Source organism: Pseudomonas sp. HS6-2, from assembly GCF_049325675.2.
Taxonomy (GTDB): domain Bacteria; phylum Pseudomonadota; class Gammaproteobacteria; order Pseudomonadales; family Pseudomonadaceae; genus Aquipseudomonas; species Aquipseudomonas putida_N.
In genome coordinates this window covers 3731786-3789456 of sequence record NZ_CM143906.1, presented here as the reverse complement: position 1 = coordinate 3789456, position 57671 = coordinate 3731786, and the positions used below count along the sequence as shown (strand labels likewise).

At 61.1% G+C, this 57671-nt stretch carries 43 protein-coding genes and 3 pseudogenes (2 of these 46 running past the window's edge); 27 read left to right on the top strand and 19 right to left on the bottom strand.

The window, feature by feature from the left end; genetic code table 11:
• Together ACOKS3_RS17505 and ACOKS3_RS17500 are read left to right on the top strand one after the other, a co-directional pair.
• Positions 1-586, top strand: partial view of a LysR family transcriptional regulator gene (locus tag ACOKS3_RS17505; RefSeq protein WP_103447910.1) — the 3' portion only. The gene continues 359 nt to the left of window position 1, outside the view; the window shows 586 of its 945 coding nt (coding positions 360-945); its start codon lies off the left edge, out of view; it ends in the stop codon at positions 584-586.
• An 81-nt stretch (positions 587-667) separates the two neighbouring features.
• Entirely contained in the window at positions 668-2080 is a 1413-nt protein-coding gene (locus ACOKS3_RS17500; protein ID WP_103447909.1) for a DOPA decarboxylase, read from the top strand.
• A 35-nt stretch (positions 2081-2115) separates the two neighbouring features.
• Here the strand turns inward: ACOKS3_RS17500 and ACOKS3_RS17495 are convergent, their stop codons facing one another.
• On the bottom strand, positions 2116-3489 hold the full coding sequence (locus ACOKS3_RS17495; RefSeq protein WP_422764349.1) for an MFS transporter: 1374 nt from the start codon (positions 3487-3489) through the stop codon (positions 2116-2118).
• A 477-nt stretch (positions 3490-3966) separates the two neighbouring features.
• Between ACOKS3_RS17495 and quiC the strand changes: the two genes are divergently transcribed.
• Positions 3967-5874 (top strand): 3-dehydroshikimate dehydratase QuiC, encoded by a 1908-nt coding sequence (gene quiC, locus ACOKS3_RS17490; RefSeq protein WP_422764350.1) that lies wholly within the window; start codon positions 3967-3969, stop codon positions 5872-5874.
• 122 nt (positions 5875-5996) lie between these two features.
• Here the strand turns inward: quiC and ACOKS3_RS17485 are convergent, their stop codons facing one another.
• Positions 5997-6245: a CsbD family protein gene (locus ACOKS3_RS17485; RefSeq protein WP_422764351.1), complete on the bottom strand. Its 249-nt coding sequence runs from the start codon at positions 6243-6245 to the stop codon at positions 5997-5999.
• A gap of 177 nt (positions 6246-6422) precedes the next feature.
• Between ACOKS3_RS17485 and ACOKS3_RS17480 the strand changes: the two genes are divergently transcribed.
• The 5 genes from ACOKS3_RS17480 (at position 6423) to ACOKS3_RS17460 (ending at position 9082) form a co-directional block, all read left to right on the top strand.
• Entirely contained in the window at positions 6423-7061 is a 639-nt protein-coding gene (locus tag ACOKS3_RS17480) for a dihydrofolate reductase family protein (protein ID WP_422764352.1), read from the top strand.
• A 3-nt stretch (positions 7062-7064) separates the two neighbouring features.
• Positions 7065-7607, top strand: a complete 543-nt coding sequence (locus tag ACOKS3_RS17475; protein ID WP_103447904.1) for a chalcone isomerase family protein — start codon at positions 7065-7067, stop codon at positions 7605-7607.
• A gap of 3 nt (positions 7608-7610) precedes the next feature.
• Complete coding sequence (locus ACOKS3_RS17470) at positions 7611-8144, top strand: DUF3833 domain-containing protein (RefSeq protein ID WP_422764353.1); 534 nt, start codon at positions 7611-7613, stop codon at positions 8142-8144.
• On the top strand, positions 8141-8314 hold the full coding sequence (locus ACOKS3_RS17465; RefSeq protein ID WP_422764354.1) for a DUF2256 domain-containing protein: 174 nt from the start codon (positions 8141-8143) through the stop codon (positions 8312-8314). The genes ACOKS3_RS17470 and ACOKS3_RS17465 overlap by 4 nt, the downstream gene beginning before the upstream one ends.
• A gap of 96 nt (positions 8315-8410) precedes the next feature.
• Complete coding sequence (locus tag ACOKS3_RS17460; protein WP_103447901.1) at positions 8411-9082, top strand: TetR/AcrR family transcriptional regulator; 672 nt, start codon at positions 8411-8413, stop codon at positions 9080-9082.
• A 6-nt stretch (positions 9083-9088) separates the two neighbouring features.
• Here the strand turns inward: ACOKS3_RS17460 and ACOKS3_RS17455 are convergent, their stop codons facing one another.
• A complete protein-coding gene (locus ACOKS3_RS17455; protein WP_103447900.1) occupies positions 9089-10096 on the bottom strand; it encodes a GlxA family transcriptional regulator in 1008 nt (335 codons plus the stop codon).
• A 139-nt stretch (positions 10097-10235) separates the two neighbouring features.
• Between ACOKS3_RS17455 and ACOKS3_RS17450 the strand changes: the two genes are divergently transcribed.
• Entirely contained in the window at positions 10236-10706 is a 471-nt protein-coding gene (locus tag ACOKS3_RS17450) for an FAD/FMN-containing dehydrogenase (protein WP_103447899.1), read from the top strand.
• Between the two features lie 191 nt (positions 10707-10897).
• Complete coding sequence (locus tag ACOKS3_RS17445) at positions 10898-11110, top strand: PLDc N-terminal domain-containing protein (RefSeq protein WP_103447898.1); 213 nt, start codon at positions 10898-10900, stop codon at positions 11108-11110.
• A 41-nt stretch (positions 11111-11151) separates the two neighbouring features.
• Here ACOKS3_RS17445 and ACOKS3_RS17440 read toward each other — a convergent pair whose 3' ends face one another.
• Positions 11152-11478, bottom strand: coding sequence for a hypothetical protein (locus ACOKS3_RS17440; protein ID WP_103447897.1), 327 nt, complete (start codon positions 11476-11478; stop codon positions 11152-11154).
• A 202-nt stretch (positions 11479-11680) separates the two neighbouring features.
• Here ACOKS3_RS17440 and ACOKS3_RS17435 point away from each other — a divergent pair, with 202 nt between their 5' ends.
• Positions 11681-12088, top strand: coding sequence for a RidA family protein (locus ACOKS3_RS17435; RefSeq protein WP_103447896.1), 408 nt, complete (start codon positions 11681-11683; stop codon positions 12086-12088).
• Positions 12089-12162: 74 nt separating this feature from the next.
• Complete coding sequence (locus ACOKS3_RS17430) at positions 12163-12657, top strand: GNAT family N-acetyltransferase (protein ID WP_103447895.1); 495 nt, start codon at positions 12163-12165, stop codon at positions 12655-12657.
• A 243-nt stretch (positions 12658-12900) separates the two neighbouring features.
• Here ACOKS3_RS17430 and ACOKS3_RS17425 read toward each other — a convergent pair whose 3' ends face one another.
• Complete coding sequence (locus tag ACOKS3_RS17425) at positions 12901-13725, bottom strand: aldo/keto reductase (RefSeq protein WP_422764355.1); 825 nt, start codon at positions 13723-13725, stop codon at positions 12901-12903.
• Between the two features lie 225 nt (positions 13726-13950).
• Here ACOKS3_RS17425 and ACOKS3_RS17420 point away from each other — a divergent pair, with 225 nt between their 5' ends.
• Positions 13951-14829 carry a DMT family transporter gene (locus ACOKS3_RS17420; protein WP_103447893.1) on the top strand — a complete coding sequence of 293 codons (879 nt, stop codon included), beginning with the start codon at positions 13951-13953 and terminating at the stop codon, positions 14827-14829.
• 127 nt (positions 14830-14956) lie between these two features.
• On the opposite strand, the pseudogene ACOKS3_RS17415 reads toward ACOKS3_RS17420, so the two are convergent.
• Both ACOKS3_RS17415 and ACOKS3_RS17410 read right to left on the bottom strand, forming a co-directional pair.
• A pseudogene (locus ACOKS3_RS17415) lies at positions 14957-15202 on the bottom strand (aldehyde dehydrogenase family protein); the annotation flags it as partial.
• 103 nt (positions 15203-15305) lie between these two features.
• The gene (locus ACOKS3_RS17410; RefSeq protein ID WP_422764356.1) at positions 15306-15962 is read right to left on the bottom strand and encodes an NAD(P)/FAD-dependent oxidoreductase; all 657 of its coding nucleotides are present in this window, start codon (positions 15960-15962) and stop codon (positions 15306-15308) included.
• Positions 15963-16055: 93 nt separating this feature from the next.
• On the opposite strand from ACOKS3_RS17410, the gene ACOKS3_RS17405 reads away from it, so the two are divergent.
• The 6 genes from ACOKS3_RS17405 (at position 16056) to ACOKS3_RS17380 (ending at position 37344) form a co-directional block, all read left to right on the top strand.
• On the top strand, positions 16056-20762 hold the full coding sequence (locus tag ACOKS3_RS17405; protein ID WP_422764357.1) for an Ig-like domain-containing protein: 4707 nt from the start codon (positions 16056-16058) through the stop codon (positions 20760-20762).
• A gap of 43 nt (positions 20763-20805) precedes the next feature.
• The gene (locus ACOKS3_RS17400; protein ID WP_422764358.1) at positions 20806-25326 is read left to right on the top strand and encodes a Tc toxin subunit A-related protein; all 4521 of its coding nucleotides are present in this window, start codon (positions 20806-20808) and stop codon (positions 25324-25326) included.
• A gap of 24 nt (positions 25327-25350) precedes the next feature.
• Positions 25351-27873: a hypothetical protein gene (locus tag ACOKS3_RS17395; RefSeq protein ID WP_422764359.1), complete on the top strand. Its 2523-nt coding sequence runs from the start codon at positions 25351-25353 to the stop codon at positions 27871-27873.
• Between the two features lie 20 nt (positions 27874-27893).
• Positions 27894-29294: a hypothetical protein gene (locus ACOKS3_RS17390; protein WP_422764360.1), complete on the top strand. Its 1401-nt coding sequence runs from the start codon at positions 27894-27896 to the stop codon at positions 29292-29294.
• Positions 29295-29381: 87 nt separating this feature from the next.
• Positions 29382-34475 (top strand): SpvB/TcaC N-terminal domain-containing protein, encoded by a 5094-nt coding sequence (locus ACOKS3_RS17385; protein WP_422764361.1) that lies wholly within the window; start codon positions 29382-29384, stop codon positions 34473-34475.
• A 16-nt stretch (positions 34476-34491) separates the two neighbouring features.
• A complete protein-coding gene (locus ACOKS3_RS17380; RefSeq protein WP_422764362.1) occupies positions 34492-37344 on the top strand; it encodes an RHS repeat-associated core domain-containing protein in 2853 nt (950 codons plus the stop codon).
• 48 nt (positions 37345-37392) lie between these two features.
• On the opposite strand, the gene ACOKS3_RS17375 is transcribed toward ACOKS3_RS17380, so the two are convergent.
• The 4 genes and pseudogenes from ACOKS3_RS17375 to ACOKS3_RS17360 all read right to left on the bottom strand — a co-directional run bounded on the left by ACOKS3_RS17375 (position 37393) and on the right by ACOKS3_RS17360 (position 41680).
• Positions 37393-37731, bottom strand: a complete 339-nt coding sequence (locus ACOKS3_RS17375) for a RidA family protein (RefSeq protein ID WP_422764363.1) — start codon at positions 37729-37731, stop codon at positions 37393-37395.
• Positions 37732-37742: 11 nt separating this feature from the next.
• Positions 37743-38096, bottom strand: a complete 354-nt coding sequence (locus ACOKS3_RS17370) for a cupin domain-containing protein (RefSeq protein ID WP_422764364.1) — start codon at positions 38094-38096, stop codon at positions 37743-37745.
• A pseudogene (locus ACOKS3_RS17365) lies at positions 38048-38551 on the bottom strand (MFS transporter); the annotation flags it as partial. The gene ACOKS3_RS17370 and the pseudogene ACOKS3_RS17365, both read right to left, overlap by 49 nt.
• 183 nt (positions 38552-38734) lie before the next feature.
• Entirely contained in the window at positions 38735-41680 is a 2946-nt protein-coding gene (locus tag ACOKS3_RS17360; protein WP_422764365.1) for an RHS repeat-associated core domain-containing protein, read from the bottom strand.
• Between the two features lie 116 nt (positions 41681-41796).
• Here ACOKS3_RS17360 and ACOKS3_RS17355 point away from each other — a divergent pair.
• The 3 genes and pseudogenes from ACOKS3_RS17355 to ACOKS3_RS17345 form a co-directional block, all read left to right on the top strand.
• Positions 41797-41898: pseudogene (locus ACOKS3_RS17355) on the top strand (glutathione S-transferase); the annotation flags it as partial.
• A gap of 121 nt (positions 41899-42019) precedes the next feature.
• The gene (locus tag ACOKS3_RS17350; protein ID WP_422764366.1) at positions 42020-44695 is read left to right on the top strand and encodes an RHS repeat-associated core domain-containing protein; all 2676 of its coding nucleotides are present in this window, start codon (positions 42020-42022) and stop codon (positions 44693-44695) included.
• 30 nt (positions 44696-44725) lie between these two features.
• On the top strand, positions 44726-45262 hold the full coding sequence (locus tag ACOKS3_RS17345) for a transposase (protein ID WP_422764367.1): 537 nt from the start codon (positions 44726-44728) through the stop codon (positions 45260-45262).
• A gap of 68 nt (positions 45263-45330) precedes the next feature.
• On the opposite strand, the gene ACOKS3_RS17340 is transcribed toward ACOKS3_RS17345, so the two are convergent.
• On the bottom strand, positions 45331-45861 hold the full coding sequence (locus ACOKS3_RS17340; RefSeq protein ID WP_422764368.1) for a GNAT family N-acetyltransferase: 531 nt from the start codon (positions 45859-45861) through the stop codon (positions 45331-45333).
• 124 nt (positions 45862-45985) lie between these two features.
• Between ACOKS3_RS17340 and ACOKS3_RS17335 the strand changes: the two genes are divergently transcribed.
• Positions 45986-46609: a glutathione S-transferase family protein gene (locus tag ACOKS3_RS17335; RefSeq protein ID WP_422764369.1), complete on the top strand. Its 624-nt coding sequence runs from the start codon at positions 45986-45988 to the stop codon at positions 46607-46609.
• A gap of 90 nt (positions 46610-46699) precedes the next feature.
• Here ACOKS3_RS17335 and ACOKS3_RS17330 read toward each other — a convergent pair.
• The 5 genes from ACOKS3_RS17330 to msuE all read right to left on the bottom strand — a co-directional run bounded on the left by ACOKS3_RS17330 (position 46700) and on the right by msuE (position 51430).
• Positions 46700-48072 (bottom strand): IS3 family transposase gene (locus tag ACOKS3_RS17330; RefSeq protein ID WP_422764683.1). Its coding sequence is split into 2 segments (ribosomal slippage): positions 46700-47596 and positions 47599-48072, totalling 1371 coding nucleotides; the frame shifts between segments, so codons are not numbered across the junction.
• A 103-nt stretch (positions 48073-48175) separates the two neighbouring features.
• Positions 48176-48556 carry a TonB-dependent receptor domain-containing protein gene (locus tag ACOKS3_RS17325; protein ID WP_258035872.1) on the bottom strand — a complete coding sequence of 127 codons (381 nt, stop codon included), beginning with the start codon at positions 48554-48556 and terminating at the stop codon, positions 48176-48178.
• A 9-nt stretch (positions 48557-48565) separates the two neighbouring features.
• The gene (sfnR, locus tag ACOKS3_RS17320) at positions 48566-49666 is read right to left on the bottom strand and encodes a sigma54-dependent transcriptional activator SfnR (RefSeq protein ID WP_103447890.1); all 1101 of its coding nucleotides are present in this window, start codon (positions 49664-49666) and stop codon (positions 48566-48568) included.
• Positions 49667-49675: 9 nt separating this feature from the next.
• Positions 49676-50860: an acyl-CoA dehydrogenase family protein gene (locus ACOKS3_RS17315; RefSeq protein WP_422764114.1), complete on the bottom strand. Its 1185-nt coding sequence runs from the start codon at positions 50858-50860 to the stop codon at positions 49676-49678.
• Positions 50861-50869: 9 nt separating this feature from the next.
• Positions 50870-51430, bottom strand: coding sequence for an FMN reductase (gene msuE / locus ACOKS3_RS17310; RefSeq protein WP_103447888.1), 561 nt, complete (start codon positions 51428-51430; stop codon positions 50870-50872).
• A gap of 34 nt (positions 51431-51464) precedes the next feature.
• Here msuE and ACOKS3_RS17305 point away from each other — a divergent pair, with 34 nt between their 5' ends.
• The 4 genes from ACOKS3_RS17305 (at position 51465) to ACOKS3_RS17290 (ending at position 56219) form a co-directional block, all read left to right on the top strand.
• The gene (locus ACOKS3_RS17305) at positions 51465-51686 is read left to right on the top strand and encodes a hypothetical protein (protein WP_422764113.1); all 222 of its coding nucleotides are present in this window, start codon (positions 51465-51467) and stop codon (positions 51684-51686) included.
• A 153-nt stretch (positions 51687-51839) separates the two neighbouring features.
• On the top strand, positions 51840-52472 hold the full coding sequence (locus tag ACOKS3_RS17300) for a hypothetical protein (RefSeq protein ID WP_422764112.1): 633 nt from the start codon (positions 51840-51842) through the stop codon (positions 52470-52472).
• Positions 52473-52681: 209 nt separating this feature from the next.
• Positions 52682-54445 carry a tyrosyl-tRNA deacylase gene (locus ACOKS3_RS17295; protein ID WP_146048958.1) on the top strand — a complete coding sequence of 588 codons (1764 nt, stop codon included), beginning with the start codon at positions 52682-52684 and terminating at the stop codon, positions 54443-54445.
• Positions 54446-54731: 286 nt separating this feature from the next.
• Complete coding sequence (locus ACOKS3_RS17290; RefSeq protein WP_422764111.1) at positions 54732-56219, top strand: aldehyde dehydrogenase family protein; 1488 nt, start codon at positions 54732-54734, stop codon at positions 56217-56219.
• A gap of 24 nt (positions 56220-56243) precedes the next feature.
• Here the strand turns inward: ACOKS3_RS17290 and ACOKS3_RS17285 are convergent, their stop codons facing one another.
• Entirely contained in the window at positions 56244-57092 is an 849-nt protein-coding gene (locus ACOKS3_RS17285; RefSeq protein WP_103447884.1) for an ABC transporter permease, read from the bottom strand.
• On the bottom strand, positions 57089-57671 hold the 3' portion of the coding sequence (locus ACOKS3_RS17280) for an ABC transporter substrate-binding protein (protein WP_103447883.1). Its footprint extends 419 nt past the window's final position; only the last 583 of its 1002 coding nucleotides appear in the window; the start codon falls outside the window, past its right edge; it ends in the stop codon at positions 57089-57091. Before ACOKS3_RS17280 ends, ACOKS3_RS17285 begins: the two co-directional genes overlap by 4 nt.

Genomic DNA, 57671 nt, shown 5'->3' with positions numbered 1-57671 from the left:
GGAACAGGAAGCCCCGGGCGTGTCCATCGATTACCGCACCTGGCAGGCCGGGCAGTACGCCTTGCTCGCCAGTGGCGAGATCGACCTGGCCACCACCTTGTTCGACGAGTCGCCGCCCAACCTGCATGGGCGCCTGCTCGGCGAAGACCGCGCGGTGTGCCTGATGCGCCAGGATCATCCGCTGACCGCGCTGGACGTGCTTGGCCAGGACGACTACCTGGCCTGCAAGCATGTGCGCATTTCCGGTGGTGGCGACAAGGACAGTTTCATCGATCGCCACCTGCGCGCCCAGGGTTTGCAGCGGCGCATCAGCCTGGAAGTACCGTTCTTCTCGGCCACCGTACAGGTGATCGGCAACAGCCAGGCTCTGGCCACGGTGCCCGAGCACATCGCCCGGCAGCTGTGCCGCCTGCATGGGCTGGCGTGGCGGCCGTTGGGGTTTGTCGAGCATACCCAGCGCTATTGGGTGGTGTGGCATCAGCGCTTGCAGGCTTCGGCCGAGCACCGCTGGTTGCGCAACCGGGTGTTCGAGCTGTGGCGGCGGTCGCAGTTCGGGGTGCAGGGCGGGATTGCAGGTTTGCCATAGCAGGTATGCGCGAAGCGGGGTTATTCGCTTGGGCGCAGGCGCCTAGACTGGGGGCACTGGACAATCCTCAGGAGAGCGCGCGTGACCCCAGAACAATTCCGCCAGTACGGCCACCAGCTGATCGACCTGATCGCCGACTACCGCCAATCCGTCGGTGCACGCCCGGTCATGGCCCAGGTCGAGCCCGGCTACCTCAAGGCCCAGCTGCCCCAGGGCGCCCCTCAGCAGGGCGAGTCGTTCGAGGCGATCCTCGACGACGTCAGCCAACTGGTCATGCCCGGCCTGTCGCACTGGCAGCACCCGGACTTCTACGGTTACTTCCCGTCCAACGGCACCCTGTCGTCGGTACTCGGCGATTTCCTCAGCACCGGCCTCGGCGTGCTCGGCCTGTCGTGGCAATCCAGCCCGGCGCTGAGCGAGCTGGAAGAAACCACCCTCGACTGGCTGCGCCAGCTGCTCGGCTTGTCGGCCCAATGGAGCGGGGTGATCCAGGACACGGCGTCCACCAGCACCCTGGTGGCGCTGATCAGCGCCCGTGAGCGTGCCACCGACTACGCGCTGGTGCGCGGCGGCCTGCAGGCCGAGGCCAAGCCGTTGATCGTCTATGTCAGCGCCCATGCCCACAGCTCGGTGGACAAGGCCGCACTGCTGGCCGGCTTTGGCCGCGCCAACATTCGCCTGATCGCGACCGACGAACAGTTCGCCATGCGCCCGCAGGCACTGCAGGCGGCCATCGAGCAAGACCTTGCCGCTGGCAACCAGCCCTGCGCCGTGGTCGCCACCACCGGCACCACCACCACCACCGCCCTCGATCCACTGCGTCCGATCGGCGAAATCGCCCAGGCCAACGCGCTGTGGCTGCATGTCGACTCGGCCATGGCCGGTTCGGCGATGATCCTGCCGGAATGCCGCTGGATGTGGGATGGCATCGAACTGGCCGACTCCGTGGTGGTCAACGCGCACAAATGGCTGGGTGTGGCGTTCGATTGCTCGATCTACTACGTGCGTGATCCGCAGCACTTGATCCGGGTAATGAGCACCAACCCGAGCTACCTGCAGTCGGCGGTGGATGGCGAGGTGAAGAACCTGAGGGATTGGGGGATTCCGTTGGGGCGCCGGTTCCGTGCGCTGAAGTTATGGTTCATGTTGCGCAGCGAAGGCGTGGAGGCATTGCAGCAGCGCTTGCGGCGGGACCTGGAGAACGCCCGCTGGCTGGCGGAGCAAGTGAATGCAGCGGCGGAATGGGATGTGCTGGCGCCGGTGCAACTGCAGACCTTGTGCATTCGCCACCGGCCAGCGGGGCTGGAGGGGGAGGCGCTGGATGCGCATACAAAGGCGTGGGCTGAGCGGCTGAATGCGTCCGGGGCGGCATATGTGACACCGGCGACGCTGGAAGGGCGATGGATGGTGCGGGTGTCGGTGGGGGCCTTGCCGACCGAGCGGGAGCATGTCGAGAAGCTTTGGGCGAACCTGCAGGAAGTGGTCAAAGGCTGAAATTGTTGGGGCCGCAGAGCGGCCCCCGCAATCTATCAGTTGCTCACCGCCTGAAAGCTGCCTTTGCGGCTGGCCTCGAAGGCTTCTTTCTCCATCGGCTTGGCATCTGGATTACCCAGGTCTTCCATTGCCATCCGGTGGGTCTCCGGCGCAATGTAGGCCGCCAGTGCGCACACGCAGGTGATGAAGAACGCCAGGCCACCGATCACCAGCGGAATGTTCTCCGACCCCGGTGGCGCCACCAGGGCGAACAGCGCCGGCAGCATGGCGGTGAGCATGGTGCCGATGTTCTGCGCGATGGCCATGGCCGATACGCGGTAGCGGGTGTGGAACAGCTCCGGGTAGAAGCTTGGGAACACCGCATTGTAGCCCTGGTAGACCATGCCCCACATCACGATCGAGGCAGCGAAGGCCAGTGGCACGTTCTGGATGCTGATCGCATACAGGTAGACGAAGGCCAGCAGGCCAGAGCCCAGGCAGCCGGCGATCATGGTCGGGCGGCGGCCGATCTTGTCGGACAGGTTGCCCACGAACGGGATCACCAGCACCGCGACGATGTTGCCCACTACCGGGATCCACAGGTACACGCTCTTGTCGAAGCCGATGCCGTAGGCCGGCTGCACCGCGTAGGCTGCGCCGAAGATGGTTGCAACCACCGGGATCACGTTCATCAGCGCCATGAACATCACCAGCACCATGTGCTTCCAGCTGTGGCGGAAGGCCTCGCTGATCGGCGACTTGGCAACCTTGTCCTGCTTCTCTTCCTTCACGAACGCCGGGGTCTCGTGCACTTCCTTGCGGATGATGAAGCCCGCGATCAGGACGAAGGCGCTCATCAGGAAAGGAATGCGCCAGCCCCAGTCATTGAAGGCGTCACTCGGCATGAAGTAAGCCAGTGGCAGGAACACCGCCGCTGCCAGCACCTGGCCGGCCTGCACGCCCTGCAAGGTGAAGCTGGCGTAGTAACCCCGTCGCCCGAACGGGGCGTGCTCCATGATCATGGAACTTGCATCGGAGATTTCACCGGCAACGGCAAAGCCCTGGACCAGGCGCAGCAGCACCAGCAAGGCGGGGGCCAGCAGGCCGATGTCGTGGTAGGTCGGCAGCAGGCCCACGGCCATGGTCGACAGGCCCATCAGGAACATGCACAGCAGCAGCACGTTCTTGCGCCCGCGGGTGTCACCCCAGTGGCCCAGCACGAAGGCGCCGATCGGGCGCGCCAGGTAGCCCACGCCGTAGGTGGCCAGCGAGGCGATGATGGCCATTTTCGGGTCGGTATTGGGGAAGAAGATCTGCGGGAAGATCAGCGCCGCAGCCTGGGCATAGATGAAGAAATCGTAGTATTCGAGTGCCGAGCCAATCCATCCGCTGGCGGTCGCTTTCTTGGCTTGAGAGCTTGAGTGAGCCATCGTTGTCTCCGTTGTTCTTGTAGGTCGCCGCACGGCTGGCGTTGCCCAGGGGGCGGCCAGAGGGGGTGCGATCGCTTGTCGGGAGTAGGGCGGTTATAGCGCTGACGATCGCAGGCGGTGTCTGCAAAGGGAGGACGAACGAGCAGGTGCGGATCGCAAGGCGATGGAGGTGTGCATAGGTCGGTACCCGGTTTATTGAACTTATTATGTCGTGACGTTGGGCTTGTCTGCGCAGGTGCTGCCGGACGCCCGTCTGGGCAGAAGAGGGCGGCCGGTGTGCCTGCGTCTGGGTCCATGTTTGCCTAGGGTTGGCAGTGAATCAATTCGCCAAAATCGGTTTTGTGCGGTAATCGAACGCAAAACTAACCATTCCGTACAAACAGATTGCCGGGCCGACTTTACCTGCGAATAATTGACAGTGCCAGAAACCCCACGGGGTTTCGGCGCGTCGTCCGTCCAATAACAAGGAACTTCCCCATGCAGCGTTCGATAGCCACCGTGTCCTTGAGCGGCACCCTGCCGGAAAAGCTCGAGGCCATCGCCGCCGCCGGTTTCGACGGCGTCGAGATCTTCGAGAACGACCTCTTGTACTACGCCGGCAGCCCCCGTGAAGTACGGCAGATGTGCGCCGACCTCGGCATTGCCATCACCCTGTTCCAGCCGTTCCGCGATTTCGAAGGCTGCCGCCGCGACCGCCTGCAGAAGAACCTCGACCGTGCCGAGCGCAAGTTTGACCTGATGCAAGAGCTGGGCACCGACCTGGTGCTGGTGTGCAGTAACGTCCAGGCCGACGCTCTGGGCGATGAACAGCTCCTGGTGGACGATCTGCGCCTGCTCGGCGAACACGCAGGCAAACGCGGCCTGCGCATCGGCTACGAAGCCCTGGCGTGGGGCCGCCACGTCAATACCTATCAGCAAGTCTGGAACCTGGTGCGCCAGGCTGACCACCCGGCGCTGGGCGTGATCCTCGACAGTTTCCACACCTTGTCGCTCAAGGGCGACGCTGCGGCGATCCGCGACATCCCCGGCGACAAGATCTTCTTCGTGCAGATGGCCGACGCGCCGATCCTGAACATGGACGTGCTGGAGTGGAGCCGCCACTTCCGCAACTTCCCGGGGCAGGGCGAAATGGACCTGGCCGGCTTCCTCGCGCCGATCCTCGCCACTGGCTACCGCGGCCCGCTGTCACTGGAAATCTTCAACGACGGTTTCCGCGCCGCACCACCGCGGCAGACCGCCGCAGACGGCCTGCGCTCGCTGCTGTACCTCGAAGAGCAGACCCGCCTGCGCCTGCAGCAGGAAGGCACCGCGATCGAGCCGGGCGTGCTGTTCAGCCCGCCGGCCGCCAGCGCCTATGACGGCGTGGAGTTCCTCGAATTCGCCGTCGACGAAGCCGTCGGCGCGCGCCTGAGCGGTTGGCTCAAGCGCCTGGGCTTTGCCGAAGCCGGCAAACACCGCAGCAAGGATGTGCGCCTGCTGCGCCAGAACGACATCAACATTGTGCTCAACGCCGAGCCGTACTCGTTCGGCCACAACTTCTTCGAGGCCCACGGCCCGTCGCTGTGCGCCACCGCCCTGCGGGTGAAGAACGAGCACGCGGCGCTGCAGCGCGCCACCGACTACCGTGGTCAGCCGTTCCGTGGCCTGGTCGGCCCCAATGAATGCGAAGTGCCAGCTGTGCGCGCGCCCGACGGCAGCCTGCTCTACCTGGTGGAGCAGGGCAAGGAAGGCCCTTCGTTGTACGACACCGACTTCCGCCTCGACCCGGCCGCCAGCGCCACCGGTGGCCTGCAGCGCATCGACCACATGGCCCTGGCACTGCCGGCCGAGTCGCTGGACAGCTGGGTGCTGTTCTACAAGAGCCTGTTCGACTTTGCCGCCGACGACGAAGTGGTGCTGCCCGACCCATACGGCCTGGTCAAGAGCCGCGCCTTGCGCAGCCCGTGCGGCAGCCTGCGCTTGCCGCTGAACATCTCGGAAAACCGCAACACCGCCATCGCCCATGCACTGTCCAGCTATCGTGGCTCGGGTGTGCATCACATTGCCTTCGATTGCGCGGACATCTTCAGCGAAGTGGCGCGGGCGAAGGAGTCCGGGGTGCCGTTGCTGGAAATCCCGCTGAACTACTACGACGACCTCGCGGCGCGCTTCGATTTCAACGACGAGTTCCTCAGCGAACTGGCGTACTACAACGTGCTGTACGACCGTGATGCCCAGGGCGGTGAGCTGTTCCACGTGTACACCGAACCGTTCGAGGAGCGCTTCTTCTTCGAGATCATCCAACGCAAGGGCGGCTATGCCGGATATGGCGCGGCGAACGTGGCAGTGCGCCTGGCGGCGATGGCCAAGCGCCGCAGTGGAGCGGCGCGCAAGCCGGTGTTGTGATTGCGAGGTGCCTGCCGACGGGTCTATGGCGTCTGTGAGATCGAGCGCCGCCCGCGCGGCGCTCGATCTCACCGGCGCCGCAAATATGTCGGCGTGCCACTCGGCGATGCGCCGCTGCAGGGTCAGCGTCGCAACAAACGGCTGACCACCAGCGCAAGCCCTGCAGCCACCGCAAGCGCCGTCAGTGGTTTCTCCCTGACGAATGCCGAGACGTTTTCGAGGGCATCGCCGTAGCGCTTGGTCAGTTCCCCGGACGCCTGACGGGCATCACCTTCAGCTTCCAAGGCCGGGTCCTCCAGCCACTGCCCAGCCGCGCTCTGCGCCTTGCCAGCCAGTTTCTCTGCCACACCTTCGATCTGTTCACGCTTCATGATTAATCAAACCTTCCTGTGAATGGCCATGGGGTTGTCGCACAGGGTTAGGGGGCAGTGGCTATGGCTTAGTTCCCAATACGTATCCTGCACCTCGCACGGCGAGCGAATTCTGGTCACCTATGCTTATGTGACTTCTATCCGGAAGTTGTGAACTGTCCAGTCGAGAGGGCAATCATGAGCAAGGTATTCGTCAACATCGGCCTCAGCCTCGACGGCTACATGGCCCCGGAAGGCATGGATATCGCGCACTGGGACAGCCCCGAGTACAAGCACTGGGGCGCCCGGTGGGGCGAGCTGATGAGCTGGATCCTCAAGCAGCAATACTTCCGCGAGCACCTCATGTTCGCCTCGGGCGGCGAGACCGGCCCGGTCAACGACATGCTCTGCCACACCCTGGAGCGTACCGGCGCCGCCATCATGGGCAAGCGCATGTTCGAGCAGGGCGAGCGCAGCTGGCCGGAGGAAGCGCCTTTCCATTGCCCGGTGTACGTGCTCACCCGCGAAAAGCGCGAACCGTGGATGCGCCCGGGCGGGACGACGTTCCACTTCTGCAACGAGGGGCCAGCGCAAGCCCTCGAGAAGGCCAGGGCGGTTGCAGGCGGTCGTGACATCCGCATCTGCGGTGGCGCGGACGTGATACAGCAGTATTTGCGCATGGATGCCATCGACGAACTGGAAGTTGCCCTGGCCCCGGTGCTCTTCGGTAGCGGAAGACGCCTGTTCGACAACCTGCATGAGCCCGTGGCCAAGTTTCGAGTCGAAAAAGCATTCCATACGCCAGACGCCACGCACCTGCGCTATGTGCGAGCGTGAGGGATGTCGAGCCTGGCTATTCGCGTATTCGCGCTGATCGCCTTGCTGGCGTTGGTACCGCCCGCAAGCGCGGATTGGCGCGCGTCACTGCCTGCCGCGCAGGTGGCGGGCAGTGGCGATTTCACCTGGTTCGGCCTGCGCCTTTACAGCGCCCGCCTGTGGCGTGCCAGTGCCTCGTGGAGCTGGGATGAGCCATTCGCCCTCGAACTGGTCTACCACCGGTCGCTATCACGGAACACACTGGTGCAGGCCAGCATCGATGAAATACAACGGCTGGCGAAGCAGCCATTGCCCAGCGACACCGTCAAGCGCTGGTCAGCCGCCATGGCTGAAGCCTTCGTGGATGTGCGCCCGGGCATGAACATCACCGGCCTGTATCTGCCCGGCCTGGGGTGCCGTTTCTACGTCGATGGCCAACTCAGCCGGGAAGTGACGGACCCGGCCTTCGCCCGTGCATTCTTCGCCATCTGGCTGGATCCCCGGGCCCGCGATGCACAGCTGCGCGAGCGCCTGCTAGGGGTGGGCGGGAGCGAACGAGGAGGTTGAGGCATGTACAAGGCACTCATGTTGATCGCCTGCCTGCTGCTGGGCAGTTGCAAGGTCGGGGTCGAGCAGTATGCCCAGGAGCAACCGCGCCTGGACCTGGTGGCGTTCTTTTCTCAGCCGGTGCAGGCTTGGGGCATGTTCCAGAAGCGCTCGGGGGAGGTGGTCAAGCGCTTCCATGTGCGTATCGACAGCCGCCGCGAAGGTGAGCGACTGATCCTCGACGAGCATTTCGTTTACAGCGACGGTACCCGCCAGCAGCGAACCTGGACCCTGACCCCCGACGGCCCCAACCGCTGGCGCGGCACGGCAGGCGATGTGATCGGTGAGGCCACTGGCATCATGGCCGGCAACGCCCTGCAATGGCGCTACCAGCTGGACCTGCCGGTCGATGGTCGGCACTGGACCATGGACATGGATGACTGGATGTACCTGATGGACGAGGACACCCTGATCAACCGCACGCGCATGAGCAAGCTGGGCGTGGAAGTCGGGCAGATCACCTTGTTCTTCCGCCGCATGGCGCAAGGCTCGCCATGAACAAGGGTGAGCTGCCCAGCAAGAACTGTGTCGTCTGCGGCTTGCCGTTCACCTGGCGCAAGCGCTGGGCGCGCTGTTGGGATGAGGTGCGCTACTGCTCCGAGCGCTGCCGCCGCGCAGCCAAACGCCGCGAGCCGCAGGCGAGTGAAGCATCATCTGATGCAAGGTGAACATGCGCTGAGCCAGCCTAAACAAAAGCCTGCTTCCCAGCCCCTCGCCACTCACGGATAATCCCCCAAATCCCAAAAAATACCCCGTGAGCCGCCATGAGCAACCCCGTAGCCCCTCTCAGCCCGCCTGAACCCTCGGCTACGCGCCAACCGCGCAAGAACAACCCCGAGAAAACCCGCGAGGACATCCTCCAGGCCGCCATCAACGAGTTCGTCCAGCAGGGCCTGGCCGGCGCGCGTGTGGACGCCATCGCCGAGCGCACGGCCACTTCCAAGCGCATGATCTACTACTACTTCGGTAGCAAGGAGCAGCTGTACGTCGAGTGCCTGGTCAAGCTGTATGGCGACATCCGCAAGACCGAGCAGAGCCTGGACCTGGAGTCGCTGCCGGCCGAGCAGGCCATTCGCCGGCTGTCCGAGTTCACTTTCGACCACCACGACCGCAACGTCGATTTCGTGCGCATGGTCTGCACCGAGAACATCCATTACGGCGAGTACGTCAAGAAGTCCCCGGCCATTCGCGAGATGAGCAGCCTGGTGCTGCAGGCATTGGGCAGCACCCTGGCGCGTGGCGTGAAAGAGGGCGTGTTCCGCGAAGGCATCGAGGTCATCGACCTGCACATGCTGATGAGTTCGTTCTGCTTCTACCGCGTGTCTAACCGCCACACCTTCGGTGACATCTTCCAGATCGACCTGGCGGACGAGCAGGTCAAGCAACGCCACCGGCAGATGATCTGCGATGTGGTGCTCAGCTACATCCGCGCCTGAACCCTTTTACTCGCCTAGCCGTTGCTCGCGTGACGGCGGGTAGCCGAAGTAGGCGGCATAGCACTTGCTGAAGTGCGACACTGAGACAAAGCCGCAGGCCACTGCCACCTCCATCACCGACAGGTCGGAGTACTGCAGCAGGCGGCGGCTCTTGGTGATGCGCAGTTCCATGTAGTAGCGCCGCGGCGAAGTGCCGAGCTGGGCCTGGAACAGGCGGTCGATCTGCCGACGCGAGCGGCCGCTGTAGGCCGCCAGCTGGTCGAGGCTCAGGGTCTCTTCGAGGTTGTTTTCCATCAGCTCGACGATGGTGCGCAGGTGCAGGCTCATGGACTTTTTCGCCCCGGGGCCGACCTGACGGTAGCGGGCGCCGGAGAACGACAGGATTTCTTCCACGCCCTCGGCCAGGCCATCGCCATACAGGCGGCGCACCAGGCCGAGCATCAGCTCCATGGCTCCGTTGGGACTGGCGGCGCTGAGGCGGTCTCGATCCAGGGTGAAGCTGGCCGGGGTGATGCGGGTTTGCGGGCTGCGCTCGGACAGGCTGGCGCGCTGTTCGGGGTGGATGCTGCAGCCGTAGTCGTCGAGCACGCCGGCCCGGCCGAGGAACCAGGCGCCGTTCCACAGCCCGCCCAAGGCCATGCCGTGGCTGGCGCAGTCGTCCAGCAGGCGGTCGAGTTCGGGGTATTTCAGCGGTGTGCGCAGGCCGCCGCAGACGATCAGCAGGTCAAGTTCCTTGAGTTCGCTGGCAGACAGTTCGCTGGCGACCAGTTCCAGGCCCAGGTCGCTCAGGACCCGGTCACCCTTGAGTGACAGTGGAGTGAAGCGGAAGCTGTCGGCGCGCAGCAGGTTGGCGGTGACCAGCACGTCCATGGCCACGGTGAAGCTGGCCATCGAGAAGTGCTCGAGCAGGATGAAGTCGACGCGGTAGGGGGCCTCGGGGCTACCGGCGCTGGCCTTGAGCCGCAGCATGTTGCTGGTGCTGGTCTTCTTGCTGAACTGACGTGGGGTGGGCACTCTGGACTCCGCTTCCTGGCTGGCCAGCAGAGTGTGGCGGGAGCGTGCGGGAAAGACAACTTCCGGTGGGCGCGTGTCGTATTGCAGGTCGTGTTGAGGCAAGTGGGCTATGCTGGCGATCCTGTTCTGGAGAACCTCGATGAAATACGCCATCGCATTACTGTTCGGTCTGCTGCCGTTGCTGGCCCAAGCCCTTGAGACAGGCGAGCGGTTGGCGCCCTGGACGCTGCTTGACCAGTACGACCAGCCTTACAGCCTGAACGCCGACACTCACATACTGCTGGTGGCCCGCGACATGGATGGCGCCAAGCTGGTCAAGGCCGCCCTGGCCGATGCGCCCAAGGGCTACCTGGAGGCGCGCGATGCGGTGTTCGTCGCTGATATCCAGCGGATGCCAGCGCTGATCAGCAAGCTGTTCGCCATTCCGGCGATGCGCGATTACAGCTATCGGGTGTTGCTCGACCGCGAAGGCCGTATTGCCAGTCGCTATCCGGGGCAGGCAGGGCAGGTTTCATGGCTGCGCTTGAAGGATGGGGTGCTGGTGAGCGAGCAGGCCTTTGCAGATGCCGTAGCGCTCAAGGCGGCCCTGGACGGGGTGCCGGGGCCCTGATGATGTGCCAGAGCCCTGTCCGTGACAGGGCTCTGGCCGTGGTGACGCAACTGATTGCCCTCATCGTCCAGGCCGCCCGACACTCGGAGACTTGAGACGCACGGGTTGTCACTGAACGCACGCAGCAAATCCGAGTGAACCCTCACGGCTGACTGTAACCCAAACCAGTACATGCCAACGGGAGAGTGCTCATGGAAATCGGAACCATCTGGATCATTGTCGCGGCCCTGGTCATCCTGCTGGAGGTCTTCGCCATCTGGCACATCATCGGCAGCGAACGGCGCGCGGAGCGCAAGATGCTGTGGATCGTGTTCGTGGTCTATGCACCGTTCCCGGGGTTGCTGTTCTGGGCCTGGCGGGGGCCGCGGGCGGTGAAGGGCAGGGCGGTGCTGCAGGAGAAATGACCGGGTAGGTATCAGGCGCAAGGCGCCTGATACCGAAGGTTTCAGTCTGGCGTTATACCGATCTTGATGGCTGGGTCGAGGCCACTGACCATCAGGCTGCCGGCGAAGCTGACCGTCTTGTCTACCTCAAGCGCCTTGAACGCATCGTGGATGCGGGTGCGAATCGACTTGCTGGCTTCTTTGCGTTTTTCCTCCTTCGTACCGGGCGACAGAACCAGCTTACCGTGTAGCGTCGTTTCGACCTTGCCGGAGGTCTTCCAGCCCATCTCTTCACGTAGGTGAGTGCGCGCTACTGCGGCGTCACCTTCGTGCTCTTTGCTCTCAGGGCTGATGGTGTAGGCGAGTTGGAATTCGTATGACGTGCTCATGGCTTTTCCTTCAGTGAAGCGGCGCTACGCCGCGGCTCTGGCCTCCATGCTGGGAGCTGCAATCCAGCGAACTGTGCGGAGCAATCCTACATACGCGGTGTTGAGCTTCTATGCAGTAATAGCGAAATTTCCTACAGCAGCTTGACCTCTACCTAACTCGAGCCCACAGACTCGGATGCTCATTCACACGAAGGAGCGTTCCATGACCCACGCATTCCAGCTGTCCAATCCACAAGGCCTGTACGACCCCAGCGCCAATGCCTACTCCCATGTTGCCGAGGTGACCGCCGGCAGCCGCCTGCTGTTTATCGCCGGGCAGGGTGGGGAGGATGCCGATGGGCAGCTTTCTCCCGAATTTGCAGGGCAGGCCCGCCAGGCGCTGGCCAATCTGCAGACTGCGCTGGCTTCGAAAGGGGCGGAGTTGGCACAGGTGTTCAAGCTGACATTGCTGATTGTCGATCACAGTGAGGAACGCCTGGCGCAGTGGGTGGCTGAAGCGGATCTTGCGTGGGGAGGGCACATGAAGCCGACCTGCACGCTGATACCGGTGCCGCGCTTGGCGCTGGATGGAATGCTGGTGGAGATCGAGGCTGTCGCGGCTATTGCATAAGCTTGCCCCGCGAAAGGGCCAGTACAGGCACTACAAAAGCCTTAGAATGACCTTTTCCCCGAGCCATCCCAGCCATGCTGCCCATTGAACTGCTGCCGACCACCCCCGACCAGGCCGAGCTGATTCGCAACCTCTATCAGTTCTATGCCTACGAGTCCTCCGACTGGGAGCAGGAAGATGTCGAGGTGGACGGCCGTTTCTACATTCACGAAGAGCACCTGCAGCGCTACTGGCAGTCCCCAGGCTGGAGCGCCAGCCTGGTGCTGGTGGACGGTTACATCGCCGGCTTCGTGCTGATCGAACGCAGTGAGCTGGCCGGCATCGAGGCGCTGGAACTGGCCGACCTGTTCATCCTCAAGCGCTATCGGCGCCAGGGCATCGGCCGCGCCGTGGCCAACCAATTTCTCGCCAGCCCGGGTGACTGGCTGCTGCGCTGCTACGCCCTGGACCCGATCGCGGTGGCCTTCTGCAAGGCGGTGCTAGCCGACCTGCATCGGCCAGTGCAACAGATCTTCCCCGGCGATGACCCGGACCTGCTCACCTACCAGGTGACCTCCACTCGGCACTGAATGCCAGTACCGGCTGTTGATCCAGAGCGTGGTGGATTATGCCATCTACCTGCTCACCCCCGACGGTATTGTCGCCAACGGGCGGCCGGCGCCGGCCAGTGAGCGCTCGAAGCAGGTGGCGGTGCTTGGCTGAAGTGCCACTGGGGCTGCTTTGCAGCCCATTCGCGGGACAGGCCCGTTCCTACAGGGATTCGCGTTCCCCTGTAGGAACGGGCTTGTCCCGCGAAGAGGCCCTTGCTGGGCTCAGCTATTCCAGTCCGGGGCAAAGTCCGGGCTGACCACCCGCTGATCCTTCGGCAACCCGGCAATCAGTGCGCGGTCAGCAGCATCCAGTTGTAGCTCGAGCGCCGCCAGGTTGGCCAGCTGATTTTCCCGGCTGCTGGCCTTGGGAATCACCGCCACCCCATCCTGGTCCAGCAACCACTTCAACGCCACCTGGCTCGGCAGCACATCATGCTTGCGCGCAATCTCGCGGATCACCGCCTGCTCCGCCGCACGGCCGCGGGCCAACGGGGTATAGGCGGTCAGCAGCAGGTCATGCTGGCGGGCGTAGTCGAGCAGCGGTTGCTGGCTGAGCAATACGTGGTATTCGACCTGGATCGCCGACAGCGGCGCGCCCAGATCCTCGATCACGCGGCGCAGCAGGCCAAGCGGGAAGTTGGCCACGCCAATGCTGCGCGCCTTGCCTTCATCACGCAGGGCCACCAGGGTTTCGATGCTGCGGGCCAGGTCCCAATCCTTGCCGGGCCAGTGGATGTGGAACAGGTCGACCTGTTCGGTGCCCAGCGCGCGCAGGCTGTCTTCCAGCGACTGGCGCATGGCCTGGGGCGCCAGGCGGTCCCACCAGACCTTGGTGGTCAGGTGGATCTGCTCGCGGGGCACGCGGCTGTCGCGCAGCGCCTGGCCGACGGCAGCCTCGTTGTCGTAGGCAGTGGCTGTGTCGATGTGCCGGTAACCCAGTTCCAGCGCCTGGTGCACGGCGCGGGTGCAGGCGTCGCCGGTCATCGGCCAGGTGCCCAGGCCAATGCAGGGCAGGTCGAGGCCGTTGCGGGTGGTGAGCCGTTGCATGAAAACTCCTTGTTCGAGGTCGAGGGTCCGTCATCGATGGTGCGCGCATTGCCGGGCACGGACCATGCAGCCGGGGCGGAAAGTGGTCGATCAGCGAACGGTATGGCAAACGTGACACGCAAAGCCTGGAAATGAACTTCCTCAAGTCGTCGTATCTCTTCTAGAATCCGTGCTGTCGCACCTTTCCCTGGCGCAGCATGCAGCCGCGCCGCCGTCGAGAACGCCATGAGTTCCAGCACACCGCTGTCCGGAGTCAACCAACCCCTGCGCGGCATCGCCCTGGTGGTGGTGGCGACGTTCCTGTTCGCCAGTCACGATGCCTTGTCCAAGTTCCTCGGTGGGCTGTACCCGATCATCATGGTGGTGTGGGCCCGCTACGTGGTGCACACGCTGCTGATGGCCGGGATCTTCCTGCCCAAGTCGGGCCTCAATGTGCTGCGCACCCGCCGTCCGGTGCTGCAGACCTTGCGGGCGCTAAGCCTGCTGAGTACCAGCCTGCTGTTCACCACTGGCCTGCAATACCTGCCGCTGGCCGAAGCAACCTCGGTCAACTTCCTCGCCCCGGTGCTGGTCACCGCGTTGTCGGCGCCCTTGCTCAAGGAGCGGGTGACGACCGGGCAATGGGTGGCGGTGGTACTGGGTTTCATCGGTGTGCTGGTGGTGGTGCACCCCGGTGGTGCGATGTTCACCCCGGCGATCCTCTATCCATTCGGTTCGGCATTGGGCTTCTGCTTCTATCAACTGCTCACGCGCATCCTGGCAGCCTACGACAGCCCGACCACCAGCAACTTCTACGCCGGGCTGTGCAACACTCTGGTGATGAGTGCGCTGGTGCCGTTCTTCTGGGAAGTGCCGCGTTGGGAGCATGGGTTGCTGATGCTGGCCCTGGGCGGCTTTGGCATGAGCGCGCACCTGCTGCTGACTCAGGCCTTCCGCCATGCCGCGCCAGCGCTGCTGGCGCCGTTCAGCTACTGCCAGATCGTGTTTGCCGGGTTGCTGGGGCTGCTGATCTACGGTCAGGTGCCCGACAGCGCGAGCTTGCTGGGTATCGCCATCATCTGCCTGAGTGGCTTGGGCGCTGCATGGATGCAGCGCAAAAAGTAAATGGGCTTGAGATTGCCGGGGCTGCTGCGCAGTCCTTTCGCGGCACAAGGCCGCTCACAGAAGAATGCAGTTCCATGTGGGAGCCGCGCTTGCCGGCGATGGGCCGCAAAGCGGCCCCATGGCCGTGTCAGGCCAACTGGCAAGTGGTCTTCACCCGAGTAAAGAACTGCCGCGCATGGGTGCCTTGTTCCCGCGACCCCAGGCTCTAAGCACCATTGCCACCAAACGGCACATGGTAATCCACCCCCGCCGTCGGCAGATTGACCATCACCATCCCCGCCGAGCTGTTGCGCTTGAAGTGCTCGGCATGGCGCAGCGAGGTGGTGACGATGCCCGCCGACAAACCAAACGCCGTGTCCTCGGCAGCGGCAAGCTTCATCTTCTGGTTGACCAGGCCGCGCTTGGCCCATTCGTCATTGGCGTGGGTGGCCAGCGACTTGATGATGCGGCTGGCGAACACGGTGGTGGCCACGCCGTTACCCGAGAAGCCGATGCCGTAGCTCAAACTGCGCGCCCCAGGCGTTGAGCGCCAGTACCACGTGATTGGCCTTCACGTGGCCTTTGGCGGTGTGCACGACGGGGTTCTTGCCGCGTACCAAATGGGTGAACGGCGACTTCTCGAAGATCTTCACCCCAAGCTTCAGCGCCACCCGGCGCAGGCCACGGGCGAGCATGGCCGGCTGCACGGTGGCGGCGTTGGGGTCGAAGATGCCGCCCAGCACCAGCGGCGAGCCGACGCGGCCGCGAATGGTTTCGCGGTCCAGGCTCTGGAACGGGTTGACGTCGAGCTTCTGCAGGCCGTCGGTGAGCACCCGCCAGGAGTTCATCTGCCGCTGATTGGTCGCGGTCCACAGCCAGCCGTCCTTGCGGTACTGGGCATCGATACCGTGCTCCTGGCAGAAACTGCCGATCTCGTCGATCGCCGATTCCGCCGCCTCGCAGATGCGCCGGGCCCCGACGTCGCCGCAGATGGTCCCGCAAGCAGTATGGCGAGACGCCGTACAGCTTCCGCAAGCGCCGGCATGAGGTGGAGCGGTTTGACTGGCACGGCGACAAGGTGTGCTTCGACCCTGAGTTATAGCCTTTTGAAAATGCCGAGTTTTGCATACCCACCTGCCACCCGCACCTGACATTTCTACCAGTTTCGCAGTTGCAGTAACCCAGTTAATTTTCTCCCGACGCCGTATCACCGAGCAGGACAACAAGCGTGTAATCGGGAGAGAACAATGGCAAAACGCAGATCTACCACAGCCGTATCGCTATTCGAAAGGCTGCTCGGTACAGAGCCCGGGATCAAGGTCAATCTCGATACGGTGTCGCTGTCCGACGATTTGCTGACCGGCCTGCAGCGCATGCGCCCAACTGCGCTGATGGCGCAGTTCCCCTCCCTGACCCACGCGCAAGCCGAGCAGCTCAAGGCGCGCCTGGATGTCACCACTGCAGCCATGATGCGGGCGTTCCGCGAGAAGCGCCTGAGCGACGGCGGCAGGCGTTCAGCGGACGAACTCAAAGGCCCCCTCGCACAGTCGACCGGGCCTACCTTTGAAAACCAGTTTCGCCCGACCTGGGGCAACAACGCTGATCCTCAGGCGGTAGGCGCTTCCGTGTCCCCCGCCGCCTACCTGATCGACTTGCTCCTGTTCGTCGAGCAACATCTGGAGCCCGAGGCCGTTGCCGACCGCGCGCTGACCCTGCGAGATCGCCGGCCAGATGTGTTCAGGCTCATGCTCGATGCGCAAACCATGAACCAGGAGGTGACTCAGGTCGAGGTCGTTGTGCAGGCGTTGCAGCAGTTGATCGAAACGCAGCGCCAGCAAACACCGCAAGACGTGACGCAAGTCGAAGACAGACTGCTTGAGGTGCGCTATCCACCCCGGTTGTTTCCCTACGAAGCCTACTGGCAGCAGATCCGTACCGTACTGGCACACAACAAGGTGCACCTGAGTGAAGTCTCGCGCCTAAGTGACATCCAGGCCCCGTACTTCATTCGCCCGGGCGCCCATTCATCGCGCTCTGACGATGCGCTGCAGCAAGACGCTGCAATGGGGCCGCTGCTGCGTAAGCTGCTGCTTGAACCACCGTATTTCGAAGAAGGCAAAGCTATTCAACTTACCCGGCTGACAGCTGAGCTGCAGGCCCTGACGACGCGTGGTGAAGGGCAAGCTGGCCTGAGCGATGCCGAGGCTGAAGCAGATTTCTTTCGGCGCAATTTTGGTGTCCAGGGGTACCCGGACCTACAGAACGTGGTCAATTTCTGCCAGGCATTGCAGGTTGACCAAGCAGGCATGCAGCGGCTGTTCGCCCTGGCTGAGCATACGCCGCTGCGCTCTGCCAATGTGCCGGAGGCCACGGTGAAATGGGCCAGCGCCAGCCTGGCCGGTGCTCGTTTCATCAACAGTGGTGGCACTGATCCGGTTGCGGTCGGCAATCAGGGCGGGGATGAGAAACAGCACGAGTTCCTCTTTCTCACGGCTGCCCGGTGCGACCGGGTCAACCGCCTGGTGCGCGTGGCCAATGCCCTTGGCCTGGAATACGCAGACGCTGACCGGCTGCTCTGCGCCGCCATCGACGGCGAGACGCATACCGTGATCGAACGCAGCCGAGGGCGCCTGAGCAATGCCGAAAGGCCAATGGTGATCACGTCCGACACGCTGAGGAGCCTGGGGCTGTTCCAGTTTCTGCGCGAGCGTTTTGCGCTGGCGGACACGCCGGAGCGCCTGGCCCGGTTTACCGACGATTTTTCCGTTCTGCTTGCTGATATGTCCATCTATGGCACCAGCAAGGTACCCAGCCAGTTCGATCAGGTTTTCAATAGCAACAGCCCCAACGTCCTGTGGCTGGATCAAGAGCCACTCAGCCTGACCGATGACGATGAAAAAAGTAAACGTTTCATCGACCTGTTGTGCAGTGGCCTGGGCATCAATAGGGAAACCTTCCGGCCCCTGGCGCGCGTGATCATGCAGGCTCAAGGAAGCCTGACGCGTTCGCTGCCGGTGGTTTCGGCTTTCTACCGGCTGGTATGGCTGGCCCGTCTGTTGGCGATCACCCCCGTAGAGCTGCTGTCGCTGCTGGAAGTGTTCAACCCGGAAGGCCTCTACGCGCTGCGCTTGGCTGGCAAACCGCAGGTTGCGACGTACCGCAGCGATACGACACAGACCGATGTGATCAACGTCGTTCATGCCCTCGCGACGAGTGTGCTCTGGTGTCGGGAGCAGGAAATTCCGATCGTCTGGCTGGTGCGGCAGTTACTGCCCCACGAGCGTTCGGATGTGGCCTCCATGGACGTCAGGACCCTGCTGACCGAGCTGGCGAGCAAGCTGCAGCCCTTCCGGGCGTTCAACGCCCTGCTCGAGGAAGCCGGAGTAACCCCGCTCAACAGGGGCAACTGGCAAAGCTATCTGCTGCAGGTCGTTGACGGTGACGGTTTGATCACTGACAGCGGTGACCCGGAAGAGGACTTCGACCCGGTGCTGTATGAAGACTTTGCCAGGCGGGAAATCCAGGCAGTAATCGAGCAGTTGCAGCCGCAGGAACCGGACCGTACTGCGGTATCGGCGGTCCGCTCAGCCGAGGAACCTGAACTGCCTGTATTGACCGACGATGAAGCCGAGCGCCTGACCAGTCTGATTCTTGGGGTGGTACTGCGTGTGCGCGCGCAACAGTGGGGGGCGGTGCAGGAGCAACTGGCGCAGCTGCTCGAACTTGAGTCCAGCATGGTCATCCCGGTGATCTACTGGGCCGAGTCCAATGTGCATAAGTGGATGGAAAGCGCCATCGGCTTCGACCCGCAACAACTGGACTCTGTACAGCTCAAGGCCATCCTGCCGCTGGAGCGGCAAATGCAGCGCCGCGCCGAAGTGGTCAGGCAGTTTGCACTGAGCCCGGCGTTATTCTCCAGCCTGTTGGTGCGCACCCAGCGCCAACGCTTCAGTATCCAGACCCCTGAACTGACATTACCGACGCTGTACTACCTGGAGCGCTACACGCGCTTGCTGCGTACGGCCAGGCAGTCGGAAGCGCAATTGCTCGGCTACTTCTCGTTGGTCGAAGCCCTGGGTGAGATGAGCGACAACGAACGCCGACTGGTCAAGGATGCTGCCGCCGAGAAGGTTGCCAATCTTCTGGGGTGCGGCATTCGCGAAGTCCTGGATGTGGCGAGACTGGTGTCGGTCGACGGCATCATCCGCAACCTGGCCCAATTCTGTGCACTGCTCGATACCCGGGAGTTGTGCAAGAAAACCGGCTTGAGCGCAGTCTCGCTGATGAAGCTCAGCCAGCTTGGTCCAGGCTCCGATACGAGTGCCTATCGGGCGACGGCGGAGGAAATGCTCAGCAGCCTCAGGCATACGGTCGATGCGCCCAGAGACGATGAGGAACTGCGTCAGAGTTTGTCCACACGCTGCACCGCCAGTTCTCTGCGGCTGATTGCCAAATCGGCTGAAGAAGACCTGTACGAAGAGCATGAGAAGCGCTCGATCCTGACGCTGACCTTGCTGGACATGGACAACCAGCCCGTGCCGGGTATCCGGGTGAACTGGTCCACCGATCAGGGCGATTTGCTGGACCGCTTCAGTTACACCGATGAACAGGGGCGAGCCACCGTGACCTTGCAAGCGGGAGACGCCCAGGGCGTAGCGAATGTCAAAGCCAGTTATCTGCTCGACAGTGAGGCATACGCACCACCGGTGGTGATCGATTGCGATGACTTGACGTTAGGGCTTTGGGCGATAGGTAGCAGGCCCGAAGAACCCTGGCTTCCAGCGGGTAACCAGGGAACCTACACCCTGAAGTTTCAACTCAGGGATGTGCTTGGAAACCTGGGGGGGGATCGTCTTGTGTCCTATTCCACCAGTATTGGCTATCTCGTCGACAGCGATGGCAACAGCACGACCGATCGTGACGGCATCAGCACCATGAGGGTGCGGAGCATGGAGGCGGGCGAGGGACGCGTGTTGGTCTGGTTCGGCACTTTGGACCCGATTGTCCGAAACATCGGTTTCGCCAACAGGCCCTTCATCAGGGCATTGAATCTCACTTCTGCGGCAGTGGCCGGCCAGCCTATCAGCGTCACCGCCTGGGTGTTCGGCCTGGACGGCCAGCCGGCCGCCAACCAGCCGCTGCTCTGGGAGTGCGAGGGGGCTAAGTTGGACCAGGCGGACGCACAGAGTGATGAAAAGGGCATGGCCCGTGCCACCTTCAAGGATGCCGTCGCTGGCCTCATGCAGGTCACTGCGCTACTGACCGCCGATGGCCAGGACTATGTCAGCAAGGTGCTGGAGTTCAAGGTGTTGGCCGATGCCGATCAGTACGTAACCGGCCAGTCCTGGGACTGGCCAGTGGCTGACGGCGTCATGGCTGCGGAGTTCGAAGTGAAAATCTGCAGTTCCGAAGGCGAGCCGGTGGCGCGTTATCCGGTGACCTGGAACGTGCTGGAGGACGACACCCTGTCACAAGTGGTGGTGACGGGGGAGGAGGGTGTCAGCCGTTTCGCGCTCAAGAGCAAGGAGCCGAAAACCTTCAACGTGGTTGCCAGCTGGGCGGGTAATACACATCCGTTCGAGGCCGTCCAATTCATGCCGGCACTGGCGGTTGATATCGAATTCGATGGTAAGCCCGTGGCGGAAATCATCGAGATCGTTCAGCCGTCGTCAGGGAAGACTCAACATACCCTGACCTATCACCTGGAAGACCATCCACTCCTGAACATGCCGGTGTACCTGCGCTATTACGGTCGCCCTTCTGCCTATCCGCAAGGGCTGTCAGTCGAACCCGCACTCGGGGTGGAGCAACGCTTTGTCGATGGCAAGGTGCAATGGACCGTCAATTGCGAATTCACGGGGCTGACCCAGCCCGGCAATGGTGAGTTCAGGCTGATGTACGAGCACGCCGTTGACGGCATCCTTACCCGGGTCAAGGTTCATCCACCCCGTTAATTCCTTTCCAGAACATTCTTACATTGCAGTTAGCGAGGTGACCATGAACGCTGCACTGAGCAATCAACTGACCGAACAATGGCGGGATGCGTTGTCTGCCTACAGCATTCACCATGTGTTGCCCGATGTGCTGCAGGCGTCGGCCCTGAACATGGTGACAGCCGAACACCTGAGCAAGTACCTGTTGCTGGATACGCAGGTCACCTCGGCGGTGACCACATCCGGCCTGGCTGAAGCCCTGGCCTGTGTACAAACGTACATCAACGGTATCTTCAATAATATCGAGCCTGGTTACGATGTGGCGTTGCCATCGGCACTGCGTACGTTCTGGCAACAAGGCATGGCCAACTACTCGATCTGGGCGGCCTACCAGATGCTCGAAGACTACCCGGAGAACTACATTCGGCCAGAACTGCGCCTGGACAAGACCGAGCTGTTCCAAGGGCTGGAAAACGAACTGGCGCAGGGCAAGATCACCGACGCGGCTGCGCAGAAAGCGCTGTTGAACTACCTGAACGGTTACGAGTTTCAGAACAGTATCCGCGTGCAGTCCGGTTACATCGACTATGCCGGCCCACAGCAGGATGAAGGCAAGTTCCCCGGTTATACCTTGGCCAACTCGGATTATTACCTGCTGGGGCGCGATGCTGCCTCACCGCCGAAGTATTACTGGCGCAAAGTCGAGGTACGCCTGGACCAGCAGTCCACCTATGTGCAACCCGATGCCTGGAGCGAATGGAAAGCCATCAGCATGCCGGCAGCTGCGCAGGTGGTTGAGGCCAGGTTGGTGCTGTTCTGTGGGCGCCTGCATCTGGTGTGGCTGCAATACGAGGCGCCGCGAGAAATCGAGGAGGGTGCCAAGGAGCGCTATGCCTTCAAAGTGCAGTTGATGTATCTGGGGCTGGACAACCAGTGGTCGACACCGGAGCTGTTGTTCGGCCAGGACTCTGACGTCGATAAGGGCAAGGACCCATTGGAGGATACGAGTCATCGTTTGATGGCCTTGGCCGTTGGCAAGGCGCATGGCAGTGACGACCAGTTGTATGTCGCATGGGTGAACGGCACAACACTGATCAAGAAGGTGCAACGTGATGTCTTGAAGCGCGCTACGCCTGAGACTGAAGCCATTGATGAGCAGGACCTTAAGGAGCTGCTCAAAGTTTTTGCTGACCCAAAAAGCGGTTTGGCTTTCCAGCGCCGAATTACCAATGCGCGCAAGGAGCCCGTGTCGGTCAAGCCACAATCTGGCAACGACCCCTATTTAGGCGTGGACGTGTTGCTTGAAGCCCGCCCTGGGGAGACTTACACACTTCATGTACGCGGCCGCAGTACGAAGGTCCTACCCGTTCCGGTACCTGCGGCGGTCTATCTTTCCAATGCTGGAGCCTTCGTCAACCTGAATTGGGCGCGCGTAGACGTGCGCACCGGTCCTTCAGGCGCGTTGTTGCTGCGTTGCATTACTGCTTTAAAGCCAACGTTCGAGAAGTTGGAGTTGCAGCACGAGGGCAAGCTGATCACATCCTTGTTGAGTACCGCTTTCAACGCGCGCAATTTTGGCTGGTACGAGGCGGAGGTTGATCTCGCAGAAGCAGAATTTGATATCCGGTTACTCGGCTATGAGGCCAGCGCTATTCGCCAAGGCGCCGGCTTCACCTTCAGCGTTGATGGCAGTTCAACCCGGGCGCTGGCGGGCCCTGGCAACTTCATCACCGGGCTGGCCGAGAAAATGGCCACCAGAAAGATGACGGTTACTATTGGGGACACCCCCTTCGATGAGCAGATCCTGACACTGAATGGGAGAGCCACCAGTGCCTGGCGAAGCCTGAAACTGGATAAAGCGGCCAGCAGCATCACAGTCAAATTTGCAAGTACCGGCGAATCTGCGCAGTTTGAGGTCGGGCTGGAGAGCATGATCAATGACGGTAAGCCGCCGACTATCGCTCAGCAAGCCAGCGGTACGGATTTCCTGGTCGTCAACTTGTACGAGTCGGAGAGCACATATCGTACCGTCACCTCACGTTTGAACTCCCAGCATGTCACCGACCTGATCAACCGTGCGCAGGCCTCGCCCCAGGCTGTTTTTGCCTGGGATGCCCAACTGCTGCAAGAGCCAGCCTTTGACCCCAAAGGCGTCAGTGCGATCTATCAGGGATGGCAACGTGCGGACGATGATCCCAAGGTGGAGTATTTCGACGCCAATGGCCTGTACCTGCGCGAACTGTTCTTCCATGTTCCGCACCTGATCGCCTCGCGGCTCCAGGAAGAAGAACGCTTCGAGGACGCACGCCGTTGGCTGGGGCTGGTGTTCGACCCGCAAGGCAAGCAGGCGGCGACCGAGCAGGCCGGGGTCGACTACTGGAGTTGTGCCTGGCTGCTGCAGCACGACACCCAGGCCGCCGGCCTGGAGCACCAGTTGGCCGACCCCCATGCGATTGCCTTGCATGCACCGTCCCACTACCGCAAGGCGGTGTTCATGCAGCAGGTGCAGTTGTTGATCGGTGAGGCCGATCTGCTCTATCGGCGCCAGACCCGTGATAGCCTGGCCAATGCCTGGTTGCTCTACAACATGGCAGCCGACCTGATGGGGGAGGCGCCGACCGCCAGGGCTATCGATACCTGGCAGCCCAAGCCTGTCGACGAGCTGCTGCAAGGTGCGCGAACCGGTGAATTGAGGCTGCTCGAACATGCCCAGGACGTGCAGCCAGCCGACCTGCCCAAGCAGCTGGAAACGTTTGTCTGGGCAGGCGTTGCGGCGCACCCGGCCTTTCGTGCGCCGGTCAACCAGCAACTGTTGGATACCTGGGGCACGCTGTCTCGGCGCTTCCATAATCTGCGGCATTTTCTGACCCTCGAAGGCAACCCGATGCAGTTGCCGCTTTACCAGCCGCCAGCCAACCCCTTCGACTTGCTGCTCGCCCGCATGGGCGGCAACGCCAGCCTGGCGCACCTGCAGGGCTACCGCACGGTTGTGCCGCCGTACCGCTTCCGCACCCTGGTCGCCAAGGCACAGGAAACGGTGGCCATTCTGATCCAGTTCGGCGAGCAGTTGCGCGGTTTCATGGAAATGGAAGAGCGCATCGAGCAGGAGGCGCTGCAGTTCCGCCATGCAGCGGAAATCGCCAACTATGCCATCGCCATGCAGCAGCAGCTGTATCAGCAGCAGAGCAAGAACCATGACGTGCTGGCGGCGCAGCGGGCTGCCAGTGAACTACGCCGCGCGCATTATCAGGCGCTGTATGACGAGGACGTCTCGGTCAAGGAGCTCGCGGCGATGGCTGCGCATGGCGCGGGGTCCCTCATTAGCACCTCCGGCAGCGGGCTGATAGCGGCAGGCTATATGGCGAATACCCCACCGAATATTTTCGGGATGGCTGCTGGTGGGCATAACGTGGGTAATCCACTGATCGCTGCTGGGACCATAGCGTACGCGGTGGGAAGTTATGGGGAGCTCATGGCGAAACTGATGCAAGACGCAGAGATATACCGCCGCCGCCGGCAAGAATGGGGGTTGCAGTACAAACTGGCCGACAAGGAACTGCAGGTGCTGGACAAGCAGCTCGAAGCCCAGCAACACGCCACCCAGGCCGCCAGTGCAGGGCTGAAACATAGCCGCAAGGCCTTGGCCCAGGCCGAGCAGATGTATGCGTTCTACCAGAACAAGTCGACCAGCGCGGCCCTGTACCGCTGGCTGCGATCCCAGGCCAGCGCTTGGCATGCCACCCTGTTCGATGTGGCCGTCAGTCTCTGCAACAGCGCCGAAGCCTGCTGGCAGTATGAGACCGGCAACTACGACAAGCGCATCATCCGCACGCCTGTGTGGCAAGCCGACCGCTGGGGCCTCAATGCAGGCGCAGAGTTGCGCCTGGACCTGCAGCGCCTGGAGGCCGAAGCACTGCTGCGCAACGAGCGGCACCTTGAGATACGCAAGACCGTCTCGTTGCAGACGCTGCTGGTGGGCGATGAGCCGCTGCTGTTCGATAAACGCGGCGAGCCGATCAAGGACTGGCCCGTCTTGCTCAAGGTGTTGCGCGATGAAGGCGAGCTGGCGTTCAACCTGTCGCAATCCCTGTACGACCGGGACTACCCCGGCCATTACATGCGCCGCCTGCACAGTGTAGCCGTCTCGCTCCCGGCGCTGCTGGGGCCCTATCAGAACATCCGCGCCACCTTGACCCAGACGCAAAGCAGCCTGCTGATCAGGCCTGACATCGAGGGCGTGAGCTTCCTGACGCCGCACGCCCAGCGCAACGGTGACGGCAGCAACGTGATGATGAGCCTGCGCCCGCACCAGCAAGTGTGCCTGTCCACTGGCAGCCAGGACCTGGGGCTGGTGACTGCAGCCGAGGCGGATGATCGCTACCTGCCGTTCGAAGGTACCGGGGCGGTTTCACGCTGGCGCCTGCAGTTCCCGCTTCCCGAGATGCAAACCCAGTTGCTTGAAGGGCTCAGCGATATCGTCCTCGACATACGGTATTACGCCCTGCCGGGCGGTGCGCAGTTCGCGCGTGAGGTCCAGGCGCTGCTGAACCCGGTAGGCAATGAACATTCGCCTTCCTCTTTTTGAAACGGCCTCAGGCTGGAGATGATCATGGTCAAAAGTAACGAACCGAATGCTGGCAGCAAAGCGCTGGAGTCCGAGAGCCATGATCTGGTCAAGGAACCCTCTTTCCCACTTGGCAGTATTGGTAAGGGCAAGTCCTGGCAGGTCGAGGGCGACTACGAGCATTTCGAGGAAGGCGATGACCCCTATGTGGGTCTGGCCCCCCAGGCGTCTCTCTGGCAAGACATCATCTTGCCCGTCAAGGCAAACCCAGATCAGGGTGGCCGGCCCGATTTCTGGCTGGGATGTGAGTACGATACCGGCCGCCTGACTGACTGCTGGCTGGAGATCTATGACTTCACCGATGGTAAAGAAGGGACGCTGCTGCAGAAACGTGTAATGGAAGGCATCCAGCCGAAGGAGTCGCAAGCGTCTGACGCACTCGTGACCTGGACCACCTTGCCCTTGCAGCGCATCGAGGGTCTGGACAGCAAGATCACCGCTATTCGCATGAAATTCACTGCGGGCAAAGGCAACAACCGCCTGAGTGTGCGCAATACCGACCTGGATGTGCGTTTACCCGCGTTGGCCGCCACGCTGAGGCTGGTCGTTGATCCGGACGGTTTGAAAATCGAGCAGACAGCCCCCCCGTACAAGTTCTGTCATGGGGCAGTGCATCGGTTCGACATTTCAGAGGTAGAGACTGACAGTTGGCTGCACCAGAAAGCGAGTTTGAGCTGGCATGGCGAGACGTTGCCCGTTGAGTACGCATTACAGGCGAATCCACCCTTTAACCGGGGAGCACCGGATGAAGAAAGCTTCAAGTCACTCGAGAACGTCACGGCCTGGTCGGTGTCTTCAAACGCCAAACCGGACGCGAATTCAGGTCCTTTAGCGCTAGGCATCACTAGCTATTGGCAAGCTGAGATACGGGAGGTTGCTGCGAGTGTTGGCGACTACGTAAATGACTTGAGCGCGATCGCGGGGGGCGATGGCGTGCTGATCATCGACGACGAGAACGCCAACAAGGCGACGCTCTCCACTACTGTGTTCAACCATTTCGCACCTGAACGCAAAGTGGAGAAGATCCCGGTCGAGTGGTCGGTCAATGGCCGTGCGCTCGGCACGGTCCCTGCCGATCAGCAAGGGCAGTCGAAGATCGATTACAAGCCCGAGAAGGGGGATGAGGGGGACACCAACCAGGCCGAGATCACGGCAATTGTCAAGAATGAATTGGGCGAGGCCAGTCGGCAGGTCAAAAAACTGAGGGTGTTCACCACCAGCCCTTGGTTGGCGCAGGTCCAGGTGTTGCTTGATGACAAGGAGGTGGACCTCAAGAGCCTCGGGCTGCACCTGAGTCACGGCGACAAGGGGCGCAGGCTGGTTTTGAAACCCAGGGCGATCCCGGGGAACTTCTTTATTGGCCTGGATGTGATGCTGGATTCACCGGGGAACAGTGCTGGGAAGCTGGGCATCAGTTTTGCGCCTGCAACACCACGAAAAATGCCTGAAAGTGGCTTGGAATGGCTGATAGAGGGGGGAAGCACCAGCGGAGTTTTTACCTTCGAGGCCAAAGCGACAGACTTGAGCGTGCCACTCGTTTTGAAAGGTGTGCAGATGTCGCAAAACCTGTCGGATGAGGCTGACCTGACACTACCGGATACCACCCCGAGTGGCGCCCCACTGTTTTGGCGTGCACAGCCCGGAATACCGCCCGGAATAGTCGCCCTCTTGCCCAAAAAGGATAGTCCTTTGGCTGGCCTTGGGCTTCAAACCTGGTTGAGATTCGTAAAAGTCAACCTGGAGCAAAGCAGCATACCTGCGTTACCGGCCTATGAGGATAAGAAGCCCTTGATGACAGCGGGCATGGAGTGGTCGTTGACGGGAGGGGCAGCCAGCGGGGCCTTTGGCCTGGAGATACATGTCGAAGGTTTCCCCAAGCCGTGGGTTGTGCCGAAAGCCGTCTTGCTGTCGAAAAACTTGAACCATGAGGCCGAGATACAATTACTTCAGTCGCCGATGCTATTTAAGCGTGGGGCCCGTCAAGACGTCACGTTCGTTGTGAAGGATAGTAGTCCGTTGAAGGAGCTTGGATTCAAGGGGGCAATGAAGTTTCTTGATGGCACTGTCAAGCAGGCGAATATGCCCGCTGACCCTGGGTACGGCGTTTTGAAGCCAGTGACAGGAAAACTAACCTGGTCGCTAACAGGGGGCAATGTCAGTGGCACCTTTGGGTTTGAGATTTCTGTAGAGGGCTTCAACGTGCCATTGCGAGTAGAGGTCGGCAAGGCACTGCTGATGTCGGCTAAGCTCAGCGATGAGGCCGTTATCAAGATTGATGGTGCGGTACCCGGCGACATGGTGGTGTTCAGGCGGAACAAGCCTTACACAGTCGAACTCGTGCCCAAACCCGGCAGTCCTCTCGGTCTTTCCCGCTTGAAAGGGTGGTCAGACATCAACCTGCCTTCTAAACCCGCAAGATCGGACGAGCGAGAGATGACAGCCAACGGCCTGAAATGGGAGGTGACCCCCCTGACTCAAGCAGCAAATTTGATTTGCAGCTGTCTATGAGAGGGTTCACCGATCAGGGGGTGATCATCAAGGATTGCCTGGTTTTAGCCCAAGACTTGAGTGCAGAGGCTGAACTTCAAGTCGTAGGTTCCAGTGCCGACGGCGTGGGGTATTTCTGGCGCAATACGCCTGGGGAAGTTCGGCTTGTGCCCAAAAGTGGCAGCCCATTGGCGGGAAGTGTGTTCGAAGCCACACTGATGTTCGTTCCGGTCGCAGGTGGTATTACACAGGCACAGTTGCCTGCGACACCAAACTACAAGGCGCCACAGCCCATTGCAGTGACAGGGAGCAAGTGGAGTTTGACACCGGCGGATGTCAGTGGCGCTTTTGCATTAGAGATAAGTGTGAAAGAGCTTGCCGGGTCGCTGAAGTTGGAAGTGGGGATGGTCCTTTCCAAGTCACTGGCAGATGAAGCGGATCTCATGCTGGATGGAAAGGTGTTGCCAGCGCCTGTTGTGCTTTATAAAACTCTCGGCAATCAAAAGTTGGTGCTGCAACCCAAGCCGGGTAGCCCACTCGGGAAGGCCAATCTTAGCGGGACCTTGACGTTCAAGAGCACTGGAGGCCTGGTGGAATCCGAGGTTTCGTTTACCCCGGAATTCAATAGGCCTCGGGAGATGACAGACGAAGGGCTGGTATGGAATCTGAATAAAACCACCAAGAGCGGTACGTTCGGGCTAGAGGTGAAGGTTGACCGACTGCAAGGTGTATTAGGCGTCGCCAAGTGCTTCCTGATATCTAACCAACTGGCGGACGAATTAACCATTGTGAACCCGGGTTCCTCAGACAAGCTAATGGTACGAGGCGAGTCAGATACCAGTGCTTTCGTGGTGACCTGGCCATCCAGCAGTCCGTTGATCGAATTGGGAGATGAACTTTTTCTCTATGCATCGGGCGATGTTGATTGTGTGGCAGCCATACCTCCGGTTGGTGAGAAAGTTAAAATGACTTCAGCGGGGCGTGCGGAGTGGAAAGTGACTGGCTCTGGCACTAAAAGTGGTAAGGTAAATCTCAGTCTGAAGTCGAACTTCACCTATGTAAACGCCAAGGATGTCACCTACAGGGTCTACTCGAAGTCTGTGAAGGATGAGATTCGCATTCAATTTGGAGGGCGGCTTATCCCTGCTGATCAGTGGGGCTTGGAGGCAGGGTTTCGTGCCCAGACGCTGCTGGGTATCGATCCTGTCTCGTCGGCGCTCACGGGGAAAGGCTGCAAAATAAGTTACACCGTCGATGGGGAGCAAGATAAGATTTTTATATCGCTTCCTAATCCTCGTGACTTTGCTGGAGGCGTCTCTTATCTTGTGTCTTCAGACATATTTAAGGTCCGGGTCTGGACTATTAATTTTTCTTTTTCTGTCAATGGGCAGTCTGTCAATTTTTCGGACAAGGCATTTTTACGAGTCAAGTATACGGGCTGACATTTCGGGACGCGCCGAGGGCTGGCTTTGGCTTGGCGACAAAGATAAGTGCAGGAGTGGTAGTCACTAATTGAATGGAGTATTTCAATGTTTGAACCCTCATCTCCCTCAACCCCATCGCCAGATGAGAGCCGCACTCCGTTTTTCTCTTCGCCTTCGCTACCCAAAGGCGGCGGCACCGTCTCCATCGGCGGCGGTATGCTCTCCGCCGGTGGCCCGGACGGCGCCGCCGGCTGGCAACTGCCGCTGCCCTCGCCAGCAGGCCGCGCCCTGTCCGCCGAATTGACCCTGCAATACTCTTCCGGCGGCGGCAATGGTGCGTTCGGCGCCGGCTGGGACTGCTCGTTGCCGGCCGTGGTGCGCATGACCCGTTTCGGCTTCCCGAAATACGATCACAGCGACCGTCTGGCAGGCCCGTCGGGCGAGGAGATCCTGCGTGCAGGCGCGCCTCGCCAGGCCAGCCGCTTGCCGTTGGCCGAAACCCCGGGCAGCTTCACCGTGACGCCGTGGCGGTCGCGCCGTGGCAGCGCGGCGGAGCGCCTGGAGCACTGGGTGGAGAACGAAGGCAAACAGACAGCGGGCTTCTGGCTGCACTACCCCGGTGACGGCAGCCTGTCGTTGTACGGCTGGTCTCCATCGGCCCGGCTGCAAGACCCGGCCCACGCCGGGCATGTCGCCTGCTGGTACCTCGAAGAGACGGTTTCCGCCCAGGGCGAGCATGTGGTGTATCGCTACCGAGGTGAGGATGCCGAGGGCTGCAGCGACGATGAGCTGACGGCCCACCCCGTGGTCACTCACGTCTACCCCGCGTCAGTGCATGCCATGAATGTCACACCCTCGACCGCCTTGCTGATCCCGCAGGACGCGTTCGTGGAAAGCGACTTCCTCACCTTCACCCTGTTCGATTACGGCGAACGCGGCGCGGACCCCGGCACACGGCCACCGCTCGATCCGCAACAACCCTGGCCGCTGCGCCAGGACCGTTTTTCGTTCTGGCGCTACGGCTTCAACGTGCGCGTTCGCCGCCTGTGCCGCGACGTGTTGCTGTGGCACCGTACTGCACGCATGAAAGGTGAGGGCGACGACACACCCACCCTGGTGGCCCGCATGCACCTCGATTACGACAGCAGTACGGTCACCAGCGTGCTGGTGTCGGCGCAACAGGTTACCCATGAAGCCAGCAGCCACATGCCGCCGCTGGAGTTCGAGCTGAGCCGTCCAGGCCGTAACGAGCCGGCTTGGCAGGCGCTGGCGGAACTGGACGGTTTCTGGTCGCCGGCCTGGCAATTGGCGGACCTGTACGGTGAAGGCATCCCCGGCTTGCTGTACCTGGATCAGGGCGCCTGGCACTACCGAGCACCGCAACGGCGCAAAGGCGGCGAGCAGGACGCGATCACCTGGGGCGCGCCCCAACCCCTGCGGATTCAACCAGACAGCACGACGGGCACGCTGATGGACCTGGACGGCGATGGTCGCCCGGAGTGGCTGGTCACTGCGGGCCTGTGCGGCAGCTTCACCCTGGCTCCCGATGGCACCTGGGGTGGCCTGGTGCCGTTGAGTGCCTTGCCGACCGAATTTCATCACCCGCTGGCGCAGATGACCGATCTGACCGGCGACGGGCAACAGGATGTCGTGCTTTTGCGTGCCTTGGGGCCTAGGAGTGTGCGCCTTTACCCCTCGAGCGGCACCGCAGGTTGGTTGGCCGCGCTCGCCAACAGCTACGAAGGCAGCGAGCCATTGCCTTCCGTTGAGCCTTCCGAGCACCAGCTGGTCGCGTTCGCCGACCCAGCCGGCAGTGGCCAGGCCCACCTGGTGCGCATCACGGGCGAGGGGGTGACCCTGTGGCCTTCGCTTGGCTATGGCCGTTTCGCCGACGCCATCGCCATCCCTGGCTTTGAAGTCGAAGACTTCAATGCCTCAAGGGTGTTCCTGGCCGACACCGATGGCGCGGGTACCACCGATATCCTTTACCTGCAGCCTGATGGCATTCGGGTGTTCGTCAGCCAAAGCGGCAACCGCTACCAGGAGGGCGCTTTCATTCCCGTACCACCCGGGGTGACGCTGGATGCGACCTGTTTCCTGCAGGTCGCGGATATCCTCGGCCAGGGCACGGCGGACCTGCTGCTGACCAGCCCCCATCATGGCCCGGGCCTGCAACCGTGCAGCTGGTTGTACCGCTTTAACGAGCAGCGCCCCTGGTTGCTGGACACCGTGGTGGACAACGCCGGTGGCCGCACGCAACTGGCCTATCGCAGCTCGGCGCAGGCCTGGCTGGATGAGAAAGCCGCGGTGATCGCCGCCACCGGCAAGACCCCGGTCAGCTACCTGCCGTTCCCGGTGCACACGGTCAGCCAGATTACCCGCTACAACGACATCACCGGCTTGTGCCTGGGCAGCCAGACCACTTACCTGGGGGGCATATGGGACGGCAAGGAGCGCGAGTTCGCGGGTTTCACCCGGCTGTTGCAGACCGACACCCATGCCCTGGCCAGCAAAGGCGCCGCTCACCTGTCGCCGCCTGCGCGCACATGCAGCTGGTTCCATTGCGGCATTGAAGCGCATGATCAATTTGCCCAAGGGGCCCACAACGAGGCCGAGCACGGCTTCGACCCTGGCGCGGTGCGCTTCACCCAGTGGCAGGCAGAAGGTGAGCAGGCGTTCGAGCCCGAGCCGGCCGAGCGTGCCTGGTTGTTCCGTGCCCTGCGCGGGCAGCTGATGCGCGTGGAAGTCTACGGTAAGGACGGCCATGAGCGCGCCGACCGGCCCTACAGCGTGGCGCGGCCACGTTTGCAGGTGCGCGCCTGCCCGACGGCCGACCCACTGCGCCCGGCGGCGCTGGTGACGCCGGTTCAGGCCCTGACGGTTAGCTGCGAGCGCATATCCGAAGACCCGCAGATCAAGCAGGACATCGTGCTGCGCCAGGATGCCTACGGCACGGTGCTGGAGAGCGTCAGCATCCATTACCCGCGGCGTCTCTCGCCTGAGGCACTCGAGGCAGAAGAGCAAGACCGGGCGATCTATCCCAAGTCGTTGCCGGAAGGGCTGATCACCGCCAGTTGCGATCCCCAGCAATACGATTGCTGGGTCAACCTCACGCGCACCACGGTGCACAACCTGGTCGGCGACGATAGCTGGGTGATCGGCTTGCCCGATACCCAGCGCAAGGATGTGGTGCGCCTTGCGGTCAGCGATGAGCCGGCCGCTGGTTTCACCCTTGAATACCTGCTGGAAAACGGCTTGCCGCTGGCCGACCCGGACAAGACCACCCTGGCCGGCTACGAGAAAGTGGTCTGGCGCGATGCCGACGGCAGCGGTGTGGCCAACGTGCCGTCACCCCAAGCGTTGGTGGCCTATACCCGCACCGCGATGCTCGACAAGGCCTCGCTGGATGTCTTGCGCCCAACCTTCGAGCAGACCTTACAGGCCCTGGTGGAGCAAGCGCTCAAGGCCCCCGACAACCACCCGGAGGTCTTGCAGCGGGTGCGCCAGCGCTTGCCCGCTCTGGTCGACGACGCTTCGCTTTATGCTCTGCTGCTGGCTTACCTGCATGCCGCACCACACGACCTGGACGCCAGCCTGTTGTTGCGTGCTGCCTTGAAAACGGTGATATCGGTGGACGGGTTACGCCAGCGTCTGCTGGCAGCCGATGCGGCGGGCTTGCCTGAAGGCCTGCAGGCGGCGGTCTACAAGGAAAGCCGGGTACCGGATGCGGCGCTGGGGGCGGTATTGACCTGGTTCGCCGATCAGGAAGGTCAGGGCAGTGCCAACCTGGCCACTTTGCACGCCAGTGTTGCAGTTGCCCTGGCCCGGGCCGAGGCATTGCCGGTGTTCTGGCGCACACTGCTGGCGGCGCTGCAGCCGACCGCCGCCGGCGTGCAGTTGCCGTTAGCCGCGCAAGCTTGGCTGGATGCGGTCCAGACGTTGCTTAACAGCCGCGTGCAAGCTGAATCGCTGGCTGAGCTGCTCAAGCGCGGTGGCTATGTCGCCATGCATCGCGCCCCTGATGCGCCGGAGCTGGCCGACCCTCACGACCCGGAGGGTATCGGTACGCCGGGAATCCTGGGCGAACCATCGGTCGAAGAGGCCTATTGCGGGCACCACGGTATCAGCCTCTACCACGGGGCCGCGCAGTTCTGGTTGCCCAGAACGGTGCAGGAAAACACGGTCACCGGGCCCAGCCAGCTGGAATACACCGCTCATGGCCTGGCGCTGCGCCTGGTCACCGACGCTGCAGGCCTGACCACGACGGTCGAGGCACATGATTGGCGTTTTCTCACGCCGATCCAGATCAAGGACGCCAACGACAACACCAGCACCGCCGAGCTCGATGCCCTCGGCCGGGTACGGCACACGCGCTTCTACGGCACCGAGACGCCTGGCGGCAGTGATGAAGCGGTGATGAGCGGCTATACCCCGGAGGTGCCCTTCGACCCACCTGTCTCGGTCGAAGCTGCAGTTGCGCTGAACCTGACTAAGCAGGTCCCGGTGGCCCAGGCGTTCACCGTCATCGCCGACAGCTGGATGCCGCTGGCGCCGAGCGCCGATGGCAGTGTCGATGGCACACGACGGTGTGGCGAAATGGCCTGGCGTCGCACTGCCCAGTGCCTGAGACGGGATGGGCTGGCCGTGCCATCGATCATGGATGGGCGCACGCCGCCCCATGTGATCCAGATCCAGACTGACCGCTATGACAGCGATCCCGAACAGCAGGTCAGGGTCAAGGTAGTGCTCAACGGCGGCGGCCAGATCTTGCAGACCGCCATTCTCAACCCGCCGGGCGAAGCCTTTGTGCGCACTGAAAAGGGTGGGTTGGAGACCGACGACAAGCAGCTGGCCGTCACCCGCGACACCGAGGTGCGCTGGGCGGTGACCGGCAAGACCGAGTTCGACAACAAGGGCCAGGCGGTGCGCGTGTGGCTACCGTTCTACCTGGACGACTGGCGTTGGGTCAGCGACGACAGCGCGCGCGAGGGCATCTACGCCGACACCCACTATTACGATGCCCTGGGCCGCGAGTTCAAGGTGGTGTGCGCCAACGGCGAGGATGTGGAAGGTGAGTGGGCCAACTACGAACGGCGGGTGCAGGTGTACCCGTGGTTCACCGTTTCGGAGGACGAGAACGACACCTGGGCCGAGGTGATCGAGCTGGCGCGGGTCAGGGCTCGGCGGACATTGCACTGAAGCCAGGAGGCCCTCTATGGTCGTCAGCTCGTTAGCCCTCCAGCATGACGGCACGCCTGAGGTGGACGTCAATGCCAGCACTGGCGATCAGGCGCGGGGCCTGCGCTTGTTGCGTGCCCCGGACGCTGTTTTGCCGCCGCGCTGGTTGGCCACACGTAAGCTAGGCGACCGTTTGGCGCGCACGGTCTACCAGTTTGGTGCTCGCCCGCTCAGGGCAAATGCCGAGGCGCCACTGCGGGCCGACGCTACCACCCTCCATGGCCTGGGCGGGCAGTTGCTGAGGCTGCATACCGTTGACGGTGACGCCACGCAGACACTCACCGACAGTGCAGGGAGATCCCTGTGGTCATGCAATGCCCAGGGCACGGCGTGGTTCCACGCTTATGAAACGCCGAATGAAGGCGGGCGCTTGCTTGCCGTCTTCGAACAACCGGCTGGCGGCCGTTGCCGCCAGCGTGAGCGCCTGCAATATAGCGAGCCGGTGTTGGCGAACCGTGAACGCAATCTGGCGGGCGGACTCACTACGCACTTCGACAATGCCGGGGTGATGCACATTCGCTCGCTATCGCTGGGTGCTCAGGCGCTGGAGACGCAGCGGTGTTTGTTGCCCCCCCAGGCGCAGCAGCCAGACTGGGTTGTCAGCAGTGAAGATGAACTAGAGCAGCCGCTGCTCATGACCAACCAGTACGATGCGGGTGGCGCCCTGTTGGTGCAGGTGAATGCGGTGGGCGTCACCAGGCGAACGACCTATGACATCAGTGGCGCGGTGGCGCAGGTCTGGATGGCGCAGGGCGCCGCCAATATCCTGGTGCTCAGCGCCGTACGACGCCGGGCAGACGGTGTGCTGCTGGCGCAGACGGCGGGCAATGGCGTGGTCGACACCTTTACCTATTCAGCCCGCAGCCAGCGCTTGATGCGACACTGCACCGCCCGGCCGAGTGATCACGCATTGGGTGCGCTGGTGATCAGCGATCTGCATTACCGCTACGACCCGGTGGGCAACATCCTTACCCTGGATGACCAGGGTGCCGACCCGGCCTGGCACCGCAACACGCGAGCTGACGGCTTGCGCACGTATGCCTACGACACCTTGTATCGCCTGGTGTCTGCCAGTGGCCGTGAGCGCACCCCGGTAGCGGGTACCTGGGCGCCAGCCTTCGCAGGTTCGGACCGCAAGGGTGGTGATGCCTGGGGCCGCTACACCGAGCACTATAGCTACGATGACGGCGACAACCTGATTGAACTCAGCCACAACGGCGGCGCAGGCTCGCGCAGCCGCAAACTGGTGGTGTCGGTGCAAAGCAACCGCGCTTTGCCCGAGGGCCACAACTTGACGCCGGAAACCGGGTTCCTGGCGGGTGGTTTGCAGAGGCAACTGGCCGACGGCAGGCCCTTGAGCTGGCAAGCGGATAATCAACTGCGCCAGGTCAGCCTGGTCACGCGCAATGATGAAAACGATGACACAGAACGTTACCACTATGCCGATGGCGGAACCCGTACGCGCAAGATAACGACGGTAAGGCTCGCAAGCGTGTTACAGAGCACGATCACCACCTATGCCCAAGGCTGTGAAACACGTCTACGGCAGCGTGATGATCTGGTGCAGAGGCAAGTGTCGATCACTGATTACGACGGCGTGCGCTGGGTGGAGGATTGCCTGAGCGGCCACGTGCATCTGCGCTATGGCTTTACCGACCATTTGGGCAGTAGTGCCGGGGAAACAAACGCATTGGGCGAGCTCGTGTCGCGTGACGAATACGCGCCATTTGGCGATACCACCGGGTGCGATGAAGATGCGCTGGAGGTCGGGGGATTGTTGCAGCGGACCTTGCGCTATTCCGGCAAGGAGCGGGATGCGACCGGGCTGTATCACTTTGGGTGGCGCTTTTATCAGCCAGCACTGGGCCGATGGTTGAGTGCCGACCCAGCGGGAACGGTGGATGGGGTCAATTTGTTCAGGATGTGCCGTAATAATCCTGTCAGGTTCAGCGACCCGAACGGCAGCAATCCCGAAGACGATGTGGAAATGTACGAGCATGACACCGAGTTTTCCATGCGGTTGGCCGCGGCCGTCGCTTCGATTCCCTATCAGGCGAGATTGGGCAATGTGCTTTATCGATTAGACAGCCAAGGGCAAGACGCCAGCGCCTTGCTGTCGCCAAGGACATTCACGATAACCTCACCACCACAAGTGGACGAGGACCGCTTCAAGGCAAGCTTCCTGGCATTGACAACAGCGGAGAAGAGCGCAGTGCGCAGCTGGACAGCACTGGAGGCTGGCTCCTCGGATGAGTACTACAGTGACGAACCCGGAGTGCTAGAGGATGAGCGTGAATCTATCAACTACGACCTGAACAGTCTTTTGTACCGTGGCCAACCGTTGCCATCAAAATATCTGGCTGCGCATAAGGATCTGTCGTCCGCGCTCGGCAAACTACCTTCCTCTAGGGGGGATTTGCTGCGTATTGATGGCTACACCGAACGTGAGCAAATTCCTTGGGGCGTGGAGATAGTCCCTGGGGATATCGTCACTAACTATCCAGCCTATATGAGTGCATCGGATGAGACGCGCTATGCATCAGACACGTTGGGGGATGGGGAGTATGATTCGTATGCCATGTATTCATTGTCAGAGACCTTCAACGCAGTACCTTTGCTCTATGGAGTAGCCTCATTGGCGCTGGTAGAAAGTGAATACCTCTTCGCACCGCAGAGTTTCTTCCAGGTCGAAGGCATCACTTACGCACGACCTGCATCCAGCGAGGCCGGTTATGCGCCGGAAAGAATCGGGGTGAGGTTGAGACAGGTTGCTTATGACACAACAATGCGTGCGAAAAACATACATACAGGGCGACCGGTGAACTTATGATTGGTTTGGCCAGGTAGCAACAAGGGGCCGCAAGCGGCCCCGGGAATCTCAAAGCTGCCCGAAAGCCTGAATTTCGATCCGGTATTCAGGCGCCGCCAACGCAGCCCCCACACAGGCCCGCACCGGCGGCTGGCTCCCCGCCCAGGCGTCATACACCTCGTTCATAGCAGAAAACTCGCCCATGTCCGCCAGCCAGATCTGCATGCGCGTAAGGTGCTGCTTGCCAGCCCCGATCTGCGCCAGCCACTGCTCCAGCTGCGCCAGCACGCAACGTGTCTGCGCGGCGATATCACCCGCTTCCAGCGCAACGATCCCCGAGGTCTCGATGCGCCCATCCACCAGCACCATCTGGCTGGCCCGTGGGCCAGGGTTGATACGTTCGATCATCTGCCGATTCCTCAGAACAGCACGTAGGTCTTGCGCAGGGTTTCGTGGATATGCCACACGCCTTCGCAGTTGTCCGGGAACAGCACGGCATCGCCGGCTCGCAGTTCCACCGGCTCGCCACCGTCCGGGGTGAAGGTGCAGCGGCCGCTGACGATATGGCTGAACTCGCGGTTCTTGAGGAAGCGGCGGAACACGCCCGGGCTGCTTTCCCACACGCCGATGCTGGCGCCGACCGCTTCATCGGTCTGGTCCTGGGCAGAGGCGGCATGGGCGATCGGTTCGCCGATCGGCAGGCGGGCAGGGGCTGGCTCGCCGAGGCAGCGGCCTGCTGCAGGTCGAGCTTGCTGGTCTCGGGGGCCAGCCACCAGGAGACCAGCGCACCGAACAGCGAGATCAGGGCGGCGGCGAACATGGTGTTGGCCACGCCATAACTGGCCAGGGAGATCGGTACCAGATAGGCGCCCACGGCGGCGCCAATGCGCGACAGCGAGGTAGCCAGGCCCACAGCAGAGGCGCGGATCTCGGTAGGGAACAGTTCGTTGGGGTACACGTATTCCAGCACCTGGGCACCGCCGATCAGCACCGCATAGGCGCCGAACAGCACCAGCACGGTGGTTGGCGAGGCGTCCGGGAACACACCCAGCAGCACCAACGACAAGCCCGACCAGAGGAAGCTGTGGATCAACATCTTGCGCCGGCCCAGGCGGTTGATCAGCAGGGTCGCCAGCAGGCAGCCGAGGGTGAACAGGAAGGTGATGGTGATCGAGCCGTAGGCCGCCCAGTCGCCGGTCAGCTTCAGCGCCGGCAAAACGTTCGGCGCCAGGGTGCCTTGCCACCCAGGCGCGTCTGTTCTTCTTCGGTCAGCGCGCGGGTCATGCTGGCGTAGGTGACAAGGGATTATATTCGTGTTGTTTTCTCCACTATCGCATTGGGGTTTGTGGCGGGCATATAACGGGAGGGACGGGTGGTGGAATGTTCAGGCAGTGGCCGGCCTGGCCCTCATTCAGCGCTTGAACGGTGTTTGTGCATTGTTCAATATCTTCGCATGCTCAGGGGTTGCTACAAACCCGCTGCCTCTCTCTATGAGCGGTTGAGCCCAGTGCGACGGAACCGCCGTGTTCGTAGCGCTGTAGAATTCAAAGAGCTCGGTGCTGTTTTCATAAAGGGTCCATTGGCCCTGGTAAACCATGGCTACCGGAAAGGGGCCTGGCCTTGCGACCACGCCTGAATACCCATTATCACGGATTACTTTTTCGTGCTCGTACTGCCACATGTAAGAAACGAAATTTACCTGAGGCCCATGACGCACAACGTTCATAGCCGTCTTGGCGAACGGACGTGAAGGGTCCACGCGGTCTACTCCGAAATTGATCAAGTCTATGATCCGCTTTTCCTCGGCACTCCCTGCGGCGGGGATTCTTCCTCTTCCGTTTTCAACGTGAATAACATCATGCATGTCGTAATCGCCGGTATAAGGCGTCAGAATCCCGTGCTTTATCCATTTGCTGACGAGCTCGTTTTTCTGAGTGTGCTCCAGGCTGATTGGATAAGGGTGGTTCTCATCGCTCACCTTGTTGTATGCATAAATGCCGCGAACCCCAGACGTGCCCCACTGGCCAACCCTGCCCAGGAAACCGCTGGCCGCGGCCAGCGTGATAGCCGATTCAGCATGGTCGCCATAGATATTACTTAACGAACTGCGTTTTATCGTTTTCTCGAGTATGTCGTGCCCTTTGGCTGCCGCACCTTCCCCCAGAGCCGTGATTGTGTGAATTCCGGCCTCGCGTACGCTTATTGCCAGGTTTTCATCAAGTGAGACTTTTTCGAACACAGGCCTGTGCAAAGGATGTACGAAACATTCATCCACCAAGTCTTTGGCCGCCTGCCCGGTTTTAATTAGTCCATCAGTGTCAAAGAACGTGACTGGATTGTTGGCAATCATGCTGAACAGGTTCAGCCCGTCTACCGCCCCCGCGGGGTCTGGGCTCAGCCAGCGGCCCACCCATGGCTGATAGTACCGAAAACCGTAGTAGTACAACCCTGTCGCGTCTCGCTCCTTGCCCGAATAGCGCACCGTCTTGTAGGGCGCCTCTACTTGGCTACGGGCCGCCCACACTGCCGTGCCTCCGTACGGATAGTATTCCTCCAGGCTGATGATGTTGCCTGCGCCATCCACTTCCAGGCCGCTGCTGCCTGTCAGGTTGGCGTAGCTGTAGCGCAAACTATCGTTGCTGATACCGTCAGGCAGTCCGCAAACCCAGTGCAGCAGGCGTACTGGCGCACGAGCGGTGTTTCCGATCGTGATGATGTGTAGGTTCTCCGATTCCACTCCAGCACAGTTGCTCGTACGCAGTTCCACACCCGGCAGATACAGCACGCGTTGTACCTGTGTGCCATTGAGGGTCATCTGTTTCCTCACCTTGAGCAGGCGCTGACTACCAGAATCATATCGGTAGTGTTCGATATCGCCGCTTTGACCATCACGTTCCACCGGTGTTACCGACAGCAGTTCCCCTCGTGCTGTCCAGTTCAGGGTTTGCCTCGGCTGCAGCTGACATTGATGGCCGCCTGCGTCGAATAGTTCGTCAACTGTGAATGGGTCCTGCGTCAAGGTGCTCAGTACACCCCGGTTGCTGCGGTTGCTGATCGTGATGGCAGTTGTGTAGTTGTTGTTGATGGCCGGCGAACTGTGGCGTATCTGCGTCAGGTTGCCAGCGGTATCGTAGGTATAGCTGCGGGTATAGTTGGTGTAGACCGAATCATCTCTTGGCCAAGAGAGAGTGATCGACAAGGGCAAGGTGCCCGGTTTGGCGAGGGTTGTCACCTCACGCCCGGCAGTACTGACCAGTTGATACAAGCTGTCATAGGTGTAGGTATTCAGCGGCTCTACTTTCTGCTGACGCCAGAACCGGGGCACTTCGGCAGCATTGCCGATGCTGAGCACATTGCCCACGGGGTCGTAGTCATAATGCAGATCCTGCAGCACTTTCGCGCCTGCTCCATGGCCGAACGGGCGTTCGGTTGTCATCACCCGTAGTCGCTGAGTTCGCGAATCGTAGGCGAAGTGGGTCAATACGCCGTTGCCGTGCGCTTCGCGCAGTTTCTGGCCGGCCGCCGAAGAGGTCAGGGATTTCACGATCACCTGCTCTTGGCCGTCTTTCAGCGTCAGCCAGCTACCCTTGAGCCGCCCGGCCAAATCATGCATGAACCGCTGCTGATTGCCCTGGGCATCGGTACTGGTCAGCCATCCCCCGAGGGCATCCAGGGTGTTGCGAGTAATAGCGGGGTCGCTGGCTAGCAGATCGCTCCAGGCTAACTCATGCTCGCCGTGCCAGTCGACGGTTGCGCTGTCAGCCAGAAACTGACGGGTAACCGACAACGGGTTGCCCGTCAGGGCCACGCTGTCGATCTGGATCATCCCAGCGGTATCGTAGTGACGTACGCACTGACCGGCCAAGTTCGCCGATCGTTCGACTGAAGTTGACCCCGCCCAGATCCGACGCTCGACGATACGAGTCGCCTCGCCGGGCGACTGCTCCCGTATTGCCAGCGGGCGGCCAGGGAGGGAGTCATCCTCGTAGTCCCAGGCGTAGGTGACCCCGGTGGCTCCGACGGCCAGCAATGACTGCCCGGCAATATCGTTCAGCGCAACGGTGCTACCTGCATCGACGCTATCAGTGCGCAGGGTATCGCCGAGCAGGGACGGCTGGTGCTGAAAGTTGGCCAACACAGACCCATCTTGAGCCTGCAGAGCTGCCAAGCGTGGATCCATGCTCTGTGTCAGAAGACCGCGAGCCTCGTACTGCTGATACGTGATGCGCTCGTTGGTCTCTGAAGGTGTGTCGGGGTGGCGGTGGTACTGCAGCTTGCGGATTGGCAGATTGCGGTTGTCCAGTACTTGCGCCGTCGGAGTAGCGGTGTACAGAAGGGAACAAGATTGTGTCGTCATCCTCATGCGCCGCGTGCACCGTTGAATGATTGGCCTGAGTGTCATTCAACGGTACATGGGCCGGGCGTACAACTGGCAGAATTGTCAGTACAACGAGTCAGCCGTTCAACGGTTTCGCCGACCTGTCGCTGGAGGGGTATGTGTTCATGCCGGAGGACACCGGGATCGTGCTGACCGAGTTCAGCCATATTGAGGCGTGGAAGCAGCAGATTCAGGCCGACGTGGTCAATGAAAGCCATTTCAGTTGCACGTTTGAGCATCCACTGCACCTGGTATTTATGTCAGTTCCGCATTTTCGATCACCTGTATTAGGCTCTTCGCAAACTGCTGGAGCGGAGTATGGAAACGGAAGCTTGGGCAGCACTGCATGCAGGTACACCGGAAGTCGCTGTCCGGGCTGGCACTGGCGCCTTGGTGCAGACGCTGTACTTGCTTCGCCACCCGGACGGTAAGCTGTCAGAAACCGCTGCTCGGCTGTTGCGAGTCTGCACAGCAGCAGACATTCCCGCGCGTACCGAGCGCCAGTTCGGTGCAAGGGCACTCAAGGACACGGATGGTGAAAGGAGGGCAGACGCTACCACTATAAGCACGTTGGGTAAGCAACCTCTGTTGCTGCATACTGCAGACGGTGATACCAGCTTCGCATTGGGCGACGTTGCAGGACGCGCCCTGTGGGCCCGCAATGCCCAAGGCACCGTCAACTGCTTTGAGTATGAAGCTTGCTCGGATGGCGGTCGCCTGTTGGCTATCACCGAAGTGCCTCGCGCTGGCCCTGAACGGCAGCGAGAAAAGTTTCTCTACGCTCCCGCTGATGATAGGTATCGGCACTGTAACTTGGTAGGCGCCGTAACTGACCATCATGATAATGCGGGCACCTTGCAGACGCGATCGATCTCGCTCACCGGCGAGCTGATGGCATTGGACAGGAGGGTGCTCTGTACAAAGGCCTCCTTGCCGGACTGGGCTGGCAACAGCGAAGATGAGCTTGAGCCTGAAGTGCTGACGGTGACAGCGAATTATGATGCTCTTGGGGCTCAGCTCAGCCAGACCAATGCGGTGGGAGTTTGCACCAGAGTTGCCTACGACATAAGTGGTGCAGTGAGTGACACTTGGTTTGATGATTGGCCTATTCTCAGGTCCAGTGAGCGTCGAGCTGATGGGGCATTACTGTCGCAGACGGCAGGCAATGGTGTAGTCGAAGCCTTCGAGTACTCGGAAAGAGCGGGTAAGCTGATGCGGCACCGCACTGCGCGTCCGGTCGATCACGGCCAGGGCGCACTATTGATCTGTGATTTGCACTATGCGTACGACCCTGCAGGCAACTTACTGTCGCTTGATGACAAGAGTGTCGAGCCAACGTGGTACCGTAACGAAGTCACCAATGGGCTGCGCCGATATGGTTACGACACCCTGTACCGCCTGGTGACAGCGACCGGGCGCGAGCGCAGTCAGGAAAAACGTAACCCGCAGTGCTACGGGTCTGCGGTTGGTCGTACTTGGCAAAGATACAAGGAGCAATATACCTACGATGACGGTAATAACCTCATTTGCATCCATCATGATGGCGGGGCAGGTACGCGTACTCGCAATATGGTTGTGTCGACGTGTAGTAACCGAGCGCTGGTACAGGGCGATGGCATCGATCCAGACTCAGGGTTTCTGAGTGGCGGCCTTCAGAAACAGCTAGCAGGTGGTAAGCAGTTGACATGGCTGGCAGATAACCAATTGCAAGAGGTGCAATTGGTTGTCCGTGGGGTAGATGGAAAAAATGATGTGGAGCGTTATCACTATGCCGCCATCAATACCCGCATACGCAAGGTCCGAACGGCTAATACTATCAGTGGTGTTCAGACCATTGTCACTACCTATGCCGGTGGCTGTGAAGTGCGACGAAGACTACTGGATGGCAAGCCAAACCCGCTCAAGCATGTGGCGATCACCGAGGTGAGCGGCGGCCGCTTTATAGATGACCGTTTAGCTGGCAAAGGTTTTTTGCGTTATGTGTTCAGTGATCATCAGGGCAGTTGTGGCGGAGAAACGGACCAGTACGGAAAAGTGGTAGCCCGTGAAGAATATGCGCCGTATGGGGGCACGACAGGGCTCGATGATGAGGCGGCGGAAGTCACCGATTTGATGCAGCGCACGTATCGTCATGCAGGCAAGGAGTGTGATGCCTCTGGGCTTTATAAATATGGCTGGCGCTATTACCAATCCGACGTGGGAAGATGGCTTTGTGCTGACCCAGGAGGCCTCATTGATGGCTTGAATCTGTACCGTTTCAATCGCAACAGCCCGATGCGCTTCGTGGATTCGGATGGGCGAAGTCCCACCGACTCTTTGGAGGCGAGTGCCTCAACGTCGACTGGAAATGACATCCCATTACTGGCGGGGCTTACAGTTGAGAAGCAAAACAAGAAGGTATATAGGGTTGACACAAGGACGCTCGGAGAGATAAAGCACGCCGGTGGGTTTACTCCGTACGCCAAGGGGGAGAGTGTAGTAAGCGGCTTGCGCGGACGTGGATTTTCCACTGCCATAACACCCCATGCTGCACTGATATGGGGCGGCGCGATCGCTCACGATGGAGCAAAGGTCCATTTGTATGAGCTTACACTTCAGAATACAGCTGCCATTTCATTTGATGATCAGAAAGATCTAGCGGTACAGGGCATGATGAACGGGGACAAATCTACTGAATTTATGATGCGTGCTGAGGTTTTTGTTACTGAAACGGTGCCGAACAATAATATAAGACTTCTAGAGGTATTTGATAAAAGAGCTTTTAAAAAAGAGACGGCATTGATGGAGGATGGCGTTGCAACTACTTTTGCTAGAACCGTCGAATTTTTTGCTGAGCTGGCTGAGTCGGTGGACGACGAGGGTCCAGGTTATCCGGAGATTGGACTCTTGAAGAAACACTGCGATAAAATCGATGGATTTATTGCTGAGTATGAAAAGGGACTTAAAGGTCCCGAGGTACCTAAACGCCCTCCCTCAACCCTGAGATTTTTGTAGAGTCACGCGCCATTAACGGAAAGGAATTCTGTGGTAGCAAGGCGCTACGAACTCACGGACGAGGCCTGGGATGTGGTCTCCGATCTCTTCATCGAAACCCATGGCCGGGGCCGGCCGCGACTGAGCGACCGACTGATGCTCGATGGCGTGCTGTGGGTACTTTGCTCGGGTGCTGCATGGCGAGATATGCCTGAGCACTTCTGCCCATGGTCAACGGTGTATCAACGGTTTCGGGGCTGGCGAAACCAAGGGACTTTCGAGCAGATGCTCAAGCGTCTGCACCCGAGATTGAATGAGCAGGGCTTGATCGATCTGCAAACCTGGATGATCGACTCAACTGCAGTACGCGCAATCCGAGCCTGCCGATCATGCTGTAGGCCGCGGTCGCGGCGGCCTGACCGGCCCAAATACCGCCAGCGCAACATCATCGAGCACATGTTTGGCTGGCTGAAAGAGAACCGCCGGATCGTGACCCGCTTCGACAAGCTCGCGAAAAGTTATGCTGCCTTAGTCTCGCTGGCTTGCTCCATGCGGTGTTTGCGATATCTCTTTTCGTACAGAGCCTAACACAGCACCTGGGGGATGCAGCCCGATGGATGGGCCGCCTGGCAACTTGTGGTGTAAGGCCCAGAACCTCATATTGACCTGCGCCTGCAACGGCGGTAAAAGGGGCGCGGTGTACTGGGATCCAGTTCGTTCAGTTGGCTGCCGGCCGCGACGAACCCGGCATGTTCGGCCAGGCGCTGGCTGGCGAGGTTGTCGATGTCGGTGGTCAGCCACACCGGGGCATCGATGGAGTCCAGCAGGCAGGTCAGCGCTTCGCGCAACAGGCCCTGGCCGCTGCTGGCCTGGTTCGCCCAATAGCCCACTTCGTATTCGTCATTGCCCGGGCGCAGGCCAATGCAGCCGATGACATCCCCGCTGTCTGCGGCGAGCACGAAATAGCGCTTTTCCTTGGCCGGGTCGAGAAATTCCTCGGCGCTCAGTTGCAGCGTTTCCTGCACTTCCTTCAAGGTCCAGTCGGGCTTGGCCCAGGCCAGGAACGGCTGGTGCAGCGCGTAGCTGTCGAGCAGTGCCTGCCGCAATTGCTGGGCGAACGCCGGCGCGGGGCGGACCACCAGGGTACGGGGCGTGGACAAGGTACGGGGTAGATCGGGGTAGGGCATTACAGGCCTTCCTGGCGGGTTGATCGGGCAAGCTAAGCACATTTTTGTGTAATCTGTGCGAGCTGTTTCGCGGTTTGCCGTGAACGCCCAAACCGATCATTCAAAGGAAACTGAAGGTCCGCCCATGCCCGACTACACGCTGCATTGCTTCGCCGAATCCGGCAACGCCTACAAAGCTGCGCTGATGCTCGAACTCACCGGCCAGGACTGGCAACCGGTGTTCGTCGATTTCTTCAACGGCCAGACCCGCGACCCGCAGTGGCGCGACGAGGTCAACGAGCAGGGCGAAGTGCCGGTGCTGGAACACGCAGGGCAACGGCTCACCCAGTCGGCACTGATTCTCGAATACCTCGCCGAGCGCACCGGCAAGTTCGGCCCGCGTGACGACGACGAAAAACGCGAGATCTGGCGCTGGATGCTGTTCGACAACCACAAGTTCACCAGCTACTACGCGGCGCTGCGGTTCCTGCTGTGCCTGAAGAGGACCGGTGAGACCGATGTAACCGGCTTCTTGCGCGAGCGGGCCACGGCGGCTTACCGGATTGTCGATGCGCACCTGGCGAAAACCCCGTTCATGGTCGGTGGGCGGCTGACCATCGCCGACCTGTCGCTGGCGGGGTATGTGTTCATGCCGGAGGATACCGGGATCGTACTGACCGAGTTCAGCCATATCGAGGCGTGGAAGCAGCGGATTCAGGCAGTGCCGGGGTGGAAACACCCTTATGATCTGATGCCCCGCACGGCGTAAGCCTGTACCGGCCTCTTCGCGGGACAAGCCCGCTCCTACAGAAGATCCGCTGACTCCTGAACTGCGCCCCATTTGTTGGACAGTCTGTGATTAGGCTGCTGCAGCCTGACTCCTGTATGCCACGGGAGTCAGGCCGCCCAGCCCCATCTTGATTCGATCATGGTTGTAGTAGTTGATGTATTCATCGATTGCCGCCCTCAGCTCTGCGATGCTGGCGAAGCGCTGACCATGGTACATCTCTATCTTCAGTGTGCCGAAAAAACTCTCCATTCGTGCATTGTCCAGGCAGTTGCCTTTGCGCGACATGCTCTGCTCCAGCCCCTTTTCTTCGAGTCGATTCCGGTAGGCGTAGTATTGATACTGCCAGCCCTGGTCGGAATGCAGCATCGGCTTGGCTCCTTCCGGTAGCTTCGCAAGCGCCTGCTCCAGCATCTGGCCGACCAGAGGATAGTGCGGCGAAGTATCGATCTGATGCGCCACGATCTCCCCGCTAAACAGGTCCAATATCGGCGATAGGTACAGTTTCTCACCCGCCACCTTGAACTCGGTCACGTCTGTTACCCATTTCTCGTTGGGCTCTGCTGCCGTGAAATCGCGCTCCATTGTGTTGGGCGCAATGCGTCCGGGCTGACCGCGATAGGACTTGTACTTTTTCACGCGCACCGTGCATTTGAGGTCGAGTTCACCCATCAGCCGGCGCACAACTTTACTGTTTACTATTTGGCCAATGTTGCGCAGCGCTGCAGTCATGCGTCGATAGCCATAGCGCCCCTTATGCCGCCCCTGGGTCTCACAGATATGAGCCTTTAACGGGGCCAGCTTGTCACCTGCAGCCATCACCTTGAGTTGGTAGTAGTACGTACTGCGCGCCAGCCCAGCCAACTTGAGCAGGTTGTTGAGGGGGAATCGGTTACGCAAGGCCGAGATGATCAGGACTTTTTCTTCTCGGCCTTCTTCTGCCTCGCCTTCTCCTCGCGCAGCTCTTTTAACTTTTTTAGATAGGCGATCTCCATCTCGGCATGGCGCAGCTTGGCCAGCAACTCGGCGTGCGAGAGATCTTCATCGGCTACAGGTGGGGTGTTGGCGGGTGGAACAGGTGGTTTAGGCATGAGACTGCGCGGACCTTTGCTCTTTGCTGTCAGGGCTTTGATGCCGCCACTGTAGTACTGCGATTCCCATATGCCTATCTGGCTGGAGTGGCTCATATTGAAAACGGCTGCCGTCTGGCGCAGCGATAGCTTGTCGCGCCACATCCGCTCAAGCACCGAAAGCTTGAACTCAGGGCTGAAAGTCCGTGTTTGTCCGCAGAGGCTAGCCTCGCCATGGATGCGATAGCTCGCGACCCAGCGCCGAAGCAAGGAGGGATCCATCTGCAACTCAGATGCGATGGTGCGATAGCCAATGCCTCGCTGCAGAAAGGCATGGATGGCTGAAAGTTTGAACTGCTTGGTGTGCTTGCTCACGTAAAACGCCCCTGAGGTTGGATTTTTTGTCCAACATCAGGGGCGCAGTTCATCCTGTAGGAGCGGGCTTGTCCCGCGAAGAGGCCGGCACAGGAAAAACCAGTCAGTACCTGACTTCAACCCCTACATAAGCCCCGATCCCGTCCCCTGGCCAGAACGACGCGGTATCCAGCCCGCGCGCGTTGTACACCGGCGTCACCGCCGTCACGTAAGCCTTGTTCGCCAGGTTCTTCAGGTCCAGCGACACCTTCCAGTTGCCTTTCGGTGCCTCATAACCCAGGTTCGCCCCCCAGATCGTATACGACGGTGCATAAAGGCTGTGGGCATAGTCCACCGCCGTGCGCGATGCCGATTGCACCTTGACCCCGGTGTACCAGCCGCTGTGGTCCTGGTATTGCATCTCGCCCTGGTAGATGTGCTTGGGCGCGCCCGGCAGCCGGTTGTTGCCGAAGGTCTGTCGACCAATCTGGGCCAGTGCAGGCACATGCAAATTTCAGATGGACAACCGCACCACCCGATTATCCAGCACCTGCGGTGCCTGCGCCCGGCGCTTGTTCACCACCAGCTCGCCGATCGCAATCAGCCGCGTGCGCGTGACGTTGCGCGACAGTCCCAGCAACTGCGCGGTATGCACCTGGTTGTAATGGCAGAAGTGATACGCCGAACGCAGCAGGGCGTTCTCGACCTTCTCGTACAAATCCCCGGGCTGTTCCTCATACAGCCGACTGAACGCCTGCAGTAGCAGATCGTCCACGCCATGGCTCGTCGGCTCCTCCTCCCGGCGTTCCAGGCGCAGGTTGGACAGGCGCAGGTCCTGAGCCTGTACCACCCCGTCGCCGGAGGTCAGCAGGCTGTGGTGAATCACATTCTCCAGCTCGCGAATATTGCCCGGCCAGCTGTACTCGACCAGCTTGGCCTGGGCCTTGGGGCTCAGTTCCACCGGCCCATAGCCCAGCCGCTCGCTGTAGCTGCGGATGAAGTGCCGGGCCAGCGGCAGGATGTCCCCCGGCCGGTCGCGCAGCGGGTGCAGTTGCAGGGTGACCACGTTCAGCCGGTAATACAGGTCTTCGCGGAAGTGCCCGGCATTGATGGCTTTCTCCAACTGCACGTTGGTCGCCGCCAGCACCCGCACATTGATCGGGATGCTCTTGCGCGAGCCCAGGCGCACCACTTCCCGCTCCTGCAACACGCGCAGCAGCTTGACCTGGATCGGCAGTGGCAGGTCGCCGATCTCGTCGAGGAACAGCGTGCCGCCGTTGGCCTCTTCAAACCAGCCGGCCTTGGCCGCCAGGGCGCCGGTGAAGGCTCCCTTTTCATGGCCAAACAACTCGGCCTCGACCAGCGATTCGGCGAACGCACCGCAGTTGACCGCGATGAACGGGCCTTTGCGCCGGCCGCTGAGGTTGTGGATGTGGCGCGCGACCAGCTCCTTGCCCGTGCCGGTTTCGCCAATGATCAGGACGCTGGCCTCACTGGGGGCGACCTGTTGCAGGTGGGCGAGCAGCGCCTGCGACCTGGGGTCTTCGAAGACCTGTGCGGTCGCCCTGATCGAGGTAGCCAGTGTCGGTGACGGGGGGAGGGTCAGCAGTTGCATGGGCGATACTCAGGAATAGAAGGATGGGGCAGGGCGCTTGCCACCGAGGGCCCACTCGCCGAGCTCGTGGAGGCGGTAATCCACCGGGTCGTGCAGGGTTTGCGTCCTCAGGTTGCGCCAGTGGCGGTCGAAGCGCAGCGAGGCATGGGTGGCGCGGGCGCCGGTCACCTCGAACAGGCGGTTGCAGATGTCCAGGCCGTGGCGCGTGGCCGCGGCCTTGGCGGTGCCGATGGCCAGGGCCAGGTCGCCGCGTTCTTCGGCGCTCAGCGCCTGCTCCTTGGCCCAGGCGCTGTCGAGCTGACGGGTGGCGCGGGCGATCAGCAGGCGCACGCTCTCAAGGCCCACCCAGAACTCGCCGTAGTGGCGCAGCACGTAGGGGGCTTCGGCGCTGCTGGCAGCGCTGGAGCGGAACCATGGCCGGCTTTCCTTGAGGCTGTACTGGCGCGCTTCGTCGAAGGCACCTTCGGCAATGCCGAGGAACAGGTTGGCGAAGTGTAACTGGGCGATCAGCGGGCGCAGGGCGGCGAACGGCGTGCTCAACGGGCCGGGGTCGAGCAGCAGCTCGTTTTGTTCGACCCGTACCCGTTCGAAGCTGGCGCTGCCACTGTCGGTCTGGCGCTGGCCGATGTTGTTCCAGTCATTGTGCAAGGTGATGCCGGTGCGTCCACTGGGGATCGCGGCGATCAGCAGCTTGCCGCCAACACGCTCGTCCACCGCCGAGGCGATCAGCATTTCCGAGTCGCTGGCGCCGGAGCAGAAGCTCTTCTTGCCAGAGAATTCGCACCAGCCATCGAAGTGCTTGACCACGGTGCGGGTGTCCAGCGGGTTGAGTGCGTTGCCCCAGAACCAGTGCTTGCGTGCGGTCTGCTCGAACCACGGCTGCCACTGCTCCGGGCGCGAGAACAGGCGCACGGTGGCCAGCATCAGGTGGTGGAAGCCGAACACGTGAGCGATCGAACTGTCGACCCGGGCGAACTCGCGCACTACCTCGAAGGTGTCGTGCCAATTCGCACCCTGGCCGCCGAACGCCTGCGGAATCACCAACGACAGTAGGCCGCTGCTGCGCAGGGCATCGCGTTCGGCCTTGGGCGTGCCGCCGCGCTCGTCGCGTTCCACCGCGTTCTGGGCGAACTGCGTGGCCAACTCGCGCGCGACCGCCAGTGCTGGCCGGGCCGCATTCAAAGGTGCATTCATGGCAGCTCCTCAGGCGCTTTCACGGAGTGCGTGATGGGCGCCGAACAGCGGCACAGCGCGCTCGGCGGCCAGGCGGATACGCGCGCCAAGGGCATCGCTGGAAACCCGGTAGTCGGCAAGCTCCGCCTGGCTGGCGTAGACGCCGATCGGCAAGGTCAGCGCCTGCAGGAAGCTGAACAGCGGGCGCAGCTGGTGGTCGAGCACCAGCGCATGGCGTTCGCTGCCACCGGTGGCGGCGAGCAGCACCGGGGTATCGACCAGTGCGTCCTGGCCGATCAGGTCGAACAGGTGCTTGAAGTGGCCGGGGAAGCTGCCGCGGTAGACGGGCGCGGCCACCACCAGCAAGTCGGCCGTTTCCACTAGGCGCAGCTGGTGTTCCACTGCTTCGGGCAGCTCGCTACGCCACAGTGCGGCGCCCAGTGGCCGGGCGATGTCGCCCAGTTCGATCAGGTGCGTCTTGATGAGCAGGTGCTGACCCAGTTCGGCGAGGATGGCCTCGGTCAGGGCCAAGGTACGAGAGGGGCGGGTAGTACCGCCAGACAGCGCTACGACGTTCAAAGGGCGGCTCATGGGCTGGTCTCCGGATTAATAAGCGGGACTTTGCTTGAGCAATCGTCGTGCCTGTTTGAAGTTTGTTGAAAATCAACGCCTGGCAGCCTTGATGCGCACTTCGAATGTTGGCTTTTGGCTGTTTGCTGTTGATCGGCTGTTGCGCTGCAGACAGTTGGCCAAGTGTTGGCGGCTGTACAGTGAGAGCCTTTATAGCGAATGCTGGATAGGTTTTAAAATAATAATAAAAGATATTTATATTCCATTTGGTTATTAATGGTGGTGAGCATACAGTTCCTGCTTAGCGGATTGTCAGAACGGGCTTTAAATCGCTTGGTGCACGCGTCAGTGCAACGCCAATAATCGAGTCTGAGGACAATCAACGATGTCAGTTATTAAGGGGTATTCTGTAATCGGCGGGATCGCGCTCATGAGCGCATTGTCGAATTCCGTTTTGGCGGAATCTTTAATCGACACATTCGCACTCACGCCCGGGGATCAGGTGATTGAAACCGGTGTCAATAACTGCCTGGGTGCTTATCACGCCATGAACGAGCGCATGCTCGATAAACTATCCGGTTTTGATGTTGGCATAGGCATCGGGGTACGGCTCTCTCCCAAAGAGCACAGAGAAGCAATAGACGCACTGAAAGATTTCTGGGACAAAAACGCTCATCGCTACTCCCCGGATAATTCCGCCTTGAATAGTGAACTTAAGCTTTTGAGGGATGCGCTGAACGCAGCCAATCAGAGGTATCTGCGCAGAGGAGCGGATGAGGGGTACATGAAGTCTTTAAGTAGAACGCATTCGGATTTTATATCGGAACGTTTCAGGCTTCGTGAACAGCTGGATGACGTTACTTATGCGTGGGCTCAATGCCCGGCCAAGCGGGCAGGGGCAGCGACTTGCCGGGGCGAGGCGATCAGGCAGCTTGAGGCATATTTCCAGGATGCTCATAAACAACTTGGGAAATTTTTGCCGCGCATGATGAATGCCTACGTGCCGATGGAGAGCGAATGGTGGGTTGCATGCCGGGCGCCAGATTTTACAGGTGCGCGTTGAGGGAGAACATTGACCGGATAGGTTTCCCGATTATTAAAGGTATTGCTGGGCACTAACATCTGTCCGCTTTTCAGGCATCAAGGCCCGCAGGTTGACTCTATGAAGGGTCTGGGTTGCTTTACTCATGTGCGCGCGATTGGACTCAGGCTTGTTGGTTCGCAGGGCTTGGTCGCGCCTAGGGCAATTTCTATTTATTGGGGTTCATGCTCATGTCGAACGTCGTTTCTTTCACTAATCGTAATGTGCTGTTGGAAAATGATATTGCTCGCGAGGTTGCTGATATCATTGGACAGGAAAAACTGCAATTGCCGACAGCTCAATCGCCCTTGGTCGACAGATTTGTCAGTAAGATCGAGGGTAACTACGACACTTCACGGGCGAAGACGGATACTGATCATGCAATCAGTCTTTTGTATATTGCCTATAATACGACGCCGCAGGAACACGGCGACATTCGGGTTAAGATAAGTCGCATCATGAGCCAGTTGGTCGAGGCTCAGCAGGACAGTGAGCTCCGGATCAAGGATTCGGTTCGCATTGCCGCTACGATCGGCAAGCAGCTGACGTCACTGCTGCCGGACTGGCTGGATGTCCGCGATAGCGCCGATCCTGAAGAAATCAAACAGTTCGTCAAGGCAGAGCTGCTGGACATGGCCAAGCGCATCAGCACGGCTGCCTTGGGCGTTCGCAGCAGCCTGACTACGATCATTGTCAAGTACGACAGTATTCTCAAGGACATCAAAGACGTTACTGATAGCAGCGAAATCGCCTTGAGCGAGACCATCGCAGCCAATAAGGCAATCCAGGATGAGATTGTTCAGGCCACGGCGCGTAAAGAAGAACTGGATTCACTGGTCAGTGCGCTGCAGGAGCAGATAGCGCGATTCGAGAAAATGGCCTTCGAGTATGGCAAGCAAGCCCAAAGTGCCGAGCAGAAGTCCTTCTGGGCCTCGGTGATCAAGACCGTCACACAAGTGGTGTCCGCTGTACTGCCGATTGCCGCCATGGCGGCGACGGGCGGGGTTGGTGGAGCGCTCGGGGTTGCCGCCGCAGGTACACCGGGGCTGCTCGGGAACACCAATGTCGACCCGAAGCAGGTGGTGGAAAAGTCCAACCTTGAAGCGGCGCGCAATGCTCAATCAAAGATTGTCGAGGCACGCCAGCAACGCGTCGATGAACTTGAGCAGCAGCAGGTGGCGGCAACCACCGATGCCGAAAGACAGGCATTGAGCAGTGCGCTTGAAAAGGCTCAGGTTGAATTGCGTGAGGGGCAGAACCAGCTGAGCCAAGCTGAAAATCAATTGGGCGCATTTCTGCGTCAACTGGGCGCTGCGGCAGATGAGGCAGGCGCAGAGCAGCAGCGTCAAGGTGCTTCGCTGCGCGAACTAGAGCGGCAGATGCTCGACAATGTCGAGAAGTACGAAGAGGTCAAGCGCGGGCAGGTTGCGGAGTTGGCCAAGATTACCGTGCTGCTCGATGCCAAGCGCAGTGAAGAGCAAACCATCGAGCTTGCAGTCAGGTCGCTGAATCTGAGTGTTTCGGCACTCAAGCGCAGCAAGGAAATCGTCGAAGAGATTGCCTTCTTCTTCAAATCCTTCGCGGACTTCATGCAGTGCATCGTCGATGAAGCCACGATTCGCATGGAAGAGTACGAAAAGGCAGGCAATAGTGCAGTGTTGCGCAAGAGCCGCCTGGAAGCGATCCGGCTAAGTACCGATGAATTCTTCGTCACCCAGGCTGCGGAATGGCTTGCTGTAGGGGTTGTTTCGGAGCGTTTCGCGCAATTGTTCAACGATGGCTGGAGCAAGTTGAACAAGCTGTCGGGTCAATACATTACAGGTGATGAGCTTCAGGCTTACCTGGTACAGGCGTCGCAGCAACTCAAGGTGATCATCGAGGAGCGTGAGGCCGCGAGCAATCAGCGTATCGCCTCCCTGCAGAGCTATCGCGAGGAGCGCGAGGCAACTGCTTGACCTACCGTTACCGCTGAGCGCACGGGTGGAGCCCTGGTTGGCCAGGGCTTCATGTATGGACGAAAAAAAGTCCGCTGACCGAGCGGGCGAAAGATACAACGCTTGCGTGATTCAGTGGGAGCGCATAGTCATCGCAGTGTGTCGCTCGACCTAGCGCGGCCATTTGGCCTGCGTGACATTCTCTTTCGGTTGCCTGACAAAACGCCGTGCGGGGCTGGCAGATGGGTAGGCGCGCGTTTGAAGATCGCTCGGCACACCTTCTTGCACTGCCTCCAGGAGTCATGTCATGAGCGATATCCAGCTGTTACCTGCCGTGGTCGAGTTCCTCGCCAGGCCCCATGGCCACTTCATCGAGGGCCAGTACCTGGCGGGCGAGGCGGGGCCGTCGATCGTCATCCATAACCCATCCAGCGGCACGGTCATCGCTCAAGTGGCCGAGGCCAGCGATGCCGAAGTCGAGCGCGCGGTGCGCAGCGCGCGGCACGCCTTCAAGGGCGACTGGTCCGAGGCTTCGCCATATCATAAAGGCGTGGTGTTGAACCGGCTGGCCGACCTGATCGAGGCCAATGCCGAAGAGCTGGCGCAGTTGGAAACCCTGTGCTCGGGCAAGTCGATCAACCTCACCCGCGGCCTGGAGATCGCCCAGAGCGTGGTGTTCCTGCGCTACTTCGCCGGTTGGGCGAGCAAGATCACCGGGCAGACCATGACGCCGTCGATCCCCTCGTTCGCCGGGGAGCGTTACACCGCGTTCACCCTGCGCGAGCCGGTGGGCGTGGTGGCCGGGATCGTGCCATGGAACTTCTCGGTGATGATCGGCATCTGGAAGATCGCCTCGGCGTTGGTCACCGGTTGCACCATCGTCATCAAGCCGAGCGAGTTTACCCCGCTGACGCTGCTGCGCATTGCCGAGTTGGCGATCGAGGCCGGTGTGCCGGCGGGCGCGCTCAACGTGCTGAATGGCCGGGGGCAGGCCGGGCAGCGGCTGATCGAACACCCGGACGTGGCCAAAGTGGCCTTCACCGGTTCCGTGCCAACCGGTATCGCGGTGGGCAAGGCGGCCATGGCGGCCAACCTGACCCGCGCCACCCTGGAACTGGGCGGCAAGAATGCTGCGGCGCTGCTGGCCGATGTCGACGTCGATGTTGCTGTGGCCGGTATCGTGCAAACGGCCTATGTGCACCAGGGGCAGGTGTGCGCATCGCCCGAACGCCTGTATGTGCACCACAGCAAGGTCGAGGAATTCACCCGCAAGCTGGGTGCCGCGCTGGGGCAGATGAAGATTGGTTCGGCACTGGACCCCGAGGCGCAGTTCGGGCCCTTGGCCAATGCCGCGCACTTGCAGAAGATTCTCGGCTTCTTCGAGCGGGCGCGGGCCAACAACACGGTGGTGTGTGGTGCCAGGGCAGTGGACCGGCCGGGCTACTTCGTCGAGCCGACCGTGGTCCTGGCCAACGGTGCCAGTGACCCGCTGCTGCATGAGGAAACCTTTGGGCCGATCGTCTGCGTGCTGCCGTTCGACAACGAGCAAGAGCTGGTCGAGCTGATCAACGACAGCCCTTTTGGCCTGACCGCGAGCCTGTGGACCAACGACCTGTCCAGGGCGCTGCGGCTGATTCCGCAGATCGAGGCCGGCACGGTGTGGGTCAATATGCACACCTTCCTCGACCCGGCGGTGCCGTTTGGCGGGACCAAGGCCTCGGGGGTGGGGCGCGAGTTCGGCAGCGCGTTCATCGAGGACTACACCGAGCTGAAGTCGGTGATGATCCGGTACTGAGTCATTCCAGGCTTGTGGGCGCGCCTAACGGCGGCTGCGCCCATACGCCTGGCTGATCCGGTCGATCACCATTGCCAGGGCTACGATGGCCAACCCAGCTTCGACCCCTTGGCCGACGTTGAGGGTCTGGATTCCGGCCAGCACATCCTCACCCAGCCCGCGGGCGCCAATCATCGAAGCCACCACTACCATCGACAAGGCCATCATCACTGACTGGTTGAGCCCGGCCATGATGCTCGGCAGCGCCAGCGGCAGGGCGATGCGCCGCAGCCGCTGCCAGCGGCCGGCACCCAGGCCGTGGGCGGCCTGCAGCAGCGAGGGGTCGATCTGGCTCAGGCCCAGCTCGGTCAGCCTCACCAACGGCGGCAGGGCATAGATCAAGGTGGCGAACACCGCCGGCACCTTGCCCAGGCCGAACAGCATCAGCACCGGGATCAGGTAGACGAAGGCCGGCAGCGTCTGCATCACGTCCAGTACCGGCAGCAGCAGGCGCCGGGCCAGTGGGCGGGTGGCCAGGAGGATGCCCAGCGGCACACCGATCAGCACGCACAGCCCGGTACTGACCAGCACCAGGGCCAGGGTCTGCAGCAGTTTGTCCCACAGCCCTAGCATGCCGATGAATGCCAGCAGCGCGGCCAGCACCACGCTGCGCACTAGGCTGCGGCTGGCGTGCCAGGCCAGCAGGCCGACCAGCAGCAACAACAGCCACCAGGGCATCAGGCGCAACAGGCTCTCCAGGCCGACCAGCAATTGCAGCAGCTGGTCGGAGACACTGCGCAGGTGGTCGCCATAGTGCAATACCAACCAATCGACCAGGCGGTTGATGGTGTCGGCGAAGGACAGTTGCAGGGCTTCGGGGAAGCCCGTGCTCATAGGCTGGCCTCGACCTTGCCGGCCACGTCAGCGGGTAGCCAGGCCTTCCACACATCCGGGTTGGCGCGCAGGAAGGCCTTGGCGGCATCGGTGGCTGGCAGGCGTTTTTCGTTCATCTCGGCCAGGGCCTTGTTCAACCGGTCGATGGGCAAATCGACTTTTTCGAACACCGCCACCAGCTGTGGATAGCCATCGCGAAATGCCTTGGACACGCCGATCGACAGCTTTGCCGGCAACGACTGGCTGCCTTTGGGGTTGGGGTTTTTCGCGTCGGTCAGGGTCGCCCAGGCTGCCGCGTCGAACGGGGGTTCCTGCAGACGCACCAAGTCGTAGCGCCCGATCAGTGCAGTGGGGCTCCAGTAGTAGAACAGCACGGGTTTCTTGCGGCGAATCGCCGAGTCCACTTCGGCATCCAATGCCGCGCCTGAGCCAGTGCGGAAGTTGGTGTACAGGTCTTCCAGGCCGTAGGCCTTCAGCTTCTGGCTGTTGACGATCTCCGAGGTCCAGCCGCTGGGGCTGTTGAGGAAGCGGCCTTTGACCGGGTCCTCAGGGTCCTTGAACACCGACGCATAGCGCTTG

Excerpts from the sequence above, each read along its gene's own strand:
- ACOKS3_RS17495 (WP_422764349.1), bottom strand. The coding sequence starts at position 3,489 with ATGGCTCACTCAAGCTCTCAAGCCAAGAAAGCGACCGCCAGCGGATGG.
- quiC (WP_422764350.1), top strand. The coding sequence starts at position 3,967 with ATGCAGCGTTCGATAGCCACCGTGTCCTTGAGCGGCACCCTGCCGGAA.
- ACOKS3_RS17485 (WP_422764351.1), bottom strand. The coding sequence starts at position 6,245 with ATGAAGCGTGAACAGATCGAAGGTGTGGCAGAGAAACTGGCTGGCAAG.
- ACOKS3_RS17480 (WP_422764352.1), top strand. The coding sequence starts at position 6,423 with ATGAGCAAGGTATTCGTCAACATCGGCCTCAGCCTCGACGGCTACATG.
- ACOKS3_RS17475 (WP_103447904.1), top strand. The coding sequence starts at position 7,065 with ATGTCGAGCCTGGCTATTCGCGTATTCGCGCTGATCGCCTTGCTGGCG.
- ACOKS3_RS17470 (WP_422764353.1), top strand. The coding sequence starts at position 7,611 with ATGTACAAGGCACTCATGTTGATCGCCTGCCTGCTGCTGGGCAGTTGC.
- ACOKS3_RS17465 (WP_422764354.1), top strand. The coding sequence starts at position 8,141 with ATGAACAAGGGTGAGCTGCCCAGCAAGAACTGTGTCGTCTGCGGCTTG.
- ACOKS3_RS17460 (WP_103447901.1), top strand. The coding sequence starts at position 8,411 with ATGAGCAACCCCGTAGCCCCTCTCAGCCCGCCTGAACCCTCGGCTACG.
- ACOKS3_RS17450 (WP_103447899.1), top strand. The coding sequence starts at position 10,236 with ATGAAATACGCCATCGCATTACTGTTCGGTCTGCTGCCGTTGCTGGCC.
- ACOKS3_RS17445 (WP_103447898.1), top strand. The coding sequence starts at position 10,898 with ATGGAAATCGGAACCATCTGGATCATTGTCGCGGCCCTGGTCATCCTG.
- ACOKS3_RS17440 (WP_103447897.1), bottom strand. The coding sequence starts at position 11,478 with ATGAGCACGTCATACGAATTCCAACTCGCCTACACCATCAGCCCTGAG.
- ACOKS3_RS17435 (WP_103447896.1), top strand. The coding sequence starts at position 11,681 with ATGACCCACGCATTCCAGCTGTCCAATCCACAAGGCCTGTACGACCCC.
- ACOKS3_RS17430 (WP_103447895.1), top strand. The coding sequence starts at position 12,163 with ATGCTGCCCATTGAACTGCTGCCGACCACCCCCGACCAGGCCGAGCTG.
- ACOKS3_RS17425 (WP_422764355.1), bottom strand. The coding sequence starts at position 13,725 with ATGCAACGGCTCACCACCCGCAACGGCCTCGACCTGCCCTGCATTGGC.
- ACOKS3_RS17420 (WP_103447893.1), top strand. The coding sequence starts at position 13,951 with ATGAGTTCCAGCACACCGCTGTCCGGAGTCAACCAACCCCTGCGCGGC.
- ACOKS3_RS17410 (WP_422764356.1), bottom strand. The coding sequence starts at position 15,962 with ATGTCAGGTGCGGGTGGCAGGTGGGTATGCAAAACTCGGCATTTTCAA.
- ACOKS3_RS17405 (WP_422764357.1), top strand. The coding sequence starts at position 16,056 with ATGGCAAAACGCAGATCTACCACAGCCGTATCGCTATTCGAAAGGCTG.
- ACOKS3_RS17400 (WP_422764358.1), top strand. The coding sequence starts at position 20,806 with ATGAACGCTGCACTGAGCAATCAACTGACCGAACAATGGCGGGATGCG.
- ACOKS3_RS17395 (WP_422764359.1), top strand. The coding sequence starts at position 25,351 with ATGGTCAAAAGTAACGAACCGAATGCTGGCAGCAAAGCGCTGGAGTCC.
- ACOKS3_RS17385 (WP_422764361.1), top strand. The coding sequence starts at position 29,382 with ATGTTTGAACCCTCATCTCCCTCAACCCCATCGCCAGATGAGAGCCGC.
- ACOKS3_RS17380 (WP_422764362.1), top strand. The coding sequence starts at position 34,492 with ATGGTCGTCAGCTCGTTAGCCCTCCAGCATGACGGCACGCCTGAGGTG.
- ACOKS3_RS17375 (WP_422764363.1), bottom strand. The coding sequence starts at position 37,731 with ATGATCGAACGTATCAACCCTGGCCCACGGGCCAGCCAGATGGTGCTG.
- ACOKS3_RS17360 (WP_422764365.1), bottom strand. The coding sequence starts at position 41,680 with ATGACGACACAATCTTGTTCCCTTCTGTACACCGCTACTCCGACGGCG.
- ACOKS3_RS17350 (WP_422764366.1), top strand. The coding sequence starts at position 42,020 with ATGGAAACGGAAGCTTGGGCAGCACTGCATGCAGGTACACCGGAAGTC.
- ACOKS3_RS17340 (WP_422764368.1), bottom strand. The coding sequence starts at position 45,861 with ATGCCCTACCCCGATCTACCCCGTACCTTGTCCACGCCCCGTACCCTG.
- ACOKS3_RS17335 (WP_422764369.1), top strand. The coding sequence starts at position 45,986 with ATGCCCGACTACACGCTGCATTGCTTCGCCGAATCCGGCAACGCCTAC.
- sfnR (WP_103447890.1), bottom strand. The coding sequence starts at position 49,666 with ATGCAACTGCTGACCCTCCCCCCGTCACCGACACTGGCTACCTCGATC.
- ACOKS3_RS17315 (WP_422764114.1), bottom strand. The coding sequence starts at position 50,860 with ATGAATGCACCTTTGAATGCGGCCCGGCCAGCACTGGCGGTCGCGCGC.
- msuE (WP_103447888.1), bottom strand. The coding sequence starts at position 51,430 with ATGAGCCGCCCTTTGAACGTCGTAGCGCTGTCTGGCGGTACTACCCGC.
- ACOKS3_RS17300 (WP_422764112.1), top strand. The coding sequence starts at position 51,840 with ATGAGCGCATTGTCGAATTCCGTTTTGGCGGAATCTTTAATCGACACA.
- ACOKS3_RS17295 (WP_146048958.1), top strand. The coding sequence starts at position 52,682 with ATGTCGAACGTCGTTTCTTTCACTAATCGTAATGTGCTGTTGGAAAAT.
- ACOKS3_RS17290 (WP_422764111.1), top strand. The coding sequence starts at position 54,732 with ATGAGCGATATCCAGCTGTTACCTGCCGTGGTCGAGTTCCTCGCCAGG.
- ACOKS3_RS17285 (WP_103447884.1), bottom strand. The coding sequence starts at position 57,092 with ATGAGCACGGGCTTCCCCGAAGCCCTGCAACTGTCCTTCGCCGACACC.